Source organism: Micromonospora sp. WMMD998 (assembly GCF_029581235.1).
In the GTDB taxonomy this organism is placed as follows: Bacteria; Actinomycetota; Actinomycetes; order Mycobacteriales; family Micromonosporaceae; genus Micromonospora.
The window spans coordinates 4864350-4922020 of the sequence record NZ_CP120740.1; the positions used below are offsets into that span (position 1 = coordinate 4864350).

37 protein-coding genes (2 of these 37 cut by a window edge) are annotated in these 57671 nt (G+C 74.6%); 26 read left to right on the forward strand and 11 right to left on the reverse strand.

All coding sequences use genetic code 11. The features are described 5' to 3' along the window. The 3 genes from O7619_RS22075 to O7619_RS22085 form a co-directional block, all read right to left on the reverse strand. Positions 1–1347, reverse strand: partial view of an NDP-hexose 2,3-dehydratase family protein gene (locus tag O7619_RS22075; protein WP_282283174.1) — the 5' portion only. It extends 84 nt beyond the left edge of the window; 1347 of the gene's 1431 nt are visible here — the first part of the coding sequence; the start codon lies at positions 1345–1347; the stop codon falls past the left edge of the window. Positions 1348–1381: 34 nt separating this feature from the next. Beyond that, positions 1382–2491, reverse strand: coding sequence for a DegT/DnrJ/EryC1/StrS family aminotransferase (locus O7619_RS22080; protein ID WP_282283175.1), 1110 nt, complete (start codon positions 2489–2491; stop codon positions 1382–1384). A 63-nt stretch (positions 2492–2554) separates the two neighbouring features. After that, the gene (locus O7619_RS22085; RefSeq protein WP_282283176.1) at positions 2555–3091 is read right to left on the reverse strand and encodes a GNAT family protein; all 537 of its coding nucleotides are present in this window, start codon (positions 3089–3091) and stop codon (positions 2555–2557) included. A 464-nt stretch (positions 3092–3555) separates the two neighbouring features. Here O7619_RS22085 and O7619_RS22090 point away from each other — a divergent pair, with 464 nt between their 5' ends. From O7619_RS22090 to O7619_RS22125, 8 genes are read left to right on the forward strand one after another with little or no spacing between them, the layout of a single operon-like run. Next, entirely contained in the window at positions 3556–3915 is a 360-nt protein-coding gene (locus O7619_RS22090; RefSeq protein WP_282283177.1) for a hypothetical protein, read from the forward strand. A gap of 16 nt (positions 3916–3931) precedes the next feature. Beyond that, complete coding sequence (sbnA, locus tag O7619_RS22095; RefSeq protein ID WP_282283178.1) at positions 3932–4930, forward strand: 2,3-diaminopropionate biosynthesis protein SbnA; 999 nt, start codon at positions 3932–3934, stop codon at positions 4928–4930. Beyond that, a complete protein-coding gene (gene sbnB / locus O7619_RS22100; protein ID WP_282283179.1) occupies positions 4924–5931 on the forward strand; it encodes a 2,3-diaminopropionate biosynthesis protein SbnB in 1008 nt (335 codons plus the stop codon). The genes sbnA and sbnB overlap by 7 nt, the downstream gene beginning before the upstream one ends. Positions 5932–5941: 10 nt before the next feature. Next, positions 5942–6160 (forward strand): MbtH family NRPS accessory protein, encoded by a 219-nt coding sequence (locus tag O7619_RS22105; RefSeq protein WP_282283180.1) that lies wholly within the window; start codon positions 5942–5944, stop codon positions 6158–6160. Between the two features lie 27 nt (positions 6161–6187). After that, the gene (locus O7619_RS22110; RefSeq protein ID WP_282283181.1) at positions 6188–18172 is read left to right on the forward strand and encodes a non-ribosomal peptide synthetase; all 11985 of its coding nucleotides are present in this window, start codon (positions 6188–6190) and stop codon (positions 18170–18172) included. Then, positions 18169–25389, forward strand: a complete 7221-nt coding sequence (locus O7619_RS22115; protein WP_282283182.1) for a non-ribosomal peptide synthetase — start codon at positions 18169–18171, stop codon at positions 25387–25389. The genes O7619_RS22110 and O7619_RS22115 overlap by 4 nt, the downstream gene beginning before the upstream one ends. After that, the gene (locus O7619_RS22120; protein ID WP_282283183.1) at positions 25386–26312 is read left to right on the forward strand and encodes an ornithine carbamoyltransferase; all 927 of its coding nucleotides are present in this window, start codon (positions 25386–25388) and stop codon (positions 26310–26312) included. Before O7619_RS22115 ends, O7619_RS22120 begins: the two co-directional genes overlap by 4 nt. Further along, the gene (locus O7619_RS22125; protein WP_282283184.1) at positions 26305–27057 is read left to right on the forward strand and encodes a 4'-phosphopantetheinyl transferase superfamily protein; all 753 of its coding nucleotides are present in this window, start codon (positions 26305–26307) and stop codon (positions 27055–27057) included. The genes O7619_RS22120 and O7619_RS22125 overlap by 8 nt, the downstream gene beginning before the upstream one ends. A gap of 38 nt (positions 27058–27095) precedes the next feature. Here O7619_RS22125 and O7619_RS22130 read toward each other — a convergent pair whose 3' ends face one another. Together O7619_RS22130 and rfbB are read right to left on the reverse strand one after the other, a co-directional pair. Then, positions 27096–28982 (reverse strand): BTAD domain-containing putative transcriptional regulator, encoded by a 1887-nt coding sequence (locus O7619_RS22130; RefSeq protein WP_282283185.1) that lies wholly within the window; start codon positions 28980–28982, stop codon positions 27096–27098. Between the two features lie 109 nt (positions 28983–29091). After that, positions 29092–30081, reverse strand: a complete 990-nt coding sequence (gene rfbB, locus O7619_RS22135) for a dTDP-glucose 4,6-dehydratase (RefSeq protein WP_282288898.1) — start codon at positions 30079–30081, stop codon at positions 29092–29094. Between the two features lie 398 nt (positions 30082–30479). Between rfbB and O7619_RS22140 the strand changes: the two genes are divergently transcribed. The 15 genes from O7619_RS22140 (at position 30480) to O7619_RS22210 (ending at position 47825) form a co-directional block, all read left to right on the forward strand. Continuing rightward, positions 30480–31004, forward strand: coding sequence for a hypothetical protein (locus O7619_RS22140; protein ID WP_282283186.1), 525 nt, complete (start codon positions 30480–30482; stop codon positions 31002–31004). A gap of 161 nt (positions 31005–31165) precedes the next feature. Further along, complete coding sequence (locus tag O7619_RS22145; RefSeq protein WP_282283187.1) at positions 31166–31729, forward strand: TetR/AcrR family transcriptional regulator; 564 nt, start codon at positions 31166–31168, stop codon at positions 31727–31729. Positions 31730–31798: 69 nt separating this feature from the next. Beyond that, positions 31799–33391, forward strand: coding sequence for an AMP-binding protein (locus O7619_RS22150; RefSeq protein ID WP_282283188.1), 1593 nt, complete (start codon positions 31799–31801; stop codon positions 33389–33391). Continuing rightward, positions 33388–34386 (forward strand): TauD/TfdA family dioxygenase, encoded by a 999-nt coding sequence (locus O7619_RS22155; RefSeq protein WP_282283189.1) that lies wholly within the window; start codon positions 33388–33390, stop codon positions 34384–34386. Before O7619_RS22150 ends, O7619_RS22155 begins: the two co-directional genes overlap by 4 nt. Then, complete coding sequence (locus O7619_RS22160; protein WP_282283190.1) at positions 34383–34901, forward strand: GNAT family N-acetyltransferase; 519 nt, start codon at positions 34383–34385, stop codon at positions 34899–34901. Before O7619_RS22155 ends, O7619_RS22160 begins: the two co-directional genes overlap by 4 nt. Beyond that, positions 34898–36241 (forward strand): cytochrome P450, encoded by a 1344-nt coding sequence (locus O7619_RS22165; protein WP_282283191.1) that lies wholly within the window; start codon positions 34898–34900, stop codon positions 36239–36241. Before O7619_RS22160 ends, O7619_RS22165 begins: the two co-directional genes overlap by 4 nt. Before the next feature lie 40 nt (positions 36242–36281). Further along, positions 36282–38033 (forward strand): AMP-binding protein, encoded by a 1752-nt coding sequence (locus O7619_RS22170; RefSeq protein ID WP_282283192.1) that lies wholly within the window; start codon positions 36282–36284, stop codon positions 38031–38033. Next, positions 38014–39255: an acyl-CoA dehydrogenase family protein gene (locus O7619_RS22175; RefSeq protein WP_282283193.1), complete on the forward strand. Its 1242-nt coding sequence runs from the start codon at positions 38014–38016 to the stop codon at positions 39253–39255. The genes O7619_RS22170 and O7619_RS22175 overlap by 20 nt, the downstream gene beginning before the upstream one ends. Before the next feature lie 52 nt (positions 39256–39307). Next, a complete protein-coding gene (locus tag O7619_RS22180; RefSeq protein ID WP_282288899.1) occupies positions 39308–39634 on the forward strand; it encodes a phosphopantetheine-binding protein in 327 nt (108 codons plus the stop codon). A gap of 221 nt (positions 39635–39855) precedes the next feature. After that, on the forward strand, positions 39856–40935 hold the full coding sequence (locus O7619_RS22185; RefSeq protein ID WP_282288900.1) for a LacI family DNA-binding transcriptional regulator: 1080 nt from the start codon (positions 39856–39858) through the stop codon (positions 40933–40935). A gap of 35 nt (positions 40936–40970) precedes the next feature. Further along, positions 40971–42275, forward strand: a complete 1305-nt coding sequence (locus O7619_RS22190) for an extracellular solute-binding protein (protein ID WP_282283195.1) — start codon at positions 40971–40973, stop codon at positions 42273–42275. Between the two features lie 67 nt (positions 42276–42342). Beyond that, positions 42343–43314 carry a sugar ABC transporter permease gene (locus tag O7619_RS22195; protein ID WP_282283197.1) on the forward strand — a complete coding sequence of 324 codons (972 nt, stop codon included), beginning with the start codon at positions 42343–42345 and terminating at the stop codon, positions 43312–43314. Position 43315: 1 nt separating this feature from the next. Continuing rightward, entirely contained in the window at positions 43316–44191 is an 876-nt protein-coding gene (locus O7619_RS22200; RefSeq protein WP_282283199.1) for a carbohydrate ABC transporter permease, read from the forward strand. Next, entirely contained in the window at positions 44188–46428 is a 2241-nt protein-coding gene (gene yicI, locus O7619_RS22205) for an alpha-xylosidase (protein ID WP_282283200.1), read from the forward strand. Before O7619_RS22200 ends, yicI begins: the two co-directional genes overlap by 4 nt. Further along, positions 46425–47825 carry a GH1 family beta-glucosidase gene (locus O7619_RS22210; protein WP_282283201.1) on the forward strand — a complete coding sequence of 467 codons (1401 nt, stop codon included), beginning with the start codon at positions 46425–46427 and terminating at the stop codon, positions 47823–47825. Before yicI ends, O7619_RS22210 begins: the two co-directional genes overlap by 4 nt. A 25-nt stretch (positions 47826–47850) precedes the next feature. Here O7619_RS22210 and O7619_RS22215 read toward each other — a convergent pair whose 3' ends face one another. Both O7619_RS22215 and O7619_RS22220 read right to left on the reverse strand, forming a co-directional pair. Then, complete coding sequence (locus O7619_RS22215) at positions 47851–49494, reverse strand: Ig-like domain-containing protein (protein ID WP_282283202.1); 1644 nt, start codon at positions 49492–49494, stop codon at positions 47851–47853. Between the two features lie 103 nt (positions 49495–49597). Continuing rightward, entirely contained in the window at positions 49598–52210 is a 2613-nt protein-coding gene (locus O7619_RS22220) for a CHAT domain-containing protein (RefSeq protein ID WP_282283203.1), read from the reverse strand. A 179-nt stretch (positions 52211–52389) separates the two neighbouring features. Between O7619_RS22220 and O7619_RS22225 the strand changes: the two genes are divergently transcribed. Genes O7619_RS22225 through O7619_RS22235 form a run of 3 tightly spaced genes read left to right on the forward strand, consistent with a single transcriptional unit; the run spans position 52390 to position 54828 of the window. Next, positions 52390–53700, forward strand: a complete 1311-nt coding sequence (locus O7619_RS22225; RefSeq protein WP_282283204.1) for a S8/S53 family peptidase — start codon at positions 52390–52392, stop codon at positions 53698–53700. Further along, on the forward strand, positions 53697–54392 hold the full coding sequence (locus O7619_RS22230) for a sigma-70 family RNA polymerase sigma factor (protein ID WP_282283205.1): 696 nt from the start codon (positions 53697–53699) through the stop codon (positions 54390–54392). Before O7619_RS22225 ends, O7619_RS22230 begins: the two co-directional genes overlap by 4 nt. After that, on the forward strand, positions 54367–54828 hold the full coding sequence (locus O7619_RS22235; protein WP_282283206.1) for a hypothetical protein: 462 nt from the start codon (positions 54367–54369) through the stop codon (positions 54826–54828). Before O7619_RS22230 ends, O7619_RS22235 begins: the two co-directional genes overlap by 26 nt. Positions 54829–54939: 111 nt before the next feature. Here the strand turns inward: O7619_RS22235 and O7619_RS22240 are convergent, their stop codons facing one another. From O7619_RS22240 to urtD, 4 genes are all read right to left on the reverse strand, one after another. Next, positions 54940–55968: a hypothetical protein gene (locus tag O7619_RS22240; RefSeq protein WP_282283207.1), complete on the reverse strand. Its 1029-nt coding sequence runs from the start codon at positions 55966–55968 to the stop codon at positions 54940–54942. 192 nt (positions 55969–56160) lie between these two features. Next, complete coding sequence (locus O7619_RS22245) at positions 56161–56691, reverse strand: hypothetical protein (protein WP_282283208.1); 531 nt, start codon at positions 56689–56691, stop codon at positions 56161–56163. A gap of 75 nt (positions 56692–56766) precedes the next feature. Beyond that, entirely contained in the window at positions 56767–57459 is a 693-nt protein-coding gene (gene urtE, locus O7619_RS22250; RefSeq protein WP_282283209.1) for an urea ABC transporter ATP-binding subunit UrtE, read from the reverse strand. Continuing rightward, positions 57459–57671, reverse strand: the 3' end of a protein-coding gene (urtD, locus tag O7619_RS22255) for an urea ABC transporter ATP-binding protein UrtD (protein ID WP_099160317.1). It continues 564 nt past the right edge of the window; only the last 213 of its 777 coding nucleotides appear in the window; its start codon lies beyond the right edge, outside the window; it ends in the stop codon at positions 57459–57461. Before urtD ends, urtE begins: the two co-directional genes overlap by 1 nt.

Genomic DNA, 57671 nt, shown 5'->3' on the forward strand with positions numbered 1-57671 from the left:
ACGGACGGTCATCCAGCAGTACTGCGGCGGCACGTCCAGCGGCACGTCCTCGCCCACCTCGATGATCTGGTAGCGGGTCAGGGCGTGGTGGAACCGCCCGCCCTCCTCCGACAGGAGGTTGTCGTAACGCACCCGGGCCGTCCCGGCGGCCATCAGGTCACGCGGGAACGGGTCGGCGATCTCCCCCGCCGGGGAGTCCGACAGCAACTGCACCGTCGGGGCCATCTCCACCATGTCCATCAGCCCGTACTCGGGTCGGGCCTGCACCAGCAGGTGCAGCACCCCCTGGATCGGGCGGACCAGGAACACCGCGCGGCCCTGGCCACGCGGGCTCAGCAGCGGCTGGGTCCACTGGCGTACCTCGCGGGTGCCGGCCTCCACCCGCACCGCGATGATGCCGAAGTGCCGGCCCTCGTCGTGCCGGATCTCGTCGGCGGTGCGGGACCACCGCGCCACCTCGCCCAGCGGCACCAGCCGGGCCGTCCAGTCGCACCGGGTCTTCGCCTCGGTGAACCAACTGAGGATCGCGCCGGGGTTGTGCAACGGCCCGACCGGCGCGGCCTGCGGCTGGTATTGATAGGAGCGGACCAGCGCGTCGCGGAACTCGTCGCCGGTGACCGCCTCGTCCTCCCGCGGCTGCGCGAACGGCATGCACGACAGCACCGTGCGGGCGTCCATGTTGACCAGGTTGTCGACGCCCATCAGCTCGCGGATCTGGGCCGGCGTCAACCAGCAGTAGTCCTCGTGCACCGGCACGTCGCCGGTCACCAGCACCACCATGTTGCGGTTGCGCTTGCGCCAGAACCAGGCCCCCTGCTCGGACTGCAACACGTCGACGAGAACCTGGCCGCGCTGCGCCCCGACGAAGTGCTCCAGGTAGCGGGTGCCGGTGCCGCGGTGCACCTGGGTGTAGTTGCTCCGGGTGGCCTGCACCGTCGGCGACAGTTGCAGGGTGTTGACGTTCCCGGGCTCCATCTTCGCCTGCATGAGGCAGTGCAGGACGCCGTTGAACTCCTTGACGACGATGCCGAGGATGCCGATCTCCGGCTGGTTGATGACCGGTTGGGACCAGCCGTCGACGCCGCCGTCGCGGACCCGCAGGCCCTCGATGGTGAAGAACCGGCCGCTGGCGTGCCCGAGGTTGCCGGTGCGGGGCTCGAACGACCAGGAGTCGAGCGCGTCGAACGGGATCCGGTCGACCCGGAACCGCCCGGCGCGGTGGCGCTCGTCCCACCACGCGGCGAACTGCCGCAGGGACACCAGCGCCCCGTCGTCGGCGGCGCCCGCGTCCGGCCAGGTCCGGCCGGCGCCGGCGGTACGGTCACGGGCAACCGCGAGCCGCGTCATCTCCGCTCCTCCTGTCCTCGTCGCCCGGGCCGGCTCAAATCCGCGCCAGCACCGTCTTGAACGTGTCGATGAACCGTTCCTGCTCGTCGACGCCGAGCGACGGGAACATGGGCAGCGAGAAGATCTCGTCGGCGAGCGCCTCGGTCACCGGCAGCGCCCCGGGGCGCACCCCGAGGTGGGCGAAGCCGGTCTGGGTGTGCACCGGCCAGCGGTAGCTGACGTTCAGCGCGACGTCGTGGGCCTGCATCGCCTCGATGATCTTGTCGCGCCGGGGGTGCCGGACCACGTAGACGTAGTACACGTGCTCGTTGCCCGGCGCGGTCACCGGCACCACGACGTCGGTGTCGGCGAGCGCCTCGGCGTACCGGTCGGCGATCGCCCGCCGGCCGGCGACGTAGTCGTCGAGCCGGGTCAGCTTGCGGCGCAGGATCTCCGCCTGCACCGCGTCCAGCCGGCTGTTGTAGCCGGGCGTGGAGGTGACGTGGTACTGGCGCTCCATCCCGTAGTAGCGCAGCCGCCGCAGCGCGGCGTCGGTCTCCGCGTCGGTGGTGAGGACCGCGCCGCCGTCACCGTAGGCGCCGAGGACCTTCGTGGGATAGAAGGAGAACGCGGCGGCCAACCCGGTCGAGCCGGCGAGCCGGCCGTGCTGGCGGGCGCCGTGCGCCTGCGCGCAGTCCTCCAGGATCGGCAGGCCGTGGCGGGCCGCGATCGTCTCCAGCGGGGCCAGGTCGACGCACTGGCCGTAGAGGTGCACCGGCAGCAGGCAGCGGGTCCGTGCGGTCACCACGGCGTCGACCTGTGCCACGTCCATCAGGTAGGTGTCCGGGTCCACGTCGACGAAGACCGGGGTGGCCCCGACCGCGTCGATCGCCACCACGGTCGGCGCCGCGGTGTTCGACACCGTCACCACCTCGTCGCCGGGCCCGACGCCCAGGGCGCGCAGGCCCAGGACGATCGCGTTGGTGCCGTTGTCCACACCCACGCAGTGCGGCACCCCGTGGTAGGCGGCGAACTCCTGCTCGAAGGCGGCGACGCTCGGCCCGAGCACAAGCGTGCCGGAGCTGAACACCGTGTCGACGGCGTTCAGGATGTCGTCGCGCTCCTTCTCGTACTCCGACAAGTAACCCCACACATTAAGGGTCATCTCGGCGCTTCACCTCCAGGCCGGGAGTCCCGCGTCGGCACTCCGATGGGCGGATCGAACGGGTCAGACGAGCTGCTTGAGCAGGTCCACGCCGGTGGTGTCCCACTGCTCGCGGTGGACCGCGAACACGTGGACGTCCCACAGCCGGCCCTGGCCGAACGTGTGCTTCTCCAGCACCGCCTCGGCCCGGGCCAACGCGGCGTGCTCCCCGCCGAAGCCGACGCTCGCCGGGTCGGCGTCGGTCGCGTGCAGGTACACCTTGCGGGTACGCCACATCGCGAAGGCGAAGTTGACGATCAACGCGCTCGCCTCGCCGAGCAGCTCCTCCGGCTGGCCCGGGGTCAGCACCACCTCGGCGCGCAGGTGGCCCGCCGGGCTGAGATCCGACAGCGTGCCCAGCCCGATCGGCGCGTCGTCGCCGTCGACGCGGTGGATGAGGAAACAGGCGGCGAGCCGGCGGCCGAAGCTCTCACAGAACTGGTCGAGCAGCGGCAGGCCCGCGCGCCCGGCCCGGAAAAGGACCCGGTACGCCTGGGGCCCGTCGGCGGCGCCCGCCGGCCGTAACGCTATTCGTCGCGATTCGGTGTAGGGAAACAGCACGGTTCCGTCCTCGTTTCACGCGGTGACTTCGACCCGGCGCGGATTCCATTCCGCACAAAGGCGCGGGCCACTGAGCCCCTCCCGTCGGGCGACGGCTCGCAACGCCGTCGAGGAGGTGTCCGGGTGCCGCGAAGCTAGCCACACCGCGGCCGGCGCAGTCAAGCAACGCGACGTGGGATCCGCCGCCGTGCCAGGCGTCGCGGCGGTCCGCCCGTCCCGCCAGCGAGACATCCGGACCGGGTGCCCGGCGGGCGCCGCGACCGGTGGCGGGCGCCATTCCACAATTGACCCTGCCGCAAGGCCGTGCTTAACATCGCCCCCGCTTGATCTGCGGCGCCTCGAGGTGAGCCGCGGCCGACCCGGGACCTGGGTGACGGCCATCTCCCATCACCGCGGCACGGCGATGCGATTACTGTTCCGGCCGCGTCTCGAATCAATTCCGCAGGAATGGAAAGGGCGAAGACATGGCGGCAGAGGAAATGACCGTGGACCTGGATCGGGAGACCGCCGAGGAGCTGACGAAGGCCGTCGACGAGCTGACCGACGTGGTCACCGGGACCGCCCGGATGATCTGCGCCGAGCAGCCGGACGTGCCCGAGCCGGGCAGCCTGCAGGACATGGACTCGTTCTCCATGGTCCAGATGCTGCTGGAGCTGGAGAACGGGCTGGACATGAAGCTGCTGGAGAAGATGGAGGGATTCCGGGGCGAGAGCTTCCGGGACCTGGCCCAGTTCATCGTCCGGGTGCGCGGCGAGGAGCAGGCCGCGGCCGAGGCCGGGCCGTCGGCGCAGCCCGGCGCCGCCGACGGCCCGGCCCCGGCGTGACGCACCGCCGGCGCCGATGATCGGGATGCCACCCCGGGACGGGATCCTCTCCGCCGTCGGGGGCACACCGCTGGTCCGACTCGACCGCCTCTTCCCCGGCTCGCCGGCCCGGTTCTACGCCAAGCTCGAGGCGTTGAACCCGGGCGGCAGCATGAAGGACAGGTCCGCCGTCGCGATGGTGCTCGGCGCCGTCGACAGCGGTGAGCTGGTCCCCGGCCGCTCGACGGTGGTGGAGTCCAGCTCCGGCAACCTCGGCATCGGGCTCGCCCAGGTGTGCCGCTGGCTCGACCTGCGCTTCGTCTGCGTGATCGACCCGAAGACGACCGCGCAGAACTGCGCGATCATGTCGGCGTACGGCGCGGAGCTGGACCGGGTCACCGAGCCGGACAACGAGCTGGGCGACTTCCTCGCCGCCCGCCTGCGCCGGGTCCGGGAACTGCTCGACGACGAACCGGACGCGTACTGGCCCAACCAGTACGCGAACCCGCTCAACGGGCGCGCGCAGGAAGCGATCATGCGGGAGGTCGTGACCGCGCTCGACGAACCGGTGGACCACCTGTTCGTGGCGACCGGCTCGTGCGGCACGATCCACGGCTGCGCCCGCTACAAGGCCGCGCACGGCCTGCGGACCCGGATCACCGCGGTCGACGCCGAGGGCAGCGCGATCTTCGGCGGCTCGACCTGCCGCCGGCTCATCCCCGGGCACGGCGCGGCCATCCGGCCCGGCCTCTACCACGACGGCATCGCCGACTCCGTGGTGCGGGTGACCGACCAGGACTGCGTCGTGGGATGCCGCCGGCTGGTGGGCGCCGAGGCGATCCTCAGCGGCGGCTCGTCCGGCGCCGTCGTCAGCGCCGTCGCCGGGCGGCTGGACACGCTGGCGGCCGGCAGCACCTGCGTGCTGATCCTGCCCGACCGGGGTGAGCGCTACCTCGACACGATCTACGACGACACCTGGGTCCGCGCGAAGTTCGGCGAGATCGGCCACCTGTGGAAGGAGAAGGCACGGTGTTGATCCTGCGACGCGCCGACGTCCTGGCGGTCCTCGACGGCGACGAGCCGGCCGTCTGCCGGCTGGTCCGCGACGCGTACGTCCACCACGCGGACGGCGCCACCGCCGTGCCCCACTCGGTCTTCCTGCGCTTCCCCGACGACGAGCGCAACCGCGTCATCGCCCTGCCCGCCTACGTCGGTGGCGCGCGTCCGGTCGCCTCGCTGAAGTGGATCGCCTCCTTCCCGGGCAACGTCGACCGGGGCCGGGAGCGGGCCTCGGCCGCCATCCTGCTCAGCTCGGTCGCGGACGGCCGGACCGAGGCGCTGCTGGAAGGGTCGGTCATCTCGGCGCGCCGCACCGCCGCGTCCGCCGCCGTGGCCGCCGGCGCCCTGACCGCCGGGGCGCCCGCCGACGTCACCGCCGGCGTCGCCCTGATCGGCGCCGGGCTGATCAACGTCGAGGTCCTGCGGTTCCTGCACGCGCATCTGCCGCGGCTGCGCGTGGTCACCGTGTTCGACCTCGACCCGGGCCGGGCCGCCCGGTTCGCCGAGCGCGCCACCGCGACCTGGCCGCGGCTCGCGGTGCGGGTGGCGGAGTCGATGACCGACGCGCTCGCCGCGCACCGGCTGGTCTGCTTCGCCACCACCGCCGCCCGACCGCACACCGACGCCGGAGCGTGCCGGCCGGGCACGGTCGTGCTGCACCTGTCGCTGCGCGACCTGACCGCACCGGCGGTCCTGGGCGCCCGCAACGTGGTCGACGACGCCGACCACGTGTGCCGGGCGGCGACCTCGCTGGAGCTGGCCGAGACGGTCGCCGGTGACCGCCGGTTCATCACCGCCGAGGTGGGCGACCTGCTCGCCGGGCGGGTCCGGGTGCCCTACGACGAGACCGCCCTCACCGTCTTCTCCCCGTTCGGCCTGGGCGCGCTCGACGCCGCCCTCGCCGCGCACGTACGCGACGCCGCCGTCGACCGCGGCCTCGGCGTGCGCGTCCCGGACTTCGCCGCCGACAACCGCTGAAGGGAAACCGATGACGCAGCACGAATCCCCCACCGACCGGTCGTTCCTCGTGGTGGTGAACCACGAGGAGCAGTACTCGGTGTGGGCCGCCGACCGGCAGGTGCCCGACGGGTGGCGCGCCGAGGGCTTCGCCGGCACCCGCGAGCAGTGCCTCGACCACGTCGAACGGATCTGGACCGACATGCGCCCGCTGAGCCTGCGGCGGCGGATGGCCGAACAGGACAGTTGAGCCGGTAGCGAGCGAGTCGAGGTGACGATGAGCGCAACCCCCGCATCGGCCCAGGTCCCCCCGTCGGGGCCGGGCCGGGCCGACGAACCGGACCGGCTCGACGTCGCCCTGCCGATGCCCGCGCCGACGACCCGCCGCCGGCCGGTCGACCGGCCGGCGGTCGCGGGCGCCGTGCCGTTCGCGGTGCCCGGGTCGCTGGGCGGGCGGGACCGCGCCGCGACCGGCGCGGTGGCCGCCGTCGCGGTGCACACCCTGCTCGCCCGGCACGCCGGCCGGTGGGCCGGCACGCTCGCGCTGCGCACCGGGGACCGTCGCCTGTCGCTCGCCCTCGACCTGCCCCGCCGGCTGCCGTTCGCGGAGGCCGTCCGGCGGGCCGGGGAGGCGGCGCGCCGGGCGACCGACGACACCGCCGGGGTGGGGGTGCTCGTCGACGTGACCGACGGGCCCGGCGCCGCGCCGGTGGACCGGTACGACCTCGTGGTGCGCCTGCGGCGCCACGACGGCCGGCCTGCCGGCGAGCTGGCGTACCCGCGGGGGTTGTTCACCGCCGAGGACGCCGCGCGCCTCGCGGCCCGCCTGTCCACGCTGTTGCACGACGCCGACGCGCGTCCCGACGCGCCGCTGGGCGGGCTCGCGCTGCTGCCGGAGGCGGAGCGACGCGCCCTGGTCGCGCCGACGGCCGGCACGCCGGTGCCGGAGCGGACCCTGCCCGAGCTGGTCGCCGGGCAGGCCGCCGACACGCCGGACGCGGTGGCGGTCGACGACGGCGCGCGGCGGCTGACGTACCGCGAGTTGGTGGCCCGCAGCCGGGCGCTCGCCGCGCGCCTGCGCGGACTCGGCGTGCGTCGGGGGGACCGGGTCGGCGTCGCCGTGCCCCGCGACGCGGACCTGGTCCCGGCGTTGCTGGGCGTGTTGTGGGCGGGCGCCGCCTACGTCCCCCTGGACCCCGAGCACCCGGCGGAGCGGCTGGCTCACATCCTCGGCGACGCGGGCGTCGGCGTCCTGGTCACCGCCGGCCCGGACGGCGTGCGCGCCGCGCCCGGGACGGTCGAGGTCCGCCTGGACCGGCTGCCGGCGGCCGGCGACGCCGACGCGGGCCCGGGACCGGGGCCGGACGACGCGGCCTACGTCGTCTACACCTCCGGGTCGACCGGCCGGCCCAAGGGCGTGCTGGTGACCCACCGCTGCCTGACCAACTTCCTGTGGTCCATGCGCGAGCGCCCCGGGCTGCCGTCCGGGGCGGTCCTGCCGGCCGTCACCACGGTGTCGTTCGACATCGCCGTGCTGGAGCTGTTCCTGCCCCTGCTCGTCGGCGGCCGGGTGCGGGTCGCCAGCGGTGCCGACGCCCGCGACCCGCAGCGCCTGGCCGCGCTGCTGGCGCGCGCCGACGCGCGCGTCATGCAGGCCACCCCGATCACCTGGCGGCTCCTGCTGGACGCCGGCTGGACGCCGCCCGCCGGCTTCACCGCGCTCTGCGGCGGCGAACGGCTCCCCGTCGAGCTGGCCCGCCGGCTGCTCGACGCCGGTGTCGACCTGTGGGACCTCTACGGGCCGACCGAGACGACCGTGTGGTCGTCGGCGGCCCGCCTCACCGGCCCGGCCGCGCGGGAGTTCGCCCCGGTCGCCAACACCAGCCTGTACGTGCTCGACGACGACCTCGAGCCGGTGCCCACCGGCGCGCCCGGCGAGCTGTACGTCGGCGGCCGGGGCGTGGCCGCCGGCTACGTCGGCCGGCCCGCGCTGACCGCCGACCGGTTCCTGCCGGACCGGTACGCCGCCGAGCCGGGCGCCCGCCTCTACCGCACCGGGGACGTGGCCCGGCGGCGGGTCGACGGGAGCGTCGAGATCCTCGGTCGCACCGACGACCAACTGAAGATCCGCGGGTTCCGGATCGAACCGGCCGAGGTGGAGAACGTCCTGGTCGACCAGCCGGGCGTGGCGGCGGCCGTGGTCGGCGCGGTCGACGACGACGCCGGCGGCCCCCGGCTGGTCGCCTGGCTGCGCCCGACCGACCCGGCCGACCCGCCCGGCCCGCGCGCGCTGCGCCGGCACTGCGCCCGGCTGCTGCCGCCCTACCTGGTCCCCACCCGGTTCGTTCTGCTCGACCGCTTCCCCACCACCGCCAACGGCAAGATCGACCGCTCGGCGCTGACCGTGCCGGCGGACCCGGAGGCGGACGACCACGACGACCGCGCCGACGACGCCCCGGGTCGGTCCCCGGCCGACGCCGCCGAACGACTTGTCGCCCGGGTCTTCGCCGAGACGCTCGGCCGCCCGGTCACCGACGCCGACGCCGACTTCTTCGCCCTGGGCGGGCACTCCCTGCTCGCCACCCGGGCCGCCGGCCGGCTGCGGGCCGAGACCGGCGCCGACGTGCCGGTCGCGGCGCTGTTCGACGGCCGCACGGTCGCCGAGGTGGCGCGCCGGCTGGCGACGGCCGGCCCGCTCCCGGCCACCGACGCGCCGCCGGCCGGGCCGACTGCCGGGCCGGCGACCGGGCCCGCGCCGCTGTCGTTCGCGCAACGCGGCATGTGGCTGCTGCACCAGCGGGACCCGGACGGCAGCGCCTACCACGAGCCGCTGGCGATCCCGCTGCCCGCCGGCGTGGACGCCGACCGGGTGGAGCGCGTCGTCACGTCCGCGGTCGCGCGGCACGAGATCCTGCGGACCCGCTACGTCGTGGCCGACGCCGAACCGGTCCAGGTGGTCGACCCGCCGACGCCGGTGCGCCTGCGCGCCGAGCGCGCCGACCCGGTCGACGTCCTCGCCGAGGAGACGGCCCGCCCGTTCGACCTGGCCGCCGCCGCGCCGGTGCGGTGGCGGCTGCTCACCGACCCGGCGGGCCGGCACACGCTGCTCGTGGTGCTGCACCACATCGCCGTGGACGACCGGAGCGCCCGGCTGCTCGCCGACGAGATCGTCGACGGCTGCGCGGGCCGCAGCCGGCCCGCGCCGGCGCTGCGCTACGCCGAGCACGCCCGCCGCGAGCAGGCCGCGGCCCGGGGCGAGCGCGCCGCGCGGCACCTCGACTTCTGGCGACGGCGGTTGGCCGGGGCCCGGGCGACGGAACTGCCCGCCGACCGGCGCCGGCCGGCCGACCGCAGCGGCGCCGGCGTGCGCTTCGAGGTCCCGGCGTCGGTGGTCGCCCGCCTCGACGAGGTCGCCGCCGGGCAACGCGCCACCCGGTTCCATGTCCTGCTGGCCGGCTTCTTCGCCGTCCTGGCCCGGCACAGCGGCCGTACCGACGTGACCGTGGGCGTGCCCGTCTCGCTCCGCGACCGCCCCGAGCTGGACGACGTGCTCGGGTTGTTCGTCAACACCGTCGTGCTCCGCGCCGACCTGGACCGCGCGCCGGCCTTCACCGACCTGGTGACGGCCGTACGCGACGAGACGCTCGCCGCCCGGGCGCACGCCGACGTGCCGTTCGAGCAGGTGGTGGCGGGCCGGGCCACCGGCGTCGACCCGCTGCGCAACCCACTGTTCACGGTGCTGTTCACGATGCACGACGAGGCGTTGCCGGCGGGCTCCGAGCCGCCGCCGCACCGCGAGGTGAAGGCGGAACAGAGCTGGCACCTCACCCCGCGCCCCGACGGCGGCCTCGCCGGCCGGGTCGACGTGGCGGCGGCCCGGTTCGACCCGGACCTCGTCGCCGCCCTCGCCGCCGGGTACGTCCGGGCGCTGGCGACCGTCGCCGACGCCCCGGCCACCCCGGTCGACCGGCTGGCGCCGGGGCAGCCGACCCCCGCGGCCACCCCGTGGCCCGAGCCGGACGACACCGCCGTGACGGTGGCCCAGCTCGTCACGGGCCGCGCCGAACCGGACGCCGTGGCGGTCACCGGCAACGGCCCGAGCCTCACCTTCGCCGAGCTGGACCGCCGGGCAAACCGGTTGGCGCATCGGCTGGTCGGGCTGGGCGTCGGGCCGGACCGGATCGTCGCGGTGCGGCTGCCCCGGACCCCGGACCTGGTGGTGGCGCTGCTGGCCGTCGTCAAGGCCGGCGGCGCGTACCTGCCGCTGGACCCGCGCGACCCGGGGCCGCGGCAGGCCCGCGCGCTCGCCGACGCCCGGCCGGCGGTGTTCCTCGGCGCCGCCGACGAGCGGCTGCCGCTGCCCGCCGGCGTCCGGCTGCTCGACCCGGCCGCGCCGGCCGAACAGGCCGCCCTGCGGCGTCTGCCGGACACCGCCGTGCCGGTCACCGTCGACCCGGACGACCTGGCCTACGTGGTCTACACCTCCGGCTCGACCGGGCAGCCCAAGGGCGTGCTGGTCACCCACCGCGGCCTGACCGCCTACACCCGCTGGGCGAGCGCCGCGCTGCTGCCGCCGGGCGGCGGCGGCTCGCCGCTGCACACCTCGATCGCGTACGACCTGGCGGTGACCTCGCTGTTCCCGGTGCTGGCGGCCGGCGAGCCGGTGCGCCTGCTCGCCGAGGAACCGGGCGTGGACGCCCTCGCGCCGGCGCTGGCCGAGGCGGCCACCGGCACCCCGTACGCGATGGTCAAGCTGACGCCCACCCACCTGGACCTGCTGGCCACGGCCGCGCCCGGGGCGACCGGCGGGGCCCGCTGCCTGGTGATCGGCGGCGAGCCGCTGCACGGCGACCGGCTCGCGTCCTGGGCGGCGCAGGCCCCGGCGACCCGGATCGTGAACAGCTACGGGCCGAGCGAGACGGCGGTCGCCTGCTCCGCGCACGTCACCACCGCCGGCGAGGTCGGCGACGGGCCGGTGCCGATCGGCGAGCCGCTGCCCGGTGTCACCGTCCACCTGCTGGACGAGGCGCTGCGGCCGGTGCCGGCCGGCGCGGTCGGCGAGATCCACGTGGGCGGCTGCGGGGTGGGCCGCGGCTACCTGGGCCGCGCCCGGGCGACCGCCGACCGGTTCGGGCCCGACCCGTGGGCCGCGCGACCCGGCGCGCGGCTCTACCGCACGGGTGACCTGGCCCGACGGCGTGGCGACGGGACGATCGAGTACGTCGGCCGGCGCGACGACCAGGTGAAGATCAACGGGTACCGGGTGGAGCCGGGCGAGGCCCAGGCCGTCCTCGCCGCGCATCCGGCGGTCCGCGCCGCCGCCGTGGTGGCCGACCACCGGGATCCGCGCGCGCCCCGGCTCGCCGCCTACGTGGTCCCCGCCACCGCCGACGCCACCCCCGCGCGGCTGCGCGCCCACCTGGCCGACCGCCTCCCCGCCCACCTGGTGCCGACGCTCTGGGGCACCGTGCCCGCACTGCCGCTGCTGGGCAGCGGCAAGGTGGACCGGCAGGCCCTGCCGCACCTGGCCACGCCGCAGGAGGCCGGCACGCGGTACGAACCGCCGGCCTCCCCCGCCGAGCGGGTGATCGCCGCCGTCTGGGCCGAGGTGCTCGGGGTCGCGCGGGTGGGCCGGCACGACCGGTTCCTCGACCTCGGCGGGCAGTCCCTGCTGGCCACCCGGCTGGCGGCCCGGCTGCGCGACCGCCTGCCCGCCCCGGTGACGGTGCGCGACGTGTTCGCCGCGCAGACCGTCGCCGCGCTCGCCACCGTCGTGGCCGAGCGGGCCCGGGCCCTGGTCGAGCGGATGTTCGACGACGACGACGGCGCGGCCGGGCAGCAGACGCCGCCGATCGCGGCCGGGCCGCAGGCGCCGCCGGTCGCGGTCGACCGGGCGCTGCCCCGCGCCGACCGGTCGAGGCCGCTGCCGCTGTCCTTCGCGCAGCGGCGGCTGTGGTTCCTCGACCAGGTCGGCGACGGCGTCGACTACCTGGTGCCGACCGCGCTGCGCCTGCGCGGCGACCTGGACCCCGACGCGCTGTCCGCCGCGCTGACCCGGGTCGTCGCCCGGCACGAGGTGCTACGCACCCGCTACGTCGCCGGACCCGACGGCGAACCGGCCCAGGTGGTGGACCCGCCACCGGCGCGGATCGCGCTGACGCCCGAGGACGCCGACCCGGCCGCCGTGCTGCGCGCCGAGGTGGAGATCCCGGTCGACCTGGCCGCCGGGCCGGTGCTGCGGGCGCGGCTGCTGCGGGTCACCCCGCGGGAGCACGTGCTGCTGCTCGTCATCCACCACATCGCGGTCGACGGGCTGTCGATGGGGCTGATCGCCGAGGAGCTGGCGGACGCCTGCCGGGGGGTGACGCGGGCGCCGCTGCCCGCCCAGTACGCCGACTTCGCCGCCGGGCAGCGCGACCGGCTCACCGGGCCGGAGCTGGACCGGCTGCTCGACTACTGGCGGCAGCGGCTCGCCGGGTCGGAGCCGACCCACCTGCCGGCCGACCGGCCCCGACCGGCGCTGCGCGACGCGCACGGCGACCTGGTGCGGTTCACCGTGCCGGCGGCGGTCGTCCGGCGGCTCGACGAGGCTGGCCGCCGCGCCGGCGCCACCGGCTTCATGACCTGCCTGACCGTCTTCCTCACCCTGCTCGCCCGCCACACCGGACGGACCGACCTGACCGTCGGCGTGCCCACCTCCGGGCGCACCACGGCCCAGGTGGAGCAGCTCGTCGGCTTCTTCGTCAACACGGTGGTGCTGCGCGCCGACCTCGCCGGTGACCCGTCGTTCGCCGGGCTGCTCGGCCGGGTCGCGGACCTCGCCGCCGAGGCGTTCGCGCACGAGGAGCTGCCGTTCGACCGGCTGGTGGAGGAGCTGGCGCCGCAGCGGGACCGCTCCGGCAACCCGCTGTTCGACCTCCTGTTCGCCTACCGGGAGGCCGGCGACGAGCGGTTCGCGCTGCCCGGCCTGGACGTCACCGTCGAACCGACGCCCACCCACACCGCGAAGTTCGACCTCACCCTGGAGGTGACCCGCCGGCCCGACGGCGGCCTGACCGGTGAGATCGAGTACGCGACCGCGCTGTTCGACCGGAGCACCGTGGAGCGGATCGCCGGGCACTTCGGCCGCCTCCTGGCCGGCGCGGCCGACGCGCCCCACCTGCCGATCAGCCGGCTGCCGATGCTCGACGCCGCCGAACACCGGGCCCTCGTCGCGCACGGTCACGGGCCGGACCGGCCCCGCCCCGACGCCGGCCTGCCCGAACTCGTCGCCGAACAGGCGGCCCGTACGCCCGGGGCGGTCGCGGTCGAGTACGGCGACGAGCGGATGCGCTACGGCGACCTCGACGCCGCCGCCAACCGGCTCGCCCGGCACCTGCGGGCGGCGGGCATCGGCCGCGACGACGTCGTCGGGCTGTGCCTGCCCCGCCGGCCCGACCTGGTCGTGGCGCTGCTCGGCGTGCTGCGGGCCGGCGCGGCGTTCCTGCCGCTGGACCCGGCGCACCCGCCCCAGCGGCAGGCCCTGATGCTGCGCGACGCCGGCGCCCGGCTGCTGCTCACCGCGGACGGGTCGCCGCCCGGCCTGGCCGCGACGCTCGGCGCCGAGGTGCCCACCCTGGACCTGACCGCCGAACACGCGCAGATCCGGGCCCGAGCGGCGACCGCCCCGGACCGTACCGACCCCGACTCGATCGCGTACGTCATCTACACCTCCGGCTCGACCGGCGAGCCGAAGGGGGTGGCGGTCCCGCACCGCGGCATCCGCAACCGGGTGCTCTGGGCGGTGCGGCGGTACGGTTTCGGGCCGGACGACCGGATGCTGCAGAAGACGTCGGTCAGCTTCGACGCCAGTGTGTGGGAGTTCCTCGCGCCGCTGGTCAGCGGTGGCGCGGTCGTCCTGGCCCCGGCCGGCGCCGAGCGCGACCCGGCGGCCGTCGTCGACCTGGTGGCGCGGCACCGGGTCACCGTGTTGCAGGGGGTCCCGTCGTTCCTGCGACCGCTGGCCGACGAGCCGACCCTGGACCGGTGCGTCAGCCTGCGGCTGCTCTTCTCGGCCGGGGAGCCGCTCGCCGACGACCTGGCCCGCCGGCTCACCGGCCGGCTGCCGGTCACCCTGGTCAACACGTACGGGCCGACCGAGGCGTCGATCGACGTCACCGCGTGGCAGTACGACGACGCCGGGCCGGCCGGCGGGCCGGTGCCGATCGGCACGCCGCTCGACAACACCCGCGCGTTCGTCCTCGCCGGCGACGGGTCGGTCGCGCCGTTCGGCGTACCCGGTGAGCTGCACGTGGCCGGCGAGGGACTGGCCCGCGGCTACCTCGGCCGGCCCCGGCTGACCGCGCAGCGGTTCGTGCCGGACCCGTACGGGCCGCCCGGGTCGCGGGCCTACCGCACCGGGGACCTGGCCCGGCGGCGCGCCGACGGCGCCCTGGAGTTCCTCGGGCGCACCGACCAGCAGGTCAAGATCCGTGGCGTCCGGGTGGAGCCGGGCGAGGTGGAGACCGTGCTCGCCCGGCACCCGGCGGTGTCGACCGCGGTGGTGGTCGCCCGGCCGGGGCCGGACGGGCAGGCCCGGCTCGCCGCCTACCTGGTGACGCGGGGCGCGCCGCCGGCGCACACCGAGATCCGCGCGTTCCTGCTGGCCCGGCTGCCGGAGCCGTACGTGCCGTCGGTGTTCGTGCCGGTGGACCGGATGCCGCTGACCACCAGCGGCAAGGTGGACCGGGCCGCGCTCCCGGAGCCCGGCTTCGACCGGCGTGGCGAGCTGGTCGCGCCGCGCACCCCCACCGAGCGGACGGTCGCGGCGATCCTCGCCGAGGTGCTCGGGCTGGACGCGGTGGGCGTCACCGACGACTTCTTCGAGCTGGGCGGCCACTCGCTGCTGGCGATCCGGTTCGCCGGCCGGCTGCGGGCGGCCCTCGGCGCCGCCGTCTCGGTGCGCGCGGTGCTCGAGGACCGCACCGTCGCGGCCGTGGCGGCCCGCTACGCCGACCGGGCCGCGCCCGCCGTCGACGGCGGCATCGCCGGCGCGGCGGCGGACGGGCCGGCCGCGTTGTCCCACGCCCAGCAGCGGCTGTGGTTCCTGCACCGGCTGGACCCGGACGGCACGCAGTACCACGTGACCTGGGCGGTGCGGCTCGCCGGCCGGCTCGACCCGGACGCGCTGGCGGCGGCGCTCACCGACGTCGTCGCCCGCCACGACGTGCTGCGCACCCGCTACCCGGCCGGCCCGGACGGCACGCCGGCGCAGGTCGTCGAGCCGGCCCGGCCGGTGCGCCTCCCGGTGACCGGGGCGCCGCCGGCCGCCGACCGCGTCGAGCGTGCCGACCGGCTCGCCGCGCTGGTCCGTTCCCTGGCCGACCGGCCGTTCGACCTGGAGTCGGCGCCGCCGGTGTCGCCGCACCTGATCCGGCTCGGCCCGGACGACCACGTGTTCGTCCTCGTCATGCACCACATCGCCGGCGACGGCTGGTCGGACCGGGTGCTGGCCCGCGACCTGTCCGCCGCGTACCGGTCCCGGCTCGCCGGCCGCCCGGCGGCGCTGCCGCCGGCCGCGGTGCGCTACGCCGACGTCGCGGCGTGGCAGCGGGCGCGGCTGACCGACGAGACGGTCACCGCCGAGGTGGCGTTCTGGCGGGAGCGGCTGGCCGGGCTGTCCCCGCTCGCGCTGCCGACCGACCGGCCGCGCCCGCCGGTCCGCGACGGCCGCGGCGCCACGGTGGACACCCGGCTGCCCGCCGAGGTGGCGCGCCCGCTGCTGGCCGTGGGCCGGCGCTGCGGCGCGACCCCGTTCGTGACCTTCCTCGCCGTCTTCGCCACGCTGCTGGGCCGGCACGCCGGGACCGCCGACGTGCCGATCGGCACCGTCGTCGCCGGGCGTCACCGCCCCGAGCTGGAGGACCTGGTCGGCCTGCTGGTCAACACCGTGGTGCTCCGCGTCGACCTCGACGGCGACCCGGACTTCACCACGCTCCTCGGCCGGGTCCGGCGGCACGCCGGGGACGCGTTCGCCCACGACGAGCTGCCGTTCGACCGGCTGGTGGAGGAGCTGGCACCGCCGCGGGACCTGTCCCGCTCGCCGCTGTGCGACGTGATGATGGTGGTCGACGACGCGGCGGGCGACGGGCTCCGGCTCGCCGGCCTGCGCGCGGACCGCCTGGACACCGGGCGCCGGACCGCGAAGTTCGACCTCACCCTGACCCTGACCGCCGAGCCGGACGGCGGGTACCGCCTGGAACTGGAGTACGCGACCGCGCTGTTCGACGCGGACACCGCCCGCCGGATGACCGCGCAGTTCGGTGTCCTGGCGGCGGGCGCGGCGGCGGCGCCGGGAACGCCCGTCGGCCGGCTGCCGCTGCTCGGCGAGCGGGAGGGGCGGGAGCTGGCCCGGCGCTGGAACCCGCCGGCCGAGCCGGTCGACCGGGAGTGCCTGCACGAGGCGTTCGCGGCGCAGGTGCGGCGCACCCCGGACGCGGTCGCCGTGGAGAGCCCCGCCGGCCGGTTGACCTACGCCGAGCTGGACCGGCAGGCCACCGCCCTGGCGCACCGGCTGCGCGCCGCCGGCGTGGCGCCGGAGCGACCGGTCGCCGTCCTGCTCGACCGGTCGCTCGCGGTGCCGGTGGTGCTGTTCGCCGTGCTGCGCGCCGGCGGGGTGTACGTGCCGCTGGGCACCGGTCAGCCGCCGGAGCGGTTGGCCGTCCTGCTGCGTGACCTGCGCCCGGCGGCCGTGGTCGCCGGCAAGCGGGTCGCCGACCGGATCGACGTCGACGGCACGCCGGTGGTGGTCGTCGGCGAGACCGGGTCGGCGGAGGACGCCGCTCCCGGCCCCGGGTCGGGCGACCTGCCGGCCGGCGACCCGGACCGGCTCGCCTACATGATCTACACGTCGGGCTCCACCGGCCGGCCGAAGGCGGTGATGGTGTCGCACGCCTCGTACACCCACCACTGCCGGATGATCGCCGAGGTCAGCGAGCTTCGCGACACCGACCGGGCGGTCCTGCTCTCGGCGCTCACCTTCGACCTGGCGATGGAGCAGCTCGGGGCGATCCTGCTGGTCGGCGGCACCGTGGTGATCAGCGACGCCCAGTTCTGGGCGCCGTCGGAGCTGCCCGACCGGTTCGCCGCCGCCGGGATCACCCACGTCCTGCTCACCCCGGCCTACTACCGCGAGGTGATGGCCGGGGTGCGGCCCCGGGATCCGCGGTTGAGCCGCCTGCGGCTGGTGCACGTCGGCGGCGAGGTGGTCACCCACGAGGACGCCCGCCTGTGGCACGCGGCGCGGCTTCCCGGCCGGTTCGTCTGCGCGTACGGGCCCACCGAGGCCACCATCGTCTCGCTCACCCATCCGGTGTCGGCGGCGGAGGTGACCCCGGCCCGGACGCCGCTGCCGATCGGCCGGCCGGTCCCCGGCACCCGCGCGTACGTGCTCGACGACGACCTGCGGCCGGTGCCCACCGGCTTCGTCGGTGAGCTGTGCCTGGGCGGCGAGCGGGTCAGCCGCGGCTACCACGACCGGCCGCGACTGACCGCCGACCGGTTCGTGCCCGACCCCTTCGGCGAGCTGCCCGGGCAGCGGCTGTACCGCACCGGTGACCACGTGCGGCAGGCCGCCGACGGCACGGTGGAGTTCGTCGGCCGCGTCGACGGCCAGGTCAAGCTGCGCGGCCTGCGGATCGAGCTGGGCGAGATCGAGGCGGCGCTCGTCACCCACCCCGAGGTGCGGGCCGCCGCCGCGGCGGTGCACGGCGACGGCGGCGACCGGCGGCTGGTCGCCTACGTGGTGCCGCACGCGGACGCCACGCCCAGCCCGGCGCTGCTGCGCCGCCACCTCGCCGACCGGGTGCCGGACTACATGCTCCCGGGCGCCTGGGTGACGTTGGACCGGCTGCCGCTCAACGCGAGCAAGAAGGTGGACCGGGCGGCGCTGCCGCCACCGTCGGCCGCCGACGTGGACGACTCCGCCGCGGAGGTGGCCCCGCGCACCGAGGTCGAGCAGGCCATCGCCGGCGCGTGGGCGCAGGTGCTGGGGCTGCCGTCGGTCGGCGTCGAGCACGACTTCTTCGCGGTCGGCGGGCACTCGCTGCTGGCCACCCGCCTGCTGGCCCGGCTGCGCGACCTGTTCGGCCTGGAGATCCCGCTGCGGGCGCTGTTCGAGGCGACCACCGTCAGCGCGCAGGCGGCCATGTTGGAACGGCTGGCCGAGAGTCTGGACGGCGACACCGGGGCGACCGACGCCGGGATGGGAGTGAGTGGAGCATGAGTGCTGAGGCGATCCGCCCGCCGCAGGGGGCCGGCGCCCGGCTGCTGCGGGACCGGCTGCGGGCCCGCGCGTCCGACCCGACGCCCGACGGTGACCGGCTGCCCGACGTGGTCGCGGTCCCCCGCGACGGTGTGCTCCCGCTGTCCTTCGCCCAGCGCCGGCTCTGGGTGCTCGACCGGATCCGTCCCGGCGGCGCCGACTACGTGGTGCCGATCGCGCTGCGCCTGCACGGCGACCTGTCCCGGATCGACCTCGCAGACGCGCTGCGCCGCCTCGTCGCCCGGCACGAGATCCTGCGGACCCGCTACGTCGAGGGCGCCGACGGCGAGCCGGTGCAGCGCATCGACCCGCCCGGCCCGGTGCCGCTGGAGTTCGTCGACCTCGGCGGCGCGCCGGAGTCCGCGCTCGACTCGTTGCTCGAGGCCGAGGCGCTGCGGCCGTTCGACCTGGCGAACGGACCGGTCCTGCGGGCCCGGCTGATCCGCTCCGGGCCGCGCACGCACGTGCTCGCCGTCCTGCTGCACCACATCGCCATCGACGGTTGGTCCTGCGACCTGCTGGTCCGCGACCTCGCCGCGCTGTGCGCCGGCGCGGACCCGCCGCCACCCGCGTTGCAGTACGCCGACTTCGCCGCCTGGCAGCGCCGGCACCCCACCGATCCCGACGGCGTCGCCTACTGGACCCGGCAGCTCCGCGACCTGCCGGCACCGGAGCTGCCCACCGACCGTCCCCGCCCGGCGGTGTGGGACGACACCGGCGGCACGGTGCGCTTCGACGTGCCGGCCGAGCTGGCCCGCCGGGCGGGGGTCGTCGCCCGCGAGCACCGGGCCACCCCCTTCATGCTCCACCTGGCGGTGCTCTGGACGCTGCTGGCCCGCTGCACCGGGCAGACCGACTTCGCGGTGAGCACCCCGATCGCCGGCCGTACCCGCCGGCAGACGCACGACCTGATCGGTCACTTCGTCAACATGCTCGTGCTGCGCGCCGACCTGGCCGGCGACCCGACCTTCGCCGAGCTGCTCGACCGGGCCCGGAGCACCGCGATCGACGCCTACAGCCACCAGGAGGTGCCGTTCGAGCAGATCGTCGACGCCCTCGCCGTCGACCGCGACCTGGCCACCCATCCGCTGACCGGGGTCAACCTGACGTTGCAGAACAACGAGCCGGCCCGGTTCGAGGCCCCCGGCGTCGCCGGCGAACTGGTCCCGGTCCGGTCCCGGCGCGCGAAGTTCGACCTGGGCTGGACGTTCGAGGAGCGCCCGGACGGCTCGTTCGGCGGCGAGGTGACCTACCCGCACGCGCTGTTCGACGAACCGACGATCCACCGGATGACCCGGATCTACCTGCGGCTGCTGGAGGCGGCGGTCGCCGACCCGGGCCGCCCGGTCGGCGCCCTGCCGGTGCTCGACGGCTCGGCGCTGGCCGAGGTGGTCCGGCCGCCGGCGGGCGCCGCGCCGTCCGGGCCGTGCCTGCACGAGCGCTTCGGCGAGCAGGCCCGCCGCCGCGGCGACGCGGTCGCGCTGACCGCGGGCACGGACCGGCTGACCTACCGCGAGCTGGACGAGCGCGCCAACCGGCTGGCCCACCGGCTGCGCGGGGCCGGCGTCGGGCGGGAGCACCTGGTGGGCATCTGCCTGCCCCGCGGCCTCGACCTGGTGGTGGCCGTGCTCGGCGTGCTCAAGGCCGGCGCCGCCTACCTGCCGCTGGACCCGGACCACCCGCAGGAGCGGCTGGGCTTCCTGCTGCGCGACGCGGACGCGCACGTCCTCGTCACCGACCGCGCCCTGGCCACCCGGGCGCCGACGGAACCGGACGACGAGGTGATCGTCCTCGACGACCCCGCCGAGGCGGCCCGGATCGCCGCGCTGCCGGGCGACCCGCCGCCGGTGCCGGCCCACCCCGACGACCTGGCCTACGTCATCTACACCTCCGGGTCGACCGGGCAGCCCAAGGGGGTGCAGGTCACGCACGGCAACGTGGTGCGGCTGCTGACCGGCACCGAGTCGGAGTACCGGTTCGGGCCGGACGACGTGTGGGCGCTGTTCCACTCGTACGCGTTCGACGTCTCGGTGTGGGAGATCTGGGGCGCCCTGCTGCACGGCGGCCGGCTCGTGGTGGTGCCGTACCCGGTCTCCCGGTCGCCGTGGGAGCTGGCGGACCTGCTCGCCACCGAACGGGTCACCGTGCTCAACCAGACCCAGTCGGCGTTCCGCTCCCTGGTCCAGCTCGCCGAGCGGGGCGAGGGCGACCTGGACCGGCTCCGGCTGCGCCTGGTGATCCTCGCCGGCGAGGCCGTCGACGTGGAGTCCCTGCGCCCCTGGTGGCAGCGGTTCGGCGACGAGACGCCCCGAGTGGTCAACATGTACGGCATCACCGAGACCACGGTGCACAGCACCTACCGCCCCCTGACCGTCGCCGACCTCGACCGGCGGCGCAGCCCGATCGGGCGTCCCCTCACCGACCTGACCGTCCACCTTTTGGACGACCGGTTGCAGCCGGTGCCGCTCGGCGTGCCCGGGGAGATCTGCGTCGGCGGGCCGGGGGTCACCCGCGGCTACCTCAACCGGCCGGCGTTGACCGCCCGGCGGTACGTGCCGGACCCGTTCGGCGCGCCGGGCGCCCGCCTGTACCGCTCCGGCGACAAGGCGCGCATGGTGCCCGGCGGTGAGCTGGAGTTCCTGGGCCGGTTCGACGACCAGGTGAAGATCCGCGGCTTCCGGGTCGAGCTGGGTGAGGTCGAGGCGTGCCTGGGCGCGCACCCCGACCTGAAGGCGGCGGTGGTCACCGTGCAGCAGACCGGCCCGGGCGAGCACCGGCTGGTCGGCTACCTGGTGCCGCGCACCGACACCGTGACCGTGCCGCAGGTGCGGGCCCACCTGTCCCAGCGGCTGCCCGCCTACATGGTGCCGGCGGTGCTGACGGTGCTGCCGGAGCTGCCGCTGACCGTCAACGGCAAGGTCGACCGGCGGGCCCTGCCGGCGCCGGACGAGGCCCGCCCGGAGCAGCGGCAGGAGTACCGGCCGCCGGCCACCGCCGCGGAGATGGCGATGGCCGGGCTGTGGGCCCAGGTCCTGGGCGTCGACCTGGTCGGGGTCCGGGACAACTTCTTCGCCCTCGGCGGCGACTCCATCCGGGCGGTACGCCTCGTCGGCCTGCTGCGGGACCGGGGCTTCGGCTACTCGGTGCAGGACCTGTTCCGCCACCAGAGCATCGCCGAGCTGCTCGCCGGCGGGCCCGGCCAGCACGCCGCCGAGCGGGTGGGCACCCCGCCGTTCGCGCTGCTCGACCCGGACGACCGGGCCCGGGTGCCGGCGGGCGTCGTCGACGCGTACCCGATGGCGCGGGCCCAGGCCGGCATGGTCTACGAGTTGCTGGCCGACCCGGAGAACCGGCCCTACCAGAACGTCACCAGCTACCTGGTGCGCGACACCGGCGACTTCGACCCGGCAGCGCTGCGGGCGGCCGTCGACGGCGCGGTGGCCGCGCACGAGATCCTGCGCACCTCGTTCGACCTGGCCGGCTTCGCCGAGCCGGTGCAGCTCGTGCACCACGCCGCGACGCCCGAGTGCGCGCACCACGACCTGCGCGGGATGCCGGCCGACGAGCAGCGGGCCCACCTGGACCGGTTCCGCCGGCGGGAACGGGTCCGGGTCTTCGACCTCGGCCGGGCCCCGCTGATCCGGGTGCACGCGCACCGGGTCACCGACCACCGCTGGTACCTGTCGCTCACCGAATGCCACGCGATCCTCGACGGGTGGAGCCACAACTCTCTGGTCTCGGAGCTGCTGGCGGGCTACCGGGCGCACCGGGCGGGGCATCCGCCGCCCGCGCCCGAGGCGACCACCGTCCGGTTCGCCGACTTCGTCGCCCAGGAACGGCACAGCGTCACCGACCCGGCCGACCGGGGTTTCTGGGCCGGGCGGCTGGCCGGCGTGGAGCGGCTCACCATCCCGGCGGCCTGGGGCGACCCGGCCGCGACCGGGACGTGCGCGGTGCACGTGCCCTACCGGGACGTCGAGGCGGGCCTGCGCGAGCTGGCGAAGCGGGCCGGCGCCTCGCTCAAGAGCGTGCTGCTCGCCGCGCACCTCACGGTGTGGCGGCAGGCCGCCGGCGCGACCGCGTTCCACGGCGCGTTGGTCAGCAACGGCCGCACCGAGGCGCAGGGCGGCGACCTGGTCCGGGGGATGTTCCTCAACCCGGTGCCCGTGGTGGCGCCGCCGGCCGCCGGCAGTTGGCGGGACCTGGTCCGGGCGGTCTTCGCCGAGGAGGTGGCGCTCTGGCCGCACCGCCGCTATCCGCTCGCCGAGATGCAGCGGCTCTTCGGCGCCGGCGGCCGGCTGCACGAGGTCGCGTTCAACTACCTCGACTTCCACGTGCTGGACCGGGTCACGGTGGACACCGAGGCGAGCACCGACGTCAGCCCCAACGAGTTCCCGTTCGCGGTGTCCACGCTGGGCGGCGCGCTGGTCATGATGGCCCAGGCCGCGCGGATCGACAGGCGGCACTGCGACCTGCTGGCCGGCATGTACCGGGCGGCGCTGACCGCCATGGCGACCGACCCGGACGGCCCGTCGACCCGGCCCCTGCTGCCGGCGGCGACCCGGGCGCGGCTGCTGTCGGCCGGCGTCGGGCCGACCACGCCGGTCACCGTCCGCGGCCTCCACCAGCTCGTCGCCGAGCAGGCCGGCGAGCGGCCGTACGCCGTCGCGGTGCGCACCGCCGACGACCGGCTGACCTATCGCGACCTGCACCGCCGGGCCCGGACGTGGGCGGCGCGGCTGCGGGCCGGCGGGGTACGCCCCGGCGACCGGGTCGGCGTCTGCCTGCCCCGGTCACCGGAGCTGCTGGCGGCGATCGCCGGCATCGCCGCGGCCGGCGCCGCCTGGGTGCCGGTCGACCGTCGCGATCCCCTGCCCCGGCTCACCGCCGTCCTGGCCGACGCCGACGTCCGGGCGGTCGTCGCCGGCCCGGAGCACGTCGGCCGGCACGGCGGGCGGCCGGTCCTGACGCCCGACCCGGACGAGCGCGGCGACGACGGCGCGCCGCTCCGGCAGCCGCACCCGGACGACGTGGCGTACGTGGTGCACACCTCCGGCTCCACCGGCCGCCCGATGGGCGTGGTGGCGACCCACGGCGCGCTCGCCGACCGGGCCGCCGCGATGCGCCGCAACCTGCGGCTGACCGCCGCCGACGTGGTGCTCGGGGTGGTGCCCGTCTCCACCGACGTGGCGCAGCTCGCGCTCGCCGTCACGCTCGGCTGCGGCGGTCAGCTCGTGCTCGCCAGCGAGGACGACGCCCGCGACCCGGTGTCCCTGGCCGACCTGCTGCGCCGCACCGGGGCCACCGTCATGCAGGCGTCCCCGACGACGTGGCGGATGCTGCTGGAGTCGGGCTGGACGCCGCCGGCCGGGTTCCGGGTGCTCTCCGGTGGGGAGGCCGTCGACGCCGGGCTGGTGGGCCGGCTGGCCGCCGACGGCGCCGAGGTCTGGGACAACTACGGCCCGAGCGAGGCGACCGTCTTCTGCTTCGGCTCCCGGCTCTCCGGCCCCGACGCGCCGGTGTGGACGCCGGCCGCGAACACCACCGTCCACCTGCTCGACGACGACCTCACGCCGGTGCTGCCCGGGGTGCCGGGGCAGATCTTCGTCGGCGGCGACGGGCTGGCGCAGGGCTACCTCGGCCGGCCCCGGGCCACCGCCGGCGCGTTCCTGCCCGACCCGTACGCCGCGACGCCCGGCGCACGGCTCTACGCCACCGGCGACATCGGCAGGTGGGACCGGGACGGCCGGATCGTGGTGCTCGGCCGGCGCGACCACCAGGTGAAGATCCGCGGCTTCCGGATCGAGCTGGGCGAGGTCGAGCACGTCCTGCTGTCCCAGCCGGGGGTGCGCGGCGCGGTGGTGCACCCGGTGTCGGGCGGCGACGGCGACCGGCGGCTCGCCGCGTACCTGGTCCTGGACGCCGGGGGCACGGCCGCGGAGGTGCGGCGGCGGGCGGGCGCCGTGCTGCCGGACCACATGGTGCCGGCCACGTTCACCGTGCTGCCGGCGTTCCCGCGCCTTCCCAACGGCAAGATCGATCGGGGTGCCCTGCCGGCGCCGGCGCCGGACGAGACCGCGCCGGCGCTCCCCTACCGTGCGCCGCGCGGGCCGGTGGAGCAGGCCATCGCCGCGACCTGGGCCGACCTGCTCGACCGGGGCCGGGTCGGCCGCGACGACGACTTCTTCGCCATCGGCGGCCACTCGCTGCTGATGCTGCGGGTCATCGCGCGGCTGCGCCGGGCCGACGGGATCGACCTGAGCTTCCGGGACTTCCTGACCCACCGCACCGTACGCGGCATCGCGACCGCCGCCGGCGCCCCGGACCGGTCGCCCGCCTCGGCGTTGCTGTGGCTGCGCCGCGACGGCGCGGGGACGCCGCTGTTCTGCCTGCACCCGGGCGGTGGCAGCGCGCACTGGTACCGGGAGCTGGCCGCGGTCGCCGAGCAGCCGGTCGCCGCGTTCGAGTGGCCCGGGCTGCACGACGGCACGGTGGCGGCCACGGACGTCCCGGCCATCGCCGGGCGTTACCTCGACGAGCTGCGGGCGGCCCGCCCGGGCGGGCCCTACCACCTGCTCGGCTGGTGCGCCTCCAGCGGGATCGCCTGGGAGATGGCCCGCCGGCTGCGCGCCGACGGCGAGCGGGTCCGGCTGATCCTGCTGGATCCGGTGAACGACGACGCGGCGGCGGACCGGGAGGCGCACCGGGCGCGCGTCGGCGCGCGGCTCGCCCGGCTGCGCGACGCCGAGCGGGCCTGCACCGCCGGGGCCGCCGACCCGGCCCGCCGGGCGGACCTCCTGGCCACGATCCGGGAGCTTGTCGACGACGCCGACGCCTGGGTCGACGACGCCGACCTGGGCGACGTGTGGGCGCACCGCCTGCGGGCCTGGCGGCACCTGCTCCAGGCCCGGCTCGACTACCGGTTCCCGACCTACGCCGGCAGCGTCGACGTGCTGCTCAGCGACGAGGTGGCGGCCGGGGAGCACGAGTCGGCGCTGGACCTGCGGCCGGCGGAGTACGTACGGCGGTGGCGCGGGGCCGCCGCCGGGGACGTCCGGGTGCACCGGGTCGCCGGCGACCACCTGGGCGTGCTGCGACCGCCGCGGGTCGCCGCGTTGGCGGCGCTGCTGGCCGCCGTGACCGGGGACACGACGACGACCGACGGGGGACGGAAGTGACTGACGGGCGCGGGCGCCACCTGATCTCGCTGCGGGACCTGACCGACGAGCAGCTCACCGAGCTGGTGCGGCGCAGCGTCGACTTCGCCACCGGCCGTCGGGATCCGGCCGGGGCGTTGCGCGGGCGGATCGTCGGCGTGCTGTTCACCAAGACGTCCACCCGCACCCGGACGGCGTTCACGGCGGGCGCCCTGCGGCTGGGCGCGCAGGTGGTCACGTACGGGCCGGGCGACCTTCAGCTCAACACCGGCGAGACGATGGCCGACACGGCGCGGGTGCTGGGCGGGATGCTCGACGCGCTGGTGGCGCGCACCGCCGGCCCGGAGGCCGAGCTGCGCACCCTGTCCCGGCACCTCGGCACGGTGATCAACGCGATGAGCGCGCAGGAGCACCCCACCCAGGCGTTGGCCGACCTCAGCACGATGCGGGCGCGCTTCGGCGACCTGACCGGGCTGCGGGTGCTCTACGTCGGCGAGGGCAACAACACGGCGTCCGCGCTGGCGCTCGCGCTGCCCCGGCTCGGGATCGACCTGGAGCTGCGCACCCCGCCGGGGTACGGCCTGCCGCCCGCGCTCGTCGACGAGGCGCGGGCGCTCGGCGCCCGGTCCGGGGGGCGGATCCGGCAGCGGCACGACATGGCGGCGCTGCCGGCGAGGGTCGACGTGGTCTACACCACCCGGTGGCAGACGACCGGCACCACGAAGCCGGACCCGCGGTGGCGTCGCGTGTTCGCGCCGTTCGCGGTGGACGCGGCGCTGATGGCGCGCTGCCCCGACGCCGTGTTCCTGCACGACCTGCCGGCGCACCGGGGTGAGGAGGTCGCCGCCGAGGTCCTCGACGGCCCGGCCAGCCTGGCCTTCGAGCAGGCCCGACACAAGCTGCACAGCGCCATGGCGGCGCTGCACTGGGCGCTCGGTGAGTGAACGGCCCGGCCCGGGGATGCACGCGAACGGGGACTTTCCCGGCGCCGGCCGGTCCGCCGCCGGGCCGGGGCTGGTCGCGCGCCTGCTGCCGGCCGGGATCTGCGTGGTCGAGGAGACCTCACGGGACATCGTCGACGTCCCGCTGTTCCCGCAGGAACAGGCGGTGATCCGCAACGTCGTCCGGCGGCGCCGGGAGGAGTTCACCACGGTGCGGGTGTGCGCCCGGCGGGCCCTGGCCCGGCTCGGCATCTCCCCGGTGCCGGTGCTGCCGGGCCCGCACGGCGCGCCGATGTGGCCGCCGGGCGTCGTGGGCAGCATCACCCACTGCCGGGGTCACCGTGCCTGCGTGGTGGCGCTGGACAGCGAGGTCGCCGCGGTGGGCATCGACGCCGAGCCGAACCAGGTCCTGCCCTACGACATGCTGGAGGCGATCTCGCTGCCGTCGGAGCGGGCGGTGATCCGCCGGCTGCCGGTCACCACCCCGGCCGTGCACTGGGACCGGTTGCTGTTCAGCGCCAAGGAGGCGATCTACAAGGTCTGGTTCCCGCTGACCGGCCGCTGGCTCGACTTCGGCCAGGCCGAGGTGGCGTTGCGCGCCGACGGCCGGTTCACCGCCCGGCTGCTCGTCGACGGGGCCCGGGTCGGGTCCCGGCCGGTGGTGGGGCTCGCCGGCCGCTGGGGGGCGACGAGTTCCGTCCTCGCGACCGGCATCGTCGTCCCCGCCGTCGGATCGCCAGGCGGGTGAGGCGTGCCGGCGTCCCCGGACGGCCGCGCCCGGCCCGGTCAGCCCCGGTCGGCGCCGGCGCGCTCCACCGCGTACGCGTGGACCAGCGGGTTGATCTCGTAGCGGTCCCAGTCCCGCTGCTCGACCAGGTTGCTGTCGACGAGGGCGCCGATGGCCCACCACGCCTGCCGGACGGAGGTGCGGGCCAGCGTGGCGGCCGTCTCGAGGTCGAAGGCCGACCCCGCGTGGCGTCCCAGCGCGTCGAACATGGCGGCGGCGTCGGGGGACAGCGCCCGGTACGACCAGTGCAGCACCTCCCGCATGCACGACTGGGGGTCACCCGGCGTCTCCAGCACGTCCAGCAGCTCGCCGGGCGTGCTGGCCTCGGCGAACGCCACGGCCGGCAGCCGGGCCGTGCTGATCCGCTCGGCGGCGATCCGCACCGCCAGCGGCAGGTGGCCGCAGGCGGCCACCACCGTGCGCAGCACCGACCGGTCCTCCACCGTCGCGCCGCCGATGACGCACTGGATGAGGCCGAGCAGGTCGTCGTCGCACATGGGGGCGAGATTCACCCGGCGGGCGCCGTCGCGGGCGGTCAGCCCGGACAGCCGGTTACGGCTGGTCACCAGCACCAGGCAGGACCGGCTGGGCGGTAGCAGCGGTCGCACCTGCTCGATCCCGCGCGCGTTGTCGATCAGCAGGATCATCCGTCGTCCGGCCATCAGGCTGCGGTAGAGACCGGCCCGCCGGTCCACGTCCGAGGGCTGGCCGGGCTCGACGCCGAGCCCGGCCAGCAGGTGACCGAGGGCCTCGGCCGACGACATCGGCTCGGGCTCCCGGGCGAAGCCACGCAGGTCGAGGTGGAGCTGCCCGTCGGGATACCGGTCGGCGATCTGGTGCGCGAAGTGGACCGCCAGGGTCGACTTGCCGACGCCGGGTGGGCCGCCGATGAGGATCACCGGGGGCGCGCCCTCCGCCTCCGCCTCGCACACCGACTTGTGGAGGCCGGCGAGCTCGCAGTGCCGGCCGAGGAAGCCCGGCACGTCGCGCGGCAGTTGGGCGGGGTTCACCGGCAACGCCGCGGGGGTGCCCGCGGACGGCGGCGGCGAGCCCGACCCGACGGCGCCGGGCCGGGCGGTGTCCGCGTCGGGAGCCGGCCCGAGGCCACCGGTGTCGGTGGCGGGGACCTCGCCGCGCAGGATCTGCTCCTGGAGTCGCCGCATCGCCGCCGGCGGGTCGAGACCCAGCTCGGTGCTCAACGTCTCGCGCAGGTCCCGGATCTCGGCGAGGGCCTCGGCCCGGCTGCCGAGCCGGGCGTAGCTGAGCACGAGCAGGTGCCGCAGGCGCTCCCGCAGCGGGTGCAGGCGGACCAGCGGCACCAGTTCGCCGACCGCCTCCATCTGCCGGCCCAGCTCCAGCAGCATCTCGGCCCGGTCCTCGAGCGCGGCCAGCCGCAGCTCGTCGAGCCGGGCGCGTTCGGTCTCGACGAACGGGCCGTGGGTGCCGTCGAGGGCGACCCCGCGCCACAGGGCCAGGCCCTGGGACAGCTCCGTGACGGCCCGGTCCACGTCGCCGGCCGCGCGGAGCTGCCGGGCCCGCTCGACGTGCTGGACGAACGCGCAGGAGTCGACCTGGGTCGGGTGCAAACGCAGCACGTAGCTGGATCCCTCGGAGAGCAGCACCTGGGACGGCGCGCGGTGCGGGCGGTGCGGTTCGAGGAGTCGACGCAGCCGGTTGACGTAGGTGTAGATGCTGTTGGTGACCGTGAGCGGCGCGTCGAGTCCCCACACCCCGTCGATCAGGTCGTCGCGTCGGACCCGCTGGTTGGGGCGGGCGGCGAGCGTCGCGAACAGCGCGCGCTGTCGCGGCGACCCGAGATCGGAGTCGGCGCCGTCGACGACGGCCGAGACGGGTCCGAGCAGGGTGACCTGCAATGCCTTTCCCACTTGGTCGAAACCCCGTATCTCTGTCGGCGGGAGACGCATACCACGCAGAAAGCAGACAGGCTCGTGGACGGTGGCTGTCGGTGTCGGTGTCGGCGAGCGGTGGCGCCGGTCAGCGCCCCAGGCTGCGGTAGCGCGCCTCGGTGCGCTCCTTGTGCGGCTTCCACCACCACTCGTTGGCCCGGTACCAGTCGACGGTGGCGGCCAGGCCGGCCCGCAGCTCGACGTACCTCGGCCGCCAGCCCAGCTCGGTACGCAACTTGGTGCTGTCGTTGGCGTACCGCAGATCGTGGCCCGGCCGGTCGGAGACGTGCTCGTACGCGTCGCGCGGCTGGCCCATCACCTCAAGGACGAGTTCGAGGATCTCCCGGTTGCTGCGCTCGTCACCGGACCCGATGAGATAGGTCTCGCCGATGCGGCCACGCTCGAGAATGGCGTGCACCGCGTCGTTGTGGTCCTCGACGTGGGTCCACTCCCGCACGTTGAGCCCGGCGCCGTAGAGCTTCGGTCGGGCGCCGACCAGCAGGTTCGTCACCTGTCGCGGAATGAACTTCTCCACGTGCTGGTAGGGGCCGTAGTTGTTGGCGCAGTTCGACAGCGTGGCCCGGACGCCGTACGAGCGGACCCACGCGCGGACCAGCATGTCCGAGGCCGCCTTGGTGGCCGAGTAGGGGCTCGACGGGTCGTAGCGGGTCTCCTCGGTGAACTTCTGTTCCGCGTCCAGGGCGAGGTCGCCGAACACCTCGTCGGTGGAGACGTGGTGGAATCGACGGTCGTGCCGCCGCACCGCCTCGAGCAGCGTGAACGTGCCCGTCACGTTGGTCCGTACGAACGGGGCGGGATCGTGCAGCGAGTTGTCGACGTGGGACTCGGCGGCGAAGTGCACCACCACGTCGCACTCGGCGACCAGTCGGTCGACCAGGTCGGTGTCGCAGATGTCGCCCTGGACGAACCGCACCCGGTCGGCGACCGGCTCCAGGGCCCGTCGGTCGCCGGCGTAGGTGAGCGCGTCGAGCACGGTGACGTCATACGTCGGATGGTTGCGGAGCGTGTGCTGGACGAAGTTGGCGCCGATGAATCCGGCGCCTCCGGTGACCAGCATCCGCGCTGTGTCGAGCATCCTCTTCACATCCCCCAGGATTCATCCCCCCTCGGACGGCACCACGACCGAGGTCAATCCGTCAGCGCCCGTCGGCGCCGGCCGCCGAGTGTGTCGCCCCACACCTCGACCCAGGGCCGGTCCGCCCGTGAGCGTGGCGGTCGCGCGCCTTCCTGCCCCCGCAGGAAAGCGCGCGTCGCCGAACTGACATCCCCCTGTCCGAGCGGCCGAGATCGCGCCCACAGCGCGGGTGCGGGCGCTTTTCACGCCGCACCGCGCTCGATCTCCGTCGCCCCGGACAGGAGGGAGCATACGCTGTCGCTCGCCGCATGTGTCAACATCTGTTTCGTCAGCGCTGGTATCTGCGACACTGTTGTTTAGTCGCTGGAGGGTTGGAAGTCATGGCCGACGATCGGCACGCGGAGCGGGAGCAACCGTCGCTCGACACACTGGCCGCGCGGCTCGACTACCTGTTCGACCGGATCCGGCCGACGCCGGAGGAACTGGGCGAGTCCGACGAGCCCGGCCGCCGCTACACCAACCGGGAGATCGCCGACCGGATCAACGCCAGCGCGTCCGAGACCGGCGTCTCGATCAGCGCGGCCTACATCGGCGAGCTGCGCCGGGGCGTGGCGAGCGATCCGCGTACCTCCCACGTGCGCGCGTTGGCCGCCGCGTTCGGGGTGAGTTCGGGCTACTTCGTCGACGACGCGGCGGCCCGACGGATCCAGGAGCAGATCACCCTGCTGCGGGAGCTGCGCCGGATGGACGTCAAGCAGGTGGCGCTGCGTCAGGTGCTGGCCGACAGCGGCCTCTCCGCGGGGGACACGCAGCTCGTCGAGCAGATGGTGGCCCGGCTGCGGGCGGTGGCCCGGGGCGCCGAAGCGGGGGCCGCCGCGTCGAACGGTCGCGGCCAGCCGCGATGATCCTGGCGTCGCCGGGACGGTGACCGGAAACCGGTTGAGCCGCTCCCGGTTCCCGCCGGCGAATTCGTGGCGACGCCGACCGGCCCGGCCCGCGTGGGGGTAGCCGTTCGGGCGCTCGGTTGGCCCCGGCTCCACACCGGCCCCATGTCTACGGTGTAGACATGGGATCGACCGCCGACCGTCTGGTATGCATCGCCCGCGACATCGTCATCGCCGAGGGCCCCGCCTCGGTGACCATGCGCCGGGTGGCCGCCGCAGCCGGAATCACCCCGATGGCGATCTATCGCCACTACGCCAACCGGGAGGCGTTGCTGCGGCGCGTCGCCGACGAGACGTTCGCCGACATCTCGAAGCGGTGGGCCGACCGCCAACCGGGTCCCGGCAATCTCATCGCCGACCACCTCGACGATCACCTCGACTTCGCGCTCGGCCAGCCGAAGCTGTACGACTTCGTCTTCACCGACCCACGCGAGGGCGCACGTCGGTTCCCCGACGACTTCCGCGACGGCGGCTCGCCGTCACTGTCCCTGGTCGCCGACGCGCTGCGGAACCAGGGCCTCGGCGAGGACGGCGGCGACGATCTCCTGGAACTGGCACTGGCCGTCGGAGCCCTGATCCACGGCCTGGTGCGGCTCTACCACGGCGGCCGGATCGCCATGTCCCCGGCCGATTTCCGCGCGCTCTGCCACCGACTAGTAGGGAGGACGTTCGATGTCCACAACTGAGCCCGCGTCGACACCGGTGCGGGTGTCGACGCCGGACCCTGCCCGCGACGGCCGCCCGGCAGGTGACCGATGACCGCGGCGCGCTATGTGACCAGCATGATCGACGCGTTCGACCGGTACGGCGAGCGGACCGCGTTGGTATCGGCGGACCGGGGCATCGGATACCGGGAGCTGCTGGCCGTCACCTACCGGCTGGCCCGGGCGCTGCGGGCACAGGGAGTGGAGCGCGGCAGCGGCGTCGTCTGCCTCGTCACCAACACCCCGGAGGCGCTCTACCTGCGGTTCGCGTGCCACGTGCTCGGCGCCCGGTACGTCGCCGTCCAGCTCGATGCCCTGACCGAGGACCTCGACCACATTCTCGCCGACGCCGACCCGGCCGTCGTCGTGTTCGACCCCCGGGGCACCCCGCCGGACCAGCCCGTGCCGCTGGTCGCGGAACGCGCCGGCGTGCGGCGCGTCCTCGCGCTCGGTCCGGCCGCGCCGACGACCGACCTCCTGGCGCTGGCGGCGGCGCAGCCGGCGACGCCGGTCGCCGTCGCGGCCGAGGAGGACGACGTCGCCGGCATCTGCTACACCGGCGGGACGACCGGCGTCCCCAAGGGGGTGGCGTGCACCTTCGCGGCCCTCGCGGCGGCGTCCGAGGCCAGCGCCCGGACGGCGGCCGGCCTCCCGCTGCCGGACGGGCTCCGGTTCGTCGCCGCCACCTCCATCGCCTACGCGGTCGGTGATCTCGCCGTGCAGATGCTCGTCCTCGGCATCGCGGTGGAGTTGCACGAGGTGTTCGACGCGGGCGCGTTCTGGGCCGCCGTACGACGGTCGGGTCCGGTCGCCACCTTCCTGTACCCGCCCCAGATCTACCAGTTGCTCGACCATCCGGCCGCACCCACCGGGCCCGGCAGCAACCTCGCCCTGGTCGTGTACGGCAGCTCCCCCGTCGCGCCCCGCCGGCTGCGCCAGGCGATCGAGCTGCTCGGCCCGATCTTCCTCCAGGGGTACGCGCAGACCGAGGTCACCTCGGTCACCATCCTGACGCCCGAGGACCACCTGGCGGCGGTGACCGACCGGCCACAGCTCCTGGCGTCGGTCGGCCGTCCGGTGCCCGGCTGCACGGTCTCCGTCGTGGACCAGCAGGGACGCGACCGGCCGCCGGGAGAGGTCGGTGAGGTCTGCGTGCGCTCGGCGTCGGTGATGACCGGCTACTGGCGGCAGCCGGAGCTGACCGCCCAGGTCCTCCGGGACGGCCGACTGCACACCGGTGACCTCGGCTACCTCGACGACGACGGCTACCTCTACCTGGTCGGCCGGCTCCGGGACATGATCATCGTCAACGGCCGGAACTGCCACGCGGCGCCCATCGAGGCCGTCCTGACCGGTCATCCGCAGGTGCGGCAGGCGGCCGTGGTCGGCGTGCCCAGCGACCAGACGGGTGAGGCGGTCCACGCGTTCGTCGTACGCGCGCCGGGCCGTCCGACCGGCCCGGGCACCCAGGCGGAGCCGGTCGACGCGGAGCGACTGCGCGCCCTCGTCACGGACCAACTCGGCGTGCTCCGTGCGCCGGCAGCGGTCACGTTCGTCGACGACATACCGCTCACCGCCGCCGGCAAGCCGGACAAGAAGGCCCTGCGGGCCAGCCTGGACGCGACGCCGGCGGGTGCGCGGTGACGACCTCGTCGGCAGTCGAGACTTCGGCGGTACGACGGCTCCGGCTCACGGAGGCGGAGCGCGACGCGCTCGGCCGGCTCGTCGACTCGTTCACCGCCACCGACCGCTCGGCGGATCCGCTCAGCTTCGCCGAGCGGGCGACCGCGTACGCCGTCCGGCTGCCGGAGCGGGTGCGGGAGTTCCTGGGGCAGGTTCGCGCGGACGAGGCGCCGGTGTCCGTGATATCCGGACTTCCGCTCCAGGCCCTTCCGCCGACGCCGCTCGACTGGACGGCGGCGGCGGCCGGCGTCGGCCGGCGGGAGGAGCTGTTGCTCGTGCTGTGCGGTCTGCCGCTCGGCGAGCCGTTCGGCTGGGCGGCGCAGCAGGGCGGACGGCTCGTCCACGATGTCTGTCCGTCCCCGGCGATGGAACAGTCGCTGACCAGCGCGTGCAGCGCGGCCCCGCTGACGCTGCACACCGAGGACGGGTTCCATCCGTGCCGCGGCGACTACGTCTCCCTGCTGTGCCTGCGCAACCCCGACGCGGTACGGACGACGTTCGTCCGGCTCGGCTCCCTCGGCCTGCCCGAGAAGCTCCAGAAGATCCTCCAGGATTCCCGCTTCCGTTTCCTGCCGGACGACGCACACGTGGGCGGCGCCTACGCCGAACGTCTTCGCGCCGCCCCGGACGGCACCGGGCTCGACCCGATCATCTTCGGGCCACCGGAGCACCCGTACCTGCGGTTCGACGCGGACTTCACCGCGGTCTCCGACGGCGACGACGAGGCAGCCGCGGCGATGGCGGACCTGGACCAGCAGCTCAACGCCGCGACGGAGTCCATCGCGCTGGCCCCCGGCGACCTGCTGTTCATCGACAACTACCAGGTCGTGCACGGCCGGGCCCCGTTCCGGGCCCGTTACGACGGCACCGACCGCTGGCTCAAGCGGCTGAATCTGATCCGGGACCTCCGCCGGATCTACGCCACCGCCGACACCCGTTCCCGGATCATCCGATGACCGCCGCCCGGCCGACCAGCGACGTGACCGCCATGGAGCTGCGCGCCGTGCCCTACGACCATCCGGACGCCGTCGCGCTGGTGTCCCTGCTGCAACGTCACTACCTGGCGGTCTACGGCGAGGAGGATCCCCGGCACGGGGATCCCGGCGAATACCGGCCCCCGCGCGGTCTCTTCCTGGTCGGCTACCTCGACGGCCGTCCCGTGGCCTGTGGCGGGTGGCGCGCGAAGGACGCCGGCGCGTGGGGCTTCCAGGACGGCGACGCCGAGCTCAAGCGCGCCTACGTCGTCGAGGAACTGGCCGGCCTGCAGATGCTGGGCGCCGCCCACCGCATCCTCACGGCGGTGGAGAGCGCGGCGGTCCGCGCCGGACGCCGGCGCGCGATCCTCGACGCCGGCGTCAAACAGGTCACCGCGATGAGGTTCTTCGAGCGGGCCGGATACACCCGGATCCCGAACTACGGGGTCTACCGCGACGACCCGCAGACCGTCTGCTACGCCAAGGATCTGCGATGAGCGCCCCCGGCCCGGGTGCCGCCGCCGCGCCGGCAGCGGTGACCGGGCTCGTCTTCCGGCCGCTGGCGACCTTGCGGTCGTTGGCCCGGTACGGCGACGCCGTGGAGCTGCCCCTCTATCCGGGGCACCGGCTCTTCGTCCTGAGCGGCCCCCGGCACGCCGAACACGTCCTGGCCCGCCATCAGGACAACTACCTGAAGGCCTTCACCTACCGGTCGATGCGGGCGGTCCTCGGCACCGGGCTGCTGTCCGGTGAGGGCGAGACCTGGCGCCGCCACCGCCGACTGCTGCAACCGGTGTTCACCCGCCGCAACGTCGCGGGCTTCACACCGCAGATCGTCGAGGCGACCCGGCGGATGCTGGACTCCTGGGACCGACACCCCGACGGCACCCGGATCGAGGTGTCCGGCGAGGTGAGCGCGCTGGCCCTGGACATCGTCGGCCGGGTCCTGTTCGGCGCCGACATGACCGGCCGCACCGGCCAGATCGCCCGCGCCCTCACCCTCCTGCTGCCCGCCGTCGCGATCGGCACCTTCCTGCCGTTCCTCTGGGGGCCGCGCAGCACCCGGGCGATCCGGGCGGCCAGCGAACGCTTCGGCGGACCGCTCGCCGCGATCGACCGGCCGGTGCGCCAGCTCATCGCCGAGCGGCGGGCGACGCCCACCGTCGACGGGCCACCCGACCTGCTGGACCGCCTGCTCACCGCGCGGGACGAGGAGGACCGGACGCGACTGACCGATGCGGAGATCCGCGATGAGGTGACCACGTTCATGCTGGCCGGGCATGAGACGACAGCGACGACGCTCAGTTGGTGCCTGGCGCTGCTGTCGGCCCACCCGGCCGTCCGGGACCGCCTGGAACAGGAGGTGGACGCGGTCCTCGCCGGCCGCGAGCCACAGGCCGCCGACGTCGAGAAGCTGCGGTGGACCACCGCCGTGGTGAACGAGGCGTGGCGGTTGTACCCACCGGTGTGGACCATCGAGCGGGAGGCCGTCCGGTCCGACGTCATCGAGGGGATACCGATCCCGGTGGGCAGCACCGTCGCGGTGCCCGCCTATCTGGTGCACCGCAACCCCGCCGTCTGGCCCGACCCCGAGCGCTACGACCCCACCCGCTTCCTGTCCGACGCCGACCGCGACCGCTACGCCCACATCCCGTTCGGCGGCGGCAGACGCGCCTGCATCGGCGCCGGCTTCGCGCAACTGGAGGCGGTGCTGGTGCTCGCGATGATGACCCAACGCTACCGGCTGGAGCTGACCGCCGGGCTGCCCCGCCCACTGGCCAGCGCCACCCTTCGCCCAGGTCGACGGCTGCCGATGCGTCTGACGTGTCGGCCATGACCCCTGACACCGGCCCGACCGTTGGAAAGGACGAACCCAGATGAGCAGCCTTGCCGTCAGCCGGGACCTGCTTCTCGGCTGGCTTGACGCTCCGTCGACCGAGCGTGGCGTACGGTTCCACGTGGAGGGACCGGACTGGTCGCGCCACACCTACGAGGATCTGGCCGAACGCGCGTTGCGCGCCGGCGCCGCCCTGGCCGACGCCGGGGTACGCCGCGGCGAGGTGGTGCCACTGGTGCTGCCGTCCGGCCCGGACTTCGTCGCCTGCTTCTTCGGACTCCTCGCCATCGGCGCCACCCCGTCGGTGCTGCCGCTGCCTGCCGCGCTCCAGGACACGACGGGCTACGAGACGCAACTGCGGGCGATCGCCGCCGCGGTGCGACCCCGGTTCGCGATCGCGTCGGACGACCACCGCGACGTGTTGCTGGCCGGCGTGCGCCAGGCCGGTCAGCAGACGACCATCCTGGCGCCCGCCTACGGCGACGTCGGGGCGGCACCGCGTGCGCACGGCGAACTGGCCGTCCTACAGTTCACCTCGGGCTCGCTGGGACGCCCGCAGGGCGTACGGATCACCGTCGACAACCTGGCGGCGAACCTCCGGATGATCCAGCGCTGGCTGGGCATCACGGATCGCGGCGGGGTCTCCTGGCTGCCGCTCTATCACGACATGGGTCTCGTCGGTGGGCTGCTCACCCTGGTGACCCTGCAGACGGAACACGCGATGATGCGGCCCCAGCAGTTCGTCCGCGACACCCGGGGCTGGCTCGCCGAGTACGGCAGTGGCCGGTACGCCCAGATCTTCATGCCGAACTTCGGCTTCGAGCGTGTCGTCGACCGGGTCACCCCGGACGATCTGGTCGGGCTCGACTTCTCCGGCGTCACGTCGGTGGTCAGCGGGGCCGAACGGATCAACCCGGCGGCGCTGGCGCGGTTCGCCGCGCTGCTGCAACCGCACGGCTTCGACAGCCGCGCGCTGACCCCCGCCTACGGGCTCGCCGAGGGCACCCTCGCGGTCACCGGCGTACCCCGGCACGAGCCGGTGCGGATGGTCCGCACCAACGCCCCGGGCCGGAGCCTGGACGACAAGGTCGAGGTGACCGGGAAGGCGGTCCTCACCACCGACCCGGTGTCGGAGCCGTGGGGCTGGCAGGTGAGCTGCGGTCGCCCGCTCGACGGCCTGCGGGTGGACGTGGTCGACGAGGACGGGCAGCCCCAGCCCGACGGTGTGTTCGGGGAGATCTCGGTACAGGGCCCCTCGATAACCGCCGGCTACGCCGACGGCACGTCGCGGGACGGCGCCCGACTGGTCGGCGGGTCGCTGCGCACGGGCGACGCCGGTTTCTTCCACGACGGCGACCTGTACGTGGTCGGCCGCCTCGGTGACAGCGTCAAACTCCGCGGGCGCAGCATCTTCGTCGAGGACGTGGAGCTGGATCTGCGTGCCCGTACCGGAATCGCGCCCCGCCACCTCGTCGTGGCCGGCGGCGTCGTCGACGGCCGGCCGACGTTGCTGGTGGTGGCGGAGCGGGACCTGGGCGACCATCTCGACGTGGTCGTCGAGGCGGTCCGCGCGTTCACCGGGTCCGCCGTCCGGGTGCTGATCCTGCGGGCCAGGCGCGGCACCATCCCCCTGACCTCCAGCGGCAAGCCCCGCCGGCGCCTGCTGTGGCGCCGGCACCTCGCCGGGCAGTTGACCGGGGAGTGGCTCGGCGACCCTCCGGCACCGAGCGACACCGACACCGACACCGACGAGCAGATCCGGGAGGCAGGCCGTGAGCCCGTCGTACGCTAGCGCCCCCGCCGCCGTGTCCCGGCCCGGCGAGGCGTCGGACCGGCCGCTGTTCGCGGATGGTCCCTTCGGCCCGCGCGTGGACGCCGCCCGCGCCCGGGTCGCGGAGTCGATCGGCGCCGCTTTCGCCCCGCACGCGGCGGCCGACGAGCGCGGGGTGTTTCCCCGTGAGGTGCTTGCCGACCTCGGGCGCAGCCGGTTGTTGCGGCAACGCTGGCACCCCGGCCCGTTCGGTGACGCCGGCCTCGGCGTGATCATCGCGGAGGAGAGCGGCCGGTGCGGTCATGCGGGCCTGTCGGTCGGCGTGAGTCTCTGCCTGGAGACGGTCGGTTCGATCCTCGTGCGCTACGGCGACTCACCACTGTTGCAGGAATATCTCGACGGGCTCCTCGACGGGAGGCTGGTCGGGTGCTTCGGGGCCTCCGAGCCGACCGGCGGTTCGGATCTCACCGGCATGCGCACCGCCGCCCGGCGGGTGCCCGGCGGCTGGCGGGTGACAGGTGAGAAGCGGTACCTGTCACTGGGTCTGGTGTGCGACTTCGCGCTGCTGCTGTGCCGGATCGAGAACGACAGGGGCGAGGCCGACGGCGGCCTCGGCGTGTTCGCCGTACCCGCCTCGGCGCTGTCGGTCCGCAAACGGCTGCGCAAGGTCGGCACCTCGGCGCTCGACACCACCTGGATGACGATCGACGCCGTGGTGCCGGACGAGGCGCTCGTCGGTCGGCCCGGCGCGGGTCTGCTCGTGGCGACCTGGGGGCTGAGCCACGAGCGGCTGTCCATCGCCGGGCAGACCGTCGGCGGGGTCGCCGCGGCCACCGGCCTCGCCGCCGCGCATCTGCACCGGCGGGAACAGTTCGGCCGTCCGTTGCTCCAGCACCAGGCGCTCCGGCTGCGGCTGGCCGACCTGTCCGCGCGGCTGCTGTCGTTGCGGTTCGCCGTCTACTCGGCGGCGCAGGGCATACCTGTCACCGGCGCCTGTGGGCCTCGGGAGACCGCCGCGCTCAAGGTCACCGCCACCCGCTTCGCGGAAGAGGCGATAAGTGAGTGCATGCACCTGTTCGGCGGCGCCGGTTACCTCGAGGACGAGACCCCGCTCGGCCGGATGTGGCGGGACACCCGGCTGGGCCGGATCGGTGCCGGCACCGACGAGATGATGTGGGAGCTGGTAGCCAGCGGCATGGTTCCCGACTTCGTCGGCTACGACGAACTGGTCGACCTCGGGTGAGGACGTACGCCTTCTTCCGCGCCCAACCATCAACCTCCGAAAGGTGAAGGACATGACCACACATGCCGTTCCGGTGACCGAGGCCGACGTCATGTCGGCGCTCGACGCGGTGTTCCTGGAGATCAAGCGCGTCCGCCGGGAACTACGACCGGAGGACCACCTGGTCCAGGACCTGGACATCGATTCGCTCGCCGCGCTGGAGCTGTTGATCGCGCTGGAGGCCCGCTTCAGCGTCAACCTCCTGAACGACCCCCGCGCATCCACCGTGGCCACGGTCGGCGAGCTGGTCGACGTCATCTGCCACCAGGCCGCGTCACGAAAGCCCGTGGCACCACGTGCCGCCGGAAAAGACGCACCGATTGCACGATTGATCCCTTGACGCCAGACATCCGGCGATATGTCGCCGGATCAGCGACGACCGGGAGGGCTGAGAGTTAGGCCGTACGACGCACCACGACGAGACGTGACGTCTTTTCGACATCAACTATTGACGCCGCCGTAACAGGGGGCCTAGCGTCTGTCGAACCGCTTCGTCGAAGCGGTTCGACGAGCGGTCGGATCCGTTCCCGCCAGGCCCGAGGGAGGTGCGCGGTGGCCACCATGCATGATGTCGCCCGCCTGGCCCAGGTCTCGGTCAGCACCGTCTCCTACGTGCTCACCGGCACCCGGCCGATCTCCGGGGCCACCCGGGCCAAGGTGCTCGCCGCCATGACCGAGCTCGACTACCAGCCCAACGCCATGGCCCGCGGCCTGGCCAGTCGACGCAGCCGCATCCTGGGCCTGCTGCTGCCGATGGACGAGCGCGGCCTCGGCGCGACCGAGACGGCGTTCGTCACCGGAGCCGCCGCGGCGGCCAGCGCCGTCGGCTACCACCTGGTGTTGTCCCCCGTCGGCGGTGGCGGCGACCTCGACGCCCTGCGCCGGCTGGCCAGCCAGCGGATGTTCGACGGCGTCGTGCTGATGGAGGTCCAGCTCGCCGACGAGCGGGTCGCCGCGCTCCAGCAGGCCGGTGTGCCGCTGGTGCTGATCGGGCGCACCGGCGACACCGGCGGGCTCTCCTACGTCGACATCGACTTCGAGCAGACCGTGCGGGAGGCGGTGGCGCACCTGGTCGGCCTGGGGCACCGGCAGATCGTCTACGTCAACCACTCGGCCGAGACCCTGGCCAGCGGTTACGGGCCGGCTCTGCGTACCCGGGACGCCTTCGTCACCGCCATGACCGGCCACGGCCTGGAACCGGTCATGATCCCGGCCGAGGACAGCGCCACCGGCGGCCGGGCGGCGCTTGCCACCGCCTTCACGCGGACGCCGGACCTGACCGCCGTGCTGGCCATGAACGAGGCGGCGACCTTCGGCATCCTCGGCGAGCTGACCGCGCGCGGGCGGTCCGTGCCCGACGACGTCTCGGTGGTGTCGATGGTCACCTCGCCGCAGGTCGCCGAACTGGCCACCCCGGCGCTGACCGCGATGACGTCGCCCGGCTCGGCGATGGGGCGGATCGCCGTCGAGGCGCTGGTGCGCCACCTGGACGGGTCCGGGGACGAGCGCCACCAGCAACTGCTGCCGTGCGCGCTGGAGATCCGGGGGTCCACCGCGGCACCACGGGGCCGCCAACCGATGGCGGCTGACAAGGAAGGAACGGCCCGCCGCCGCGCGGCAACGCGACGACGGGCCCAGTGAAGTACCGGGCACGATACTCGACGAGGAGGATAGCAATGCAGCGATACCGTCGGATCGTCGCCGCGATCGCCCTGGCGGCGACCGCGACGACCACCGTAGCCGCCTGCGGCGGTGACGACAGCGGTGACGACAGCGGGGCCAAGACCCTCAAGCTCTGGCACTACGAGAGCGAGAACAGCGCGATGGGGATCGGCTGGGACCGCGCCATCGAGATATTCAAGACCGAGCACCCGGGCGTCGAGGTGCGCTTCGAGCGCAAGGCGTTCGAGCAGATCCAGCAGAACGCCGGCATGATCATCAACTCGTCCGAGGGCCCGGACGTCATGGAGTACAACAAGGGCAACGCGACGGCCGGCCTGCTGTCGTCCCAGGGCCTGCTCACCGACCTCAGCGAGGAGGCCGAGAAGCGCGGTTGGGCCGACAAGCTCAGCCCCAGCCTCCAGACCACCGCCCGCTACAGCGACAAGGGCGTGATGGGGTCGGGCAACTGGTTCGGCGTGCCGAACTACGGCGAGTACGTCACGGTCTACTACAACAAGGACCTGTTCGACCGCAACGGCGTCAAGGTGCCCACCACCATGGCGGAGATGACCGCCGCGATGGACACCTTCGTCGGCAAGGACATCACCCCGCTCGGCATGGCCGGCGCCGAGTACCCGGCCGGGCAGCTCTTCTACCAGTTGGCCCTGTCGAAGGCCGACCGGCAGTTCGTCGACAACTACCAGCTCTACAAGAACCCGGTCGACTTCCACGCCGACCCGCTGAAGTACGGCGCGGAGACCTTCGCCGACTGGGTGCGGAAGGGCTACGTGGCCAAGAACTCGGCGAGTCTCAAGGCCGAGGACATGGGCACCGCGTTCATCGCGGGCAAGACGCCGATGATCGTCTCGGGCAGTTGGTGGTACGGCCGCTTCAAGGCCGAGATGAAGGCCAACTGGGACACCTTCCTGTTCCCCGGCAACACCCTCAACGCCGGCTCCTCCGGCAACATCTGGGTGGTCCCGACGAACAGCAAGGCCAAGAGCCTGGCGTCGGACTTCATCGACATCACCCTGCGCCCGGAGATCCAGGACCTCATCGGCAACAACGGTGGCGTCCCGGTGGCCGGCGACCCCGCCAAGATCAAGGACGCGAAGGACCGCAAGCTGATCGAGGACTTCAACACGGTCAGCGAGCAGGACGGCCTGGCCTTCTATCCGGACTGGCCGGTGCCCGGCTACTACGACGTGCTGGTCGGCGGATTCCAGAGCCTGATCAACGGGTCCAAGTCCCCCGACCAGGTGCTCGACACGATCGCCAAGCCGTACGCCGACGGCGTCAAGGAGATCACCGGCAAGTGACGCGGCGCGCGGCGGGCGCCACCGGTACGACCGGCGCGCCCGCCGCCCCCGCCGGGAAGGATCTTCCATGGCAGTCTCCGACACCGTCGCCGCCACCCCGTCGGCGGAACCCCCCACTCCCGCGTCCCCGTCCCGCCGCCGGCCGCGTGGCCGCGACGCGGCGTACTGGCTCTACCTGCTCCCCGGAGCGGCGCTGTTCGTCCTGGTCATCGGCGCGCCGCTGGTCGGCACCGGCTACCTGTCGCTGACCCGGTGGTCGGGCGTCGGTGACCCCACATTCGTCGGGCTGGACAACTACCAGCGGTTGCTGCACGACGACGTGTTCTGGGCGTCGTTCCGCAACACCGTGGCGATGATCGTCGCGATGGTGGTGGTGCCGACCCTGCTCGGGCTGCTGCTCGCCTCGGTGCTCTTCGACGTCATCGGGCGTCGCTTCAGGCCGCGTACGGCGGCGGCGTTGCGGGCCGCGTTCTATCTGCCGCAGGTGCTGCCCGTGGTGGTGGCCGGCATCGTCTGGGGCTGGATCCTGCGCCCCGACGGCGCGTTCAACAGCCTGCTCGACGCGGTCGGTCTCGGTGCGCTGCGCCACGACTGGCTGGGCGACCCGGACACCGCGCTGCCGGCGGTGATGGCGGTGATGATCTGGGTGCAGATCGGCTATCCGGTGGTCGTGTTCATGGCGGCGTTGCAGCGGGTCGACCCGGAGCTGTACGAGGCGGCCGAGGTCGACGGGGCGAACTGGCTGCACCGGTTCCGGGCGATCACGCTCCCGCAGATCCGGCCGGAGACCTTCGTGGTGGCCCTGACCTGCACCATCGCCGCGCTGAAGGTGTTCGGGCCGATCTTCGCGCTGACCCGGGGCGGCCCGGCGAACGCCACGAACGTGCCGTCGTACTTCGCGTACTACACGTTCTTCAAGAAGCTCCAGGTCGGGTACGGCTCCGCGATCTCCACCGTGCTCACGGTGATCATCGTGGTGGTGGCCGTGGTCTTCATCTGGACGCAGGCCCGAAGCGAGCGCCGGGACCGGGGGTTCTGAGATGGCCGTCACGATCACCGACGCGCCGGTCCGCCGACCGGCGCGCGACCGGCACCACCGCGGCGTCAGCCGCTGGCTGGTGCTCGCCGGAGTCACCGCAGCCGCGCTCGCCATGCTCGTGCCGTTCGCGTTCATGCTGCTCAACGCCTTCAAATCGCCGGGTGACTACTCGTCGGCCGGGCCGCTGAGCTGGCCGACGGACTTCTACACCCGGGGGCTGCGGACGTACTGGTCCGAGGTGAACTTTCCGCTCAAGCTGTGGAACTCGACGCTCATCGCCGGCTCGGTGGCGGTCCTCGGCGTCGTCGTGTCGCTGCTCAACGCGTACGCCCTGGGTGTCGGCCGGGTCCGCGGCCGGCTGTGGATCGTCGGGTTGTTCCTGCTGGCCAACATGTTGCCGCAGGAGGCGTTGATCTACCCGCTGTACTACGTCGCCAAGGAGATCGGCCTCTACAACACCCGGCTGTCGGTGATCATCATCTTCACCGTCGTCCAGAGCGCGTTCGGCACCTACCTGCTCGCCTCGGTGCTCGGCACGTTCCCGCGCTCGCTGCTGGAGGCCGCGGCGCTCGACGGCGCCGGCAAGTGGACGGTGCTGTGGCGGGTGGTCTTCCCCAACCTGCGGCCGACCCTCGCCGTCCTGCTCATCTTCTTCTTCATCTGGACCTGGAACGAGTTCCTCATCCCGCTGGTCATGCTGATCGACAACCAGACGCAGACCATCCCGGTCGCGCTCGCGTCGTTGCAGGGTGACCGCCTGATGGACGCCCCGACGACGAACGCCGGCGCGCTGCTCAGCCTGGTGCCGGCCATCCTCTTCTTCCTCATCTTCCAGCGCACCCTGGCGCGCGGCATCACCGCAGGAGCCGAGAAGTGAAATTCACCGACGGATACTGGCAACTACGCCCGGGGGTCAGCGTCCTGCGCCCCGGCACGGTGGAGTCGGTCGAGCCGGACGACCGCGGCTTCACCGTGTTCGCGCCGGCCGGTCAGATCAACGGTCGCGGTGACACGCTCAACCGGCCCGTCGTCACCGTCCGCTTCTTCTCCCCCGCACCCGGGGTGGTCGGGGTCACCATCGGCCACCACAGCGGCGGGTTGCCCCGCGAACCCCACTTCGGGTTGCACACCGACGACACGCACCCGGTCACCGTCGACATCACCGGGCTCAGCGCGTCCCTGACCACAGGGGAGCTGACCGTCCGGGTCGCGCTCGTCGACGGGTGGCGGGTCGAGTTCCGGCACGGCGACCGGCTCGTCACCGCGTCCACCGGACGCAGCGTCGGCATCGTCACCGACGGCGCGGGTCGCCGCTACGTGCACGAACGGCTCGCCCTCGGCGTCGGCGAGACGTTGTACGGGTTGGGTGAACGGTTCGGCCCGTTCGTCAAGAACGGTCAGACGGTCGACGTCTGGAACGCCGACGGCGGCACCGCCAGCGAGCAGGCGTACAAGAACGTGCCGTTCTACCTCAGCAGCGCCGGCTACGGCGTGTTCGTGGACCACCCGGAGCACGTGTCGTTCGAGGTCGGCTCGGAGGTCGTCACGCAGACCCAGTTCAGCGTCGAGGGCCAGTCGCTCACGTACCACGTCGTCGACGGACCCACCCCCAAGGACGTGCTGCGCCGATACACGGCGCTGACCGGCCGGCCGGCCCGGGTGCCCGCCTGGTCGTACGGGCTGTGGCTGTCCACGTCGTTCACCACGTCGTACGACGAGAAGACGGTGGCCGAGTTCGTCGACGGGATGGCCGAGCGGAACCTGCCGCTGTCGGTGTTCCACTTCGACTGCTTCTGGATGCGCCAGTTCCACTGGGTCGACTTCGTCTGGGACCCGGCGACCTTCCCCGACCCGGAGGGCATGCTGCGCCGGCTGCACGAGCGCGGCCTGAAGGTGTGCGTGTGGATCAACCCGTACATCGCGCAGCGCTCCTACCTCTTCGAGGAGGGCCGCCGGGCCGGCTACCTGGTGCGCAACCCGGACGGGTCGGTGTGGCAGTGGGACAAGTGGCAGGCCGGCATGGCGCTCGTCGACTTCACCGACCCGGACGCGGTGGCCTGGTTCACCGGCAAGCTCAAGGCGCTGCTGGACATGGGCGTCGACTGCTTCAAGACCGACTTCGGTGAGCGCATCCCGACCGACGTGGTGTGGCACGACGGGTCGGACCCGCAACGCATGCACAACTACTACTCCTACCTCTACAACAAGGCGGTCTTCGACCTGCTGGAAGCCGAGCGGGGCGAGGGTGAGGCGGTGCTGTTCGCCCGCTCGGCCACCGCCGGCGGCCAGCAGTTCCCGGTCCACTGGGGCGGCGACTGCGAGTCGACGTTCGTCGCGATGGCCGAGTCGCTGCGCGGCGGGCTGTCCCTGGCGTCCTCCGGCTTCGGCTACTGGAGCCACGACATCGGCGGCTTCGAGGGCACCCCCGACCCGGCGGTGTTCAAACGGTGGATCGCGTTCGGTCTGCTCTCCTCGCACTCGCGGCTGCACGGCTCCGGCTCGTACCGGGTGCCGTGGGCGTACGACGACGAGGCCGTGGACGTGCTGCGCCAGTTCACCCGGCTGAAGCTGCGCCTCATGCCCTACCTGGCGGCGACGGCCGAGGAGGCGCACCGCGACGGCGTCCCGATGATGCGTCCGATGATCGTGGAGTTCCCGGACGATCCGGCCGTGGCGCACCTCGACCGGCAGTACATGCTCGGCCCGGACGTGCTCGTCGCGCCGGTGCTCAGCGCCGACGGGCAGGTCACCTTCTACGTGCCCGCCGGCACGTGGACCCACCTGCTCACCGGCGCGCAGCTCACCGGCCCGGCGTGGGTGACCGAGAAGCACGGGTACGACAGCCTGCCGGTGCTCGCCCGGCCCGGCGCGGTCATCGGGTTCGGGGCGCGCTCCGACCGGCCCGACTACCCCTGGCCCGACGGGGTGGAACTGCGCCTCTACGCCCCGGCGGAGGGGCAGCGGCAGCGGGTGCGGATCCCGGTGCCCGACGACGGGCCGGGCGCCGAGTTCGAGGTGGGCTTCCACGACGGGGTGGGGACCGCCGAGCTGGTGGCGGGCGAGTCGTCGGCGTACCACTGCGTGGTGGTCGGCAGGGAGAGGTCGGGACGATGACGGCACACAGCTTCCCGGAGAGCTTCGTCTGGGGATCGGCCACGGCGGCGTACCAGATCGAGGGCGCGGCCACCGAGGACGGCCGTGGTCCGTCCATCTGGGACACCTACAGCCACACCCCCGGGCGGACGTTGAACGGCGACACCGGCGACGTGGCCGCCGACCACTACCACAGGTGGTCGCAGGACCTGGACCACCTCGCCGAGCTGGGGCTCGGCGCGTACCGTTTCTCGATCTCCTGGCCCCGGGTGCAGCCGGGCGGCTCCGGGCGGTTCAACGCCGCCGGCCTCGACTTCTACGCCCGGCTGGTCGACGGCCTGCGGGAGCGCGGCATCCGACCGGTGGCGACCATGTACCACTGGGACCTGCCGCAGGAGCTGGAGGACGCCGGTGGATGGCCGGCACGGGACACGGCGCTGCGCTTCCAGGAGTACGCGGCGGGGATCGTCGGCGCGCTCGGCGACCGGGTGCACACCTGGACCACGCTCAACGAACCGTGGTGCTCGGCGTACCTGGGTTACGGCTCCGGGGTGCACGCGCCCGGTCGGACCGAACCGGCGGCGGCGCTGGCGGCGGTGCACCACCTGAACCTGGCGCACGGCCTGGCCGGGCGGGTGGTGCGGGAGCTGACGCCGAGCGCCGAGCTGTCGGTGACGTTGAACCTGCACGTCGTGCGGGGCGCGTCCGGGTCGGCCGCCGACTCCGACGCGGTCCGGCGGATCGACGCCCTCGCGAACCGGGCGTTCCTCGGCCCGATGCTCGACGGGGCGTACCCGGCCGACCTGCTGGCCGACACCGCCTCCGTCACCGACTGGTCGTTCGTGCGCCCGGGTGACGAGAGGCTGATCGCGGTGCCGCTGGACGTGCTCGGCGTCAACTACTACGCCAGCACCCTGGTCCGCGCCGGGGACGGGCACTCGGCCCGCTCCGACGCCGACGGGCACGGCGCCTCGGCCCACTCGCCGTGGGTGGCCGCCGACGACGTCGACTTCCTGCCGCAGCCGGGCCCGCACACGGCGATGGGGTGGAACATCGACCCACCGGCCCTGACCGAGCTGCTGCTGCGGCTGCGTCACGAATACCCGGGCCAGCCGTTGATGATCACCGAGAACGGCGCGGCGTTCGACGACGTGGTCTCGGCCGACGGACGGATCCACGACGACCGGCGGATCGACTACCTGCGCCGGCACATCGGCGCGACGGCGGACGCCCGCGCCCGGGGCGCGGACGTCCGCGGCTACTTCGTCTGGTCGCTGCTGGACAACTTCGAGTGGGGCTACGGCTACGACCGCCGCTTCGGCATCATCCGCGTCGACTACGACACCCAGGAGCGCACCTGGAAGGACAGCGCCCACTGGTACCGCCGCCTGGCCACCACGGGTCAACTCGACGGATAGGTCAGGTGGCGTGCCCCGCCCCCGGTCACCGGCGCAGGTGGCCGATGCCGTGCTGGTCGAGCCAGGTGACGGTCCGGCGCACGAACGTCGGCGCCGCCGGGCCGGCGCTGACGTCGGTGGCGACCAGCGGGACCTGGGCGGCGACCGGGAGCAGGGTGGACTGCCAGCAGGCCGGCGTGGCGCAGGCCGAGCGGTCGTCGACGCGCCAGGCGGCGGCCACGCTGCGGCCGTCCGGGTCGGCCGGGCGGTATTCCCGCCACCGGCTCAGGTCGTTGCCGCCGTCGATCCCGGCGGCGAGGACCAGGTTGAACGAGCCTTGGACGCGCAGCAGGCGGATCTGCTCCTGCACGCCGAAGGGCGGCAGGCCGGTGCCCGCGCACGCGGGGCCGCCGTCGCGCCAGCAGGTCCAGACCACCGCGGGATCGGCGCCGCCGGCCGCCGGGAAGGTGTCGGGCGAGATGTCGAGGACCACCGCGTTGTCGTCGCCGAACACCTCCGCCACCGCGCTCCAGAAGGTGCGGGCGGCGGAGGTGTCGCTCTGGCGCAGCGACACGACGGGGGTGATGCCGGCCCGGGCGAGCCGGTCGACGTACCGGGCCGCCTCGTCGAGGTAGCCGACGCGGTCCTGCCTGCTGGTGCCGGGGTAGGCGTAGCAGGCGTCGGTCAGCACGACCCGCACCGCGTTGACGCCGCGGGCCCGCAGCGCGGCCACGGACGCCTCGTCGACCGGGCCGTCCCAGCGGATCGGTCCCCACGCGCACCCGTCGGACACGTCCGACCGGACGACTCCGCGCGGCCGGTACGACCTCGGGTCGGGTGTGACCGTGCGGATGCGGTTGCCGAACGCCTTCAGCGCGGGCGCGGCGCCGGGCGCCGGCGGTGGGAGCACCCGGACGCCGCGGACCTCGGCGGTGGCCTGGGCGCCGCTGCTGTCGTAGGCGGTGGCGGTGATGCGGGTACCGGTGTTCGGCGGCACGCCGCGCCAGTCGAACGCGTACGGCGCGGTGGTGTCCACGGCGAGCAGCCTGCCGCGCTCCCGGAACTCGACCCGCTCGATTCGCCGGCCGGCCGTCGCCGCCGTGGCCTCGGCGCGGATCGGGATGACGCCCGGCGCGGCGAAGAAGTCGTTGGGCAGGGGCGAGGTGAGCGCCACCGACGGCCCGCCCGGCAGTGGGCTGGGGGTGGGGCTGGGGCTGGGCTGCGCGCTCCCCGAGGCCGGCGGCGACGAGGGGGCCGGGCCGCCGACGTCTCCGTCGCACGGCTGGCCGCTCAACAGCCAGTCGGTCGGCACGGGGTCCGTGCCCCGGTAGTTGCCGCCGAACCGCACCGTCACCGACCCGCCGGTCGGCAGCGTGGATCCGGCCGGTGGACGGAGCGTGGTCAGCGGGTACATCTCGCCGCTGCCGAGCGTGTATCCGTCCGGGAGCCGGTCGAGACCCATGGTGATCATTTGGTTGTTGGCCGCCCGGAACCGCAGCCACCAGTCGGTGACCGGAGCGCCGAGGTTGGTGACGGTGAGCTCGGCCCAGAAGCCGGTCGACCACTCCCGGGTGATCGTGTAGTCCACCGTGCACGTCGCCGCGGCGTAGGCCGGCGGCAGCACCATCGTGATGGCCCCGCCGACGACGACCGCGGCGGCCGTGGCCAGCGCGAGGATCCTGTGTCGCATCATGCCCCCGTAAGTATCGACAGATGTCGCTTAACACAGCGTCAACGTTCGGGACACGGCCTGTCAATACCGTGGCATCCGCCGGGCCGCCGGGACGCCACCGTCAGCCGGCCCCGAAGCAGACGAAGGCCGCCGCGGTGGCCCGGGCGGGACCGTCGCCCGTCGCGGCGAACGCCCGCTGCGCGTCAGCGAGGGCGCCCGCCGGGCCGGCACCCGCCCGCATCCGCGCGTGCAGGTCCAGCATCAGTGCCGTGGTGGGCTCGGCCGGCACGGGCAACACGGTCGCGATCAGGCACCGGGTGCCGAGCGCCAGGAGCACCGCGGTGAACCCCATGACCTCGTCGCCGGGGCGGAGCCCGGTCAGGCCGGAGTCACAGGCGGAGAGCACCACGCAGCCGGGCGGCCGGGCGACCGCCTCCCACTCGTGGGCGAACAGCGGCCCGTCGGCCAGTTCCAGGCTGGAGAACTGGGGGTTGTCCGCGCGGAACGTGCCGTGGGCGGCGATGTGTACCAGCCCCGCCCCGTCGAGCGCGGCGGTCAACGCCGCGGCGGTGGCGTCCGGCCCGGTGAGTCGCCGCGCCCCGGGCAGGACCTGGGCGAGCCGGCGCACCTCGGTGTGCCCGGCCGGCAGGCGCGGGCCGGCGGCCAGGACCGGTGGCCCGGCCGGCAGCTCCCGCCGGTCCGCCCCGAGCCAGGCGGTGGCCGAGGGGGCGACGGTCACCGGACGACCCGCGCAGGTGGGCAGCGCCGACCAGGGCACCGCGTGCAGCGCCCCGACCGGGACGATCACCAGGGCCCGGTCGGCCAGCCGCCGCAGCGGGGCGAACAGCAGCCGGTCCAGGGCGGCTGCGGCGTGGACGGCCCCCGCCCGCGCGGCGGCCGTGTCGCCGGTGGTGACCAGCCGGCGCAGGGCGAACCGGTGCCGGCGGGCCAGGTCCGCCGCGACGGCGAGCGGGCCCAGGTCGTGCAGGCTGGCCCGGCCGTCGCGGACCAGCACCGCCCGGATCCGGTCGCCGTGGGCCACCAGCTCGACCAGCACCCGGGAGCCGAGCTGCGCGGCCAGCGCTCCCACCCCGGGCGGGGCCAGCACGGCGCCCTCACCGGGCACCCGCCGGGCGAGGTCCCGGATGCGCTGTTCCAGCCGGGCCTGCCGGCCGCGCAGGGCGGTCGCCGGGCGGCCGGCCAGCACCTCGTCTTCGAGCAGACCGCTGACCAGTCGGAGCTCGGCGAGCGCCGCCACCAGTTCGGGGTCGGCCGGGGGCCGCGCCGGCCGGGCCCGCAGCGCATTGGCCCGCCACCGCTCCGCCCACGCCAGGACCCGCGCCGGCGCGCCCGCCCGGACCGCGATGTCGAGGCCCTCGGCCGCCAGTTCCTGACCGTTCGCTCCACTGTGGGCACGCAGCTCCGTGGCGCCGAGCGACATGCGGTGCCGGTCGAGCACGGCCAGCCCGCGGCGCAGCGCCCGGGCGGCACCGGGTTCGTCCCCGCCGAGACGGCGCGACAGGGCCAGGGCGTACCAACCCTGCGCCCGCCGGTCGGCGGTGCCGCGACGGCGGGCCCGGGCGGCGACCGCCAGCAGGTTCCGGGCCCGGCCCGACCGCCCCAGCGCGGCGGCCACCAGGCCGGCCTCGATCCGGGTGGTCAGCGCCGGACCCGGCCACCCGGTGGCGTCGAGTTGGTCGGCGGTACGGGCCATGGCGCTGAGCAGGGGCGCCGAGCGGGTGCCCCGGCGATACTCGGCGCGCAGCTCGACGTGCCGGGCGAAGACGGCCCAGGTGCGCCGGCCCTGGCGACGGAACCGAGCCCGGGCCGCGGCGGCGGCGTCGGTCGCGGTGTCCAGGTCCGCGGCGAGCAGCGCCGCGCGGGCCCGGGCGAGCAGCGCCTCGGCGAAGTCGGAGGCCATGCCCCGGCGCCCGAGTTCCCGGACCGCCGCCGTCGCCACCACCACCGCCTCGTCGACGAGCGGCACCGACAGCAGCAGTTCGACGCGGTCCAGCAGCAGCGCCGGCCGGGGCACGGCGAGCCGCCGGTACTCCTCGTCGGCGGTGGCGAAGGAGCGCAGCGCGCCGGCGATGTCGCCGCGCTGGCCGGCCGCGATGCCGCAGTTCCACCGGGCGTCGGCCGCCGCGAGGTCGAGGCCCAACCGCTGGAAGGTGGCTGCCGCACGGGACAGGTCGTCGTGGGTGCCGTTGGCGGCGCCCCGGTGGGCGTTGAGCAGCCCCCGGTTGTTGCGCGCCCGCGCCTCCAGCAACAGATCACCCTCGCGCAGGGCGATGTCGACGGCCAGGCCGTAGTCGCGGACCGCCTCGTCGTAGCGACCCCGGTAGTGCAGCACCACGCCCCGCTGCATCCGGGCCCGCCCCGCGTCGGCGCCGACGAGCTGCGGCAGCGCGGCGGTCACGGCGCGCAGCGCGGCGGCGGTGTGGCCGGCGTTGGCCAGCACGTAGCCCTGGCTCATCCGGGCCAACGCCCGGGTCCGGGGCGTGCCGGCGGCCCGGACCGCGCGGCGCAGGTGGCGCAGCGCGCCGGGCAGGTCGTTGAGCTCCCGCAGAGCCAGGCCGACGGCCCGCTCGGCGGTGGAGCGCTCGTCGGCCCCGGCCGCGGACCCGGCGGCCAGCACCCGCTGGGCGATCGCGATCGCCTCGTGCGGATAGCGCTGCACGGCGTCGAGCGCCGCCTGGGCCGTGCCGGCACCGGAACCGGTGCTGTCGGGCATGCCTCACAGAGTCCCCGAACCGGTGCCCGGCCGTCAATGTCTTCGGGGCCTGTCGGGATTCCGCACCAACCCTTAACGTCATTGACATACGACTATGCTTTGGAAGAATCGGCGACAACCCGGGAAACATGGCCACGCCGGCCAGTGGCGGGCGCTTGTGCCGACCGCATGGAGGACCCGTGTCGCCTGACCGTCCCGCCGAGCCGCGCCCGGCCGGCCAACTGTCCCGACGGCGACTGCTGGCCACGGCCGCGCTGGCCGCCGCAGCGTCGTTCGCCACCGCATCCCGTGCGACCCCGGCCCGCGCCGGGGGCGCGGACGACGTCGCCTACCAGCGCGCCTTCGACGAGGCGCTGGCTGCCGACAAGAACGTCCGCCGGCACACCACGCCGGGCCGGGAGTTCCTCTACCGGCCACGGCAGGTGCTCGCCGCCGACGCCGACGCCCAGCGGGTCACCGCCTGGTTGCGTGCCCACGGTCAGGTGGTGGCCGCCGGCGGCGGCTTCGCCGGGGTCACCCGGCTGCTCTTCGACCGGGAGACCGACGTACCCGCGATCGTCACCAAGCTGCGCGACCCCCAGCAGTGGCCGGGGCAGCCGGTGCCGAAGGTGCAACCGCACCACGTGCTGCTGGGCTTCGGCAACATCATGGGCAACCCGGGCAGCCCGCCCGCGACGGTCGCCGCGCTGTCGCCGCCGGACCCGGCCCGGCTGGGCGAGGGCGCCGGGGTGACCGTCGGGATCTGCGACACCGGCATGTGGCGGCAGGCCGGCAGCTATCACCCGCAGTGGCTCGGCGGGGCGTACCTGCCGGAGGTCGACGACGAGGACCCGCTCTACGTGTACACAGACGTGCTCGCCCCGCAGGGCGGGCACGGCACCTTCGTCGCCGGGGTGGTGCGGCAGGCCGCGCCCGGGGTCCGGGTCGACCCGGAGCAGGCGCTGAACGCCACCGGCCTCGGCGACGAGGCGTCGGTGGTGGCCGCGATGGCCCGACTCGCGCCGGCGGTGTCCGTGATCAACCTGTCCCTGGGCGGGTTCACCCAGGACGACCAGCCGTCGCTGCCCCTGGCCAACGCCGTGGCCGCGCTACCCGGGACGAGCGCCGTGGTCGCGGCGGCCGGCAACGCCGGCACCAACCGGCCGACCTGGCCCGCCGCGCTGGGCCGGGTCGTCGCGGTGGCGGCGGTCAGCCAGGGCGCCGGCGGCACGGTGCCGGCCACCTACAGCGGCTACGGACCATGGGTCGACGTCTGTGCCGTCGGCGAGCGCCACAGCACGTACGTCGAGGGGCAGTTGCCGCTGCCGGGCCGGCCGACCCAGGTGTTCCACGGCTTCGCCGCCTGGGCGGGCACCTCGTTCGCCACGGCGCACGTCTCCGGTCGGCTCGCCGCCCTGATGACCGCCGGCGGCCTGACCGCCGACGCGGCCCGGCTGGCGCTGCTCGCGGCGCCGCGCTGGCACCCCGACTACGGCGTGCTCGTCGGATGAGCGAGCGGACCGCGAACGACGCCGCAGCGCCGCGCCGGCCGGCGGACGGCGTCGCCGGGACCGACCCGAGCGCGACCGACCTGGTGACCGCCGCGGCGGGCGGGGACGAGTCGGCGTGGGTGGAGCTGGTCCGCCGGTACACCCCGCTCGTCTACTCGGTGATCCGGTCGTACGACCTGAGCCGCGCCGACGCCGCCGACGTCAACCAGACCGTCTGGCTGCGTCTCGTCGAGCATCTGGGCCGGGTACGTGACCCGCAGGCCCTCGCCTCCTGGCTGGCGACCACGGCCCGGCGCGAGTGCTACCGGCTGTCCCGCCTCGGCCGCCGCACCCAGCTCTTCGACCCGTACGACGACGCGCTTGACGCGTACCACGGCTTCTCCCGCTCGGCGGAGGTCGCGGCCCCCGACGAGGAGCTGCTACGCGCGGAGCGGCGGCAGGCCCTGCGGGAGGGCTTCGCGCAGTTGCCGCCGCGCTGCCAGCAACTGCTGGCCCTGTTGACCGCCGACCCGCCGGCCAGTTACCGGGAGATCGCCGAACGGCTGGGCATGCCGATCGGCAGCATCGGGCCGACCCAGGCCAGATGCCTGCGCCGGCTACGGGACTGCCCGGCGCTCGCCGCGTTCCTCGGAACCGCCGCGACCCGGACGCACGGAGGTGAACGCGATGGAGCCGTTGCCGCCGGCCGATGACGCGGCCCTGACCGCCGAGCTGGGTGCGGCGCTGCGGGAGGTCGGGTCGGTCCCGGAGGAGTTCCTGACCGCCGCGCGGGCGGCGTTCGCCTGGCGGGGCGTCGACGCGGAGGTGGCCCTCGCCGAGCTGACGTTCGACTCGGCGTGCGACGCGGTGCCGGCGCTGACCCGGTCGGCCGGGTCGACGCGGACGCTGTCGTTCCGCAGCGCGGCGGTGGTGCTGGAGATCGAAGTGACCGACGCCGGCATCGTCGGTCAGCTCTCCCCGCCCGGGGGTGGGCGGGTGTCCGCACAGACCGCCGCGGGCACGTACGCGGAGGCGCCGGTCGACGCGGTGGGCTTCTTCTCGCTCGGCGCTCCCCCGCCCGGCCCGGTCCGGCTGCGCGCCCACACCGGCGGCTACGCGGTGGCCACCACCTGGGTCTCGCTGCGCTGACCCACCGTCGGCCGGGCCGGCGGCGCTCGCGGGACGCCCGGACCGTCCCGCGAGCGCCCGGCGGCGGGGGCCATGGGCTGCCCGGGCCCACGACCCCCGCCGCTGGCCGGGCTACTGCCGCCCGACGCTGATCAGGTACTCCACCCCACCGAGGTCGGTCCGCTCCGCACCGCTCGTGTCCGGACCGAACTGGGTCACGTCGAGCGCGATCTCCTTGTCCGAGACGGTCTCGGCCGCGAAGGCGAGGGAGAACTCGACCCGCTCACCCGGCTTCAGCACCAGGTTGCCGAGGCTGGCCTTCGCCGGCTCGACGACCTCCACCTGGGTCTTGCCGACCTCGCGTACGCCGGTGCCGACCTTGCCGCCGGCCTGCCACCGCTCGAACAGGGTCGGCCCGAGGTCGACGACGACCCGGCCGCCCACACGCTGGATCGACTCGCCCGGCTGCGTGAAGACCAGGTCGTTCTTGGTCTCCACCGTGAGCGAGTTGCCGATGGCGAACGGCCGCACGATCGCCGGCCCGCCCGCGACGAGCCGCACCGAGTCGACGTTGCGCCAGGCGATGTTGTTGTTGTTGCGGGTGTTGGTGCCGATGTCCGGACCCTCGAAGGTCATCGGATCGGTGGCCGACACCCACCTGGCCAGCAGGCAGAAGTGGCCCGGCCCGGGCACCCCGTTCCACGGGATCGTCACGGTCGTGGTGCCGGCGAAGGCGGTCACGTTCATCGCGCCGATCTGGGTCCAGTGCGTCGGCCAGACGGCACCGCCACCCGGCGTCGTCCGGTAGACCCGCAGAACGCCGCTGCTGGTGCCGGTGCCGTACGGGCCGGGGTTACGCAGCTTGACGAAGATGTAGTTGGTGACGCCGACGATCGGGTTCTGGCTGACGGCACACTCGACGGCGGTCGGGCAGACCTTGATGTCGGGGCTGGCCCACAGCGGGTTGAGCGAGTGGGGCTGGATGCCGACATCGGCGGCGACGTCCCGGATGTAGACGTCGGTGCGGGCCGCCGCGGCGTTGTCCGGCCGCGCCACGACCGGCGCGGCGGCTGCCGTGGTGACCGCCAGCAGTGCGGCCAGCGCCGTGCCGGTGAGCACGGCCAGCGCCGAGCGGCGGACACGTCTTCCTACGTTGCCCATGACAGGCTTCTCCCATCGTCGAGGAACCGCCGACCGGTCGCCTACCCGGCCGACGCGATGACGTTGTTCAGGAGCGCGGCGCGGCGGGGCTGATACGTCCGGTGGGAGCGGTGACGGTCAGATGGAGCGAGCACCGACGAATTAGACAGACGTCGATGCTATTGCGGGATGCCCGCGGTCCGCGGCGGGCGCCTACGTGAGCGCGTGCACCAGTGCGGTCGCCGCTCCGGCCAGGAGGGCCACGCCCGTGCCGGCACCGACGACGGCGCTGGGGGCGAGGTGGAACCGTCGGGCGACGGGGGCGCCGACGAGCGCGACCAGGGTGACGAGCGCGGCCCAGACCGCGAGGACCGGATAGCCCAGAAGTGGCGCAAGCGGAAAGAAGTGCAGGCCGACGATCAGGGCGATCCAGACCGGCACCAGGGACGAGCGGCCGATCCGCCGGAGCCAGATCGCGCCGGCGGCACAGAGGACCACCTCGATCAGGACGATCACCCCGAAGACCGGCCCCGTCCGCTCGTCCACGGAATTGCCCTCGTCCCAGGTGCGTACCGTGACGATGCCGCCGGCGATCGCCGCGACCAGGGACAGCACCGAGCCGATGCCGAGCCACGGGCGCCACCCCCTGGGCGGCGCCTCCTGCGCCCAGCCGAACCAGACGGTCCCGAAGACTCCGAAGATCGCGGCGGTGGCGGCGGCGTTGGCGGCGAACTCAGCATCCATCGGCGCAGTCTAGGGGTGGATGATCGTCACCCCGGACGGTGGCCGCGCGGGCGGAGTACGCGATGCCGCTCACCGTCAGACCGCGAGGGCCGCCCGCACCTCCCGCTCCGCCGTGACTCCCCCGTCGCCGTGCGAGGTGACCCGGCCGGACTCGAGGACGTGGTAGCGGTTCGCCACCCGCAGCGCGAACCCCAGGTGCTGCTCGACGAGCAGCACGCTGAAGCCGGACTGCCGGGTCAGCTCGACGACCCGCTCCTGGATCTCGGCGACCACCGATGGCTGGATGCCCTCGGTCGGCTCGTCGAGCATGAGCAGCCGCGGCCGGGTGATCAACGCGCGGGCGATGGCGAGTTGCTGGCGCTGACCGCCGGAGAGCAACCCGGCCCGTCGCCGCAGCAGCGGACGCAGCGCCGGGAACAGGTCCAGCACCTCCGCCGTCGCCACCGCGCCGTCGCGCCGGCCGTCGGCGACCAGGCGCAGGTTCTCCGCCGCCGTCAGGTGCGGGAAACACTGCTGGCCCTGCGGGACGTACGCCATGCCGCGCGCCACCCGCTCGTGCGGCGCGAGCCGGGTGACGTCCTCGCCGTCCAGCTCGACGGTGCCGGCGGTCGGGCGCAGCAGGCCCGCCGCGACCCGCAGCAGGGTGCTCTTGCCGGCGCCGTTGTGCCCGAGCACCGCGGCCACCCCGTCGGGCGGGACGGCGAGGTCCACGCCGTGCAGCACCCGGGAACGCCCGTATCCGGCGTGCACCCCACGCAGGGTCAGCATCATGCCTCCAGACCGCTGGGGACCGACCCGGCGTCGACCGGGTGGCCAAGGTAGACCTCCTGCACGCGCGGGTCCGCCTGGACCTGCGCGACCGTCCCCTCGCTGAGCACCTTGCCCGCGTGCAGCACGGTGACGCTGCGCGCGAAGCGACGCAGGAAGTCCATGTCGTGCTCGATCACCACCACCGTGCGATCCCGACTCACCGTCTCCAG

What these genes read in the sequence shown, in the direction of transcription:
- O7619_RS22140 (WP_282283186.1), top strand. Translation starts at nt 30,480, where the DNA reads ATGGCCGACGATCGGCACGCGGAGCGGGAGCAACCGTCGCTCGACACA.
- O7619_RS22190 (WP_282283195.1), top strand. Translation starts at nt 40,971, where the DNA reads ATGCAGCGATACCGTCGGATCGTCGCCGCGATCGCCCTGGCGGCGACC.
- O7619_RS22110 (WP_282283181.1), top strand. Translation starts at nt 6,188, where the DNA reads ATGAGCGCAACCCCCGCATCGGCCCAGGTCCCCCCGTCGGGGCCGGGC.
- O7619_RS22215 (WP_282283202.1), bottom strand. Translation starts at nt 49,494, where the DNA reads ATGCGACACAGGATCCTCGCGCTGGCCACGGCCGCCGCGGTCGTCGTC.
- O7619_RS22115 (WP_282283182.1), top strand. Translation starts at nt 18,169, where the DNA reads ATGAGTGCTGAGGCGATCCGCCCGCCGCAGGGGGCCGGCGCCCGGCTG.
- O7619_RS22200 (WP_282283199.1), top strand. Translation starts at nt 43,316, where the DNA reads ATGGCCGTCACGATCACCGACGCGCCGGTCCGCCGACCGGCGCGCGAC.
- O7619_RS22105 (WP_282283180.1), top strand. Translation starts at nt 5,942, where the DNA reads ATGACGCAGCACGAATCCCCCACCGACCGGTCGTTCCTCGTGGTGGTG.
- O7619_RS22195 (WP_282283197.1), top strand. Translation starts at nt 42,343, where the DNA reads ATGGCAGTCTCCGACACCGTCGCCGCCACCCCGTCGGCGGAACCCCCC.
- O7619_RS22230 (WP_282283205.1), top strand. Translation starts at nt 53,697, where the DNA reads ATGAGCGAGCGGACCGCGAACGACGCCGCAGCGCCGCGCCGGCCGGCG.
- O7619_RS22245 (WP_282283208.1), bottom strand. Translation starts at nt 56,691, where the DNA reads ATGGATGCTGAGTTCGCCGCCAACGCCGCCGCCACCGCCGCGATCTTC.
- O7619_RS22080 (WP_282283175.1), bottom strand. Translation starts at nt 2,491, where the DNA reads ATGACCCTTAATGTGTGGGGTTACTTGTCGGAGTACGAGAAGGAGCGC.
- O7619_RS22150 (WP_282283188.1), top strand. Translation starts at nt 31,799, where the DNA reads ATGACCGCGGCGCGCTATGTGACCAGCATGATCGACGCGTTCGACCGG.
- O7619_RS22160 (WP_282283190.1), top strand. Translation starts at nt 34,383, where the DNA reads ATGACCGCCGCCCGGCCGACCAGCGACGTGACCGCCATGGAGCTGCGC.
- O7619_RS22180 (WP_282288899.1), top strand. Translation starts at nt 39,308, where the DNA reads ATGACCACACATGCCGTTCCGGTGACCGAGGCCGACGTCATGTCGGCG.
- urtE (WP_282283209.1), bottom strand. Translation starts at nt 57,459, where the DNA reads ATGCTGACCCTGCGTGGGGTGCACGCCGGATACGGGCGTTCCCGGGTG.
- O7619_RS22145 (WP_282283187.1), top strand. Translation starts at nt 31,166, where the DNA reads ATGGGATCGACCGCCGACCGTCTGGTATGCATCGCCCGCGACATCGTC.
- O7619_RS22185 (WP_282288900.1), top strand. Translation starts at nt 39,856, where the DNA reads ATGCATGATGTCGCCCGCCTGGCCCAGGTCTCGGTCAGCACCGTCTCC.
- O7619_RS22240 (WP_282283207.1), bottom strand. Translation starts at nt 55,968, where the DNA reads ATGGGCAACGTAGGAAGACGTGTCCGCCGCTCGGCGCTGGCCGTGCTC.
- O7619_RS22090 (WP_282283177.1), top strand. Translation starts at nt 3,556, where the DNA reads ATGGCGGCAGAGGAAATGACCGTGGACCTGGATCGGGAGACCGCCGAG.
- O7619_RS22170 (WP_282283192.1), top strand. Translation starts at nt 36,282, where the DNA reads ATGAGCAGCCTTGCCGTCAGCCGGGACCTGCTTCTCGGCTGGCTTGAC.
- rfbB (WP_282288898.1), bottom strand. Translation starts at nt 30,081, where the DNA reads ATGCTGGTCACCGGAGGCGCCGGATTCATCGGCGCCAACTTCGTCCAG.
- O7619_RS22235 (WP_282283206.1), top strand. Translation starts at nt 54,367, where the DNA reads ATGGAGCCGTTGCCGCCGGCCGATGACGCGGCCCTGACCGCCGAGCTG.
- O7619_RS22210 (WP_282283201.1), top strand. Translation starts at nt 46,425, where the DNA reads ATGACGGCACACAGCTTCCCGGAGAGCTTCGTCTGGGGATCGGCCACG.
- O7619_RS22165 (WP_282283191.1), top strand. Translation starts at nt 34,898, where the DNA reads ATGAGCGCCCCCGGCCCGGGTGCCGCCGCCGCGCCGGCAGCGGTGACC.
- O7619_RS22220 (WP_282283203.1), bottom strand. Translation starts at nt 52,210, where the DNA reads ATGCCCGACAGCACCGGTTCCGGTGCCGGCACGGCCCAGGCGGCGCTC.
- sbnA (WP_282283178.1), top strand. Translation starts at nt 3,932, where the DNA reads ATGATCGGGATGCCACCCCGGGACGGGATCCTCTCCGCCGTCGGGGGC.